The sequence below is a fragment of the Chryseobacterium sp. CH25 genome, from assembly GCF_004119455.1.
Taxonomy (GTDB): domain Bacteria; phylum Bacteroidota; class Bacteroidia; order Flavobacteriales; family Weeksellaceae; genus Chryseobacterium.
In genome coordinates, this window is sequence record NZ_NRQT01000011.1 from 1 (window position 1) to 57,671 (window position 57,671).

The following is a 57,671-nucleotide window of genomic DNA, read 5'->3' on the forward strand; positions in this document are numbered from 1 at the left end:
CTTTTATCTTTTATCTTTTATCTTTTATCTTTTATCTTTTATCTTTTATCTTTTATCTTTTATCTTTTATCTTTTATCTTTTATCTTTTATCTTTTATCTTTTATCAAAAAAATAAAGTAATTTCCTATTCTTATTCGTCATGCAACTATCAATAGCAAAACAATGAACCCAATCAAAATAATTCTTACAGGAGCTACAGGTATGGTAGGCGAAGGTGTTTTAATGGAATGCCTTGAGAATCCTAACGTTTCTGAGATCCTGAGTGTCAGCAGAAAGCCATCAGGAAAAAAGCATCCTAAGCTGAAAGAATATCTCGTTCCGGACTTTTTATCCATTGATCCTAATGATGATAATCTCAAAGGGTATGATGCCTGTTTCTTTTGTGCAGGAATCAGCAGTGTGGGAATGAATGAAGAAGATTACACCAAAATTACCTATGATACTACCATCTATTTTGCAGAAGCTGTTTTACATCAAAATCCAGATATAATTTTCAGTTATGTATCCGGAGCGAGTACAGACAGTACAGAAAGTGGAAAACTGATGTGGGCAAGAGTAAAAGGCCGAACAGAAAATGACTTAAAGAAGATGAATTTTAAAGGTGTTTACAATTTCAGACCTGGGTTTATGAAACCTGTTGATGGCCAGATCAATGTAAAATGGTTCTTCAAACCTTTTATTTGGATTTTTCCTATTTTTTTACCGTCAAAATCATTAACTTTACATGAAGTTGGAAAAGCTATGATCAATACCGTAAAAAAAGGGTATCCTTCTTCAACTTTAGAAATTCGGGATATTAAAAATTTAGCGATATGAGAGACATGTTAAAAAGAATTGTTCTGGTTATTTTTGTACTCTTGCTGTTGACTGCAGTTTCAGGATTTTTCTATATGCAGAAACATCCTTTGGAAGGAGCTAAAACAGGAACAATGTTAAACTTTTCCGGAAAGTCTTCAAAATAGCTGAATCTCAAAAATATACAACTTTATCTTTTATCAGAAACAGACCTATTTTTTAAACATTTCTTAAAATTCCATTAAAATAGTTGCCAAACATAAAGTTCATTTTTGTATTTATCTAATTGAAATCAAAAATGATCAACAACTACCTTCTAAAAGGGTCTGTCATTGCCGCGTTCTTTTTTCAGACTGGGCTTTTCGGACAGACACTTATCCATTATTGGAATTTTAATAACAATACTTCCCAAGCTTCTATCACTGCGCCTTCATCCACGTTGGTCAATGGTACTCTTGCATCCATAGCAGGAGGAACAAGTGTGATAGATTTTGTGGGCGGTACCGGACAAAACTTTAATATAGATAATTTTAATGCAAGAAACGGGGATGCTTCCGGAACTCATTTAAGATTCAACAATCCTATTGGTGGTGGATTACAGTTTAATCTGCCAACAACAGGGTATAATAATGTGGTTGTAAAGTTTACGACAAGAAGATCCGGACAAGGAGCCGGAACACAAATCTGGTCATATACAACAGACGGAACTACTTTTGTTCCCTACCAAACAGTAAATCCTCAGGATGCCAATCCACAATTAGTTAGTTTTGATTTTTCTGCAGTGGCGGGAGTTTCCAATAATCCTAATTTTAAATTAAAGGTTGAATTTTCTGCTACCGGAGGGGGAACAAGTGGTAACAACCGTTTTGATAACTTTACGGTGGATGCAATATCTACAGGAAGTATTGACACTACTCCACCTACTACGACTTACCTTCCTGTCAATAATACCAATAATGCTTCAACAACTGTTAATCCTACGATTTCCTTTAATGAAAATGTAAGATTGGCAGACAATTCTGCAATCAACGATTCTAATGCACAAAATCTTGTAGAATTCCGCCTTGGAAATGCTGCAGGCGCCCAAGTTCCCTTTACAACTGCTTTTAGCAACAATATTATCACGATCATTCCAACTTCCGGTCTGGTGCCGGGCCAAACGTATTATCTGGCTCTTAAACCCAATACGGTTGAGGATTTCAGTGACAATGCTGTAACCGCAGTCACTTCTTCTACCTTTACCACTGCAGGAACCTCTATTTCTCTTGAGAAAAATTTCATCAAGGTGGATGAAAATGCAGGAACATTGGCCTTCAAAATTAATGTAGCCAATCCTTCCACAGCAACTGTAAATCTTGTTGTAAAACCGGCGCCTTTCAGCACGGCAGACAGCAATGATTTTACTTTAACGAATCAAACCATCAATATAACACCTTCCACAACAAGCTATACAGTCAATATTCCTATTATTGATGATACGTTAGAAGAACAAAAGGCTGAATATTTTGTAGTAAGTCTTGAAAATCCAACAGGAGCAACAATTTCAGGAGACAATTCTGCAACCATTTATATTGTAGATAATGATAAACCGGCTCCAGCTCCTTCCAATGAAATTCAGCTGAATTATATCGGAAGTTTTGATCCATCCGGAAACAATAACAGTTCCACAGAGATTGTAGTTCATGATCCGGCTACTCAACGACTGTTCACCATCAGTTCTCTTACGGATGTTTTTGATATTATTGATTTCAGTAATCCTAACACTCCATCAGTTGTTAATACGATCAATATGGCTGCCTATGGAGGAATCACCAGTATTGCTGTGAAAAATGGAATTATTGCGGCGGCTTCACCAAATACCAATCCACAACAGAACGGGTCTGTAGTTTTCTTTGATATTAATGGAAATTTCCTGAAGCAGGTAACTGTAGGAGCTTTACCGGATATGGTAACCTTTACTCCGGACGGTACAAAAGTAATTACAGCTAATGAGGGAGAACCAAACGATGCTTACACCGTAGATCCTGAGGGAACCATCAGTATCATTGATATTTCAGGAGGTATTGGAAACCTTACACAAAGCAATGTTGCTACTTTGAATTTTAATAATTTTGATTCTCAGGTTGCTGTTCTAACTGCTACAGGTTTAAGAAAAGTAAGAACTAATAACACACTCTCTCAGGATTTAGAACCGGAATATGTTACCATAAGTGCAGACAGCCAAAAAGCTTGGGTAACACTTCAGGAAAATAATGCCATTGCTGAGGTTGACCTTGCCACAAAAAATATCACAGGAATCTGGGGGCTAGGTAAAAAAGATATGAGTCTTCCAGGCAATGGTTTTGATGCTTCAGATAATAATGGTGAAGTTCTTATTGCCAACTGGCCTGTAAAAGCCTATTATCTTCCGGATGCAGTACAAAATTATAAGGTAGGAAACTCCAACTATATTGTAACGGCTAATGAAGGTGATGAAAAAGATCTTTCAGGATATAGCGAAAGAACTACTGTAGGAGCTAATAATTATACTTTAGATTCTGCCATTTTCCCCAATGCCAATATATTAAAGGCATCTCATAATCTGGGAAGATTCAGAGTCTCGTCGGCTACAGGAAATACGGATGGTGATTCAGATTTTGAAGAAATTGCAGCTTTAGGAGCCCGTTCATTCTCCATTTTTAATGCAGATACCAAGCAACAGGTCTATGACAGTGGAGATCAGTTTGAAAGATATATTGCCGCTAAACATCCATTAATCTTCAATGCAGATAATGAGTCCAATGCTATTAAAAGCAGAAGCCGCGCAAAAGGTCCGGAACCTGAAGGCGTAGCTCTTGGAACGATCAACGGACAAACTTATGCTTTCATTACTCTGGAAAGAACAGGTGGCGTAATGGTTTACAATATCACGAACCCAAACAATCCTACTTTTACAGATTATAAACATTCCCGTTCAACTTCAGCTTACGGTGGAGATAACGGTCCTGAAGGAATTATTTATATTGCTCCTGAAAATACTACTACCCATAAAGGATATGTTATTATTGCCAACGAGATCAGTGGAACTTTATCTATGTATGAAGTAGCTCTACCACCTACATTGGCTACTGGTGAAGTGAAATCTGAAAAAGCAACATTCAATATCTTCCCGAACCCTGTTAATAAAGGCAACACTTTATATTTCAACAGAAAGCAGGACTATGAATTATATGATATGTCCGGGAAGCTGATTGGAAAGGAAAAAAATGCCCTTACAATCAGCACATCTAATCTTTCTACAGGGGTTTATCTTGTTAAAACTTCAGAAGGACATCTTAAAAGAATTATTGTAAAATAATATACCGTTCTACGATTTGATTGAAGCCTCTATTTTAGAGGCTTTTTTGTTAGGATTTTATTTAAATTACTCCGCTGGAAGAGAGGTTGAAACAGCCAACATCCTAGATTAAATAAAGTTTGGATTTAAAACAATAATCTATTCCCACTTTTGAAATAGATTTTTTTTTTCATTCTCTAAAAAATCAATCATTTAACTTTTGATTAACTATGAGAAAATTATTTTGTACTTATATTTATCCCCAACAAAAAAACCAAATTCAATATGAAAAGTATTAAAACAGCAGGTATTTTAGCAATTCTGTTACTAGGAACAGGTACTGCATTTTCTCAATCCAGAAAAACAGAATCTACAAAAGGTGTGGAACAATCCAATGGTAAAACAATACAGGTAGATGGCGTTGGCCATTCCCTAAATTACACCCTTAATGGCGGAAATGTAGAGGTTTCTGGTGGTGATAATACTGTAAACGTTAAAGGAAGTGCCAGAAAAGTTTCAGTATCAGGAACAGGTAACAAAATATACATTGATAAAGTGGATAACGTTGCCATAGAAGGTGGTAACAATACAGTATACTACAGAACTTCCGGAACAAAATCAGGAAAACCTAATGCTTCTCTTACAGGAGTGGGAAATAAGGTGGTGAAACAATAATTGATTAAATATTTATAAACAAACTATTAAGACTCAGAGATATCTTTGAGTCTTTTTTAATGGTTCAAACAATGATTATCCATAGAAATGAATCCTATTTTCCTTAAAGTATAAACTTCTTCCATAATTATATAACATCAAGACTTTTATTCATTTTAATTTTATCCCACGAAATGAAAAGAGTCTTTCACATATTGTTTATCCTTCTGTATATCGTGGTTTCTTCAGGATTTACCACAAGTAAGCACGTATGCAAAGGAAATGCAAGTGAAATACATGTAGGTCTGAAAAAACTTTCTGATCTGGATTGCTCAAAATGCAAGGCCAATAAACAGAAAAACCATAACGGATGTTGTAAACTGGAAATAAAGAAAATCTGCAAAGAAGATAATCTTCCCCATTCTTACAAAAATACTCCTGTAAAGTTTTTATCAGCATCCATTCCGTATTACAACCTGGGAGCTGTATTTGAATCAGAAGCTGTTATTGACTCTGATAACCGTACTTTCTATTTTGATCCTTCAAAATACCATCTCAACTACCCTTCCCTTTTCATTCTTCACTGCGTCTATAGAATTTAGAATAGATTGAATCATACGTGATCCCGATCGGGACAATTATTTTTCAATTTTAATTCTAAATATATTCTATGAATTTATCATTCAGAGCACTTATCCTATGGCTGAGCTGCCCTGCACTATCCTTTGCTCAGTTGACGAGTTTAGAGGAAGTACTTCTCAGGGCCGAAAAGAATTATCAGTCCATTCAAAAAAAAGAAATCAACATACAGGCTTCACAGGAAAGGCTGAAGCTTCAGGAAACATATTATTTACCAGAAATTACATTGGCTGCTCAACAGAGTTTCGGAACGATTAATGCTCTAAACGGTCCTATGTACAATATGGGAGGATCTGGGATTTCTTCTACTTCCATGCCTCTTGCAGAACAAAACTGGAATGCTGTTTTCGGAAGCTTATACCTGGCCAATATCAACTGGAACGTCTATACTTTCGGAAAGCTTAAAACTAAAGAAAGTATAGAAACAGCTGATGTAGAACTTCAAAGAGCTGATTTAAAACAGGAGATTTTTCAACACCAAATAAAAGCCGCCGCAGCTTATTTTAATCTTCTGGTAAGCCAACGCCTTGAAAATGTACAGCAGGAAAATCACAACCGTTCAGAAGTCATTTACACAATTGCCCAGGCAAGAGCCAATAGTGGATTGATTCCCGAAGTAGACGCTTCTCTGGCAAAAGCAGAAATGTCAAATGCACAGACTGCCATCATCAATGCTAATGATCATGTTCTTGACTATAATCAAAAGTTATCTGATCTTCTGGCAGAAAATTTTACAGATTACCAACTGGATCATTATTTCAGCAAAAACACTCCTGTTTTGATTCAGGAAACCTCATCTTTTGAGAATCATCCTACTACTCTTTTTGTAGCTCAAAAAATTAATAAGAGTAAGCAGCAGGAAGCTTATTTAAATACCCATAGTCTACCTTCACTTTCATTGTTTGGGACATTTCAGGGACGTGGATCCGGTTTCGGCTGGAATTATGTTCAAGACAATTCTGCTTATTCACCATCTTATCTGAAAGGTATTGGCATCGACAGAATGAACTATATTGTAGGGCTAAATCTCAGCTGGAATCTTACTGATTTTTACAGAAACAGTTCAAGAATCAATGAACAGAAGCTTATTACAAAGACTCTAGATCTGGATTATCAACTCTTACAGCAGGAACTTCATAATCAGCAGAACCTTTCGGATCTGAAATATAAAAATGCTTTGTCAAAAGTAACTGAATCCAAAATCCAGCTACAGTCCGCTACCGATGCCTTTAATCAACAAAAAGCACTGTACGAAAATGGCTTAACAACCATTGTAGATTTTACACAGGCATTATATCTCCTGAACCGGGCTGAAATCAACTATGAAATTGCCCAGAACAATTCCTGGCAGGCTGTAGTTCTGATGGCTGCTTCTAAGGGAGATATATCCATGATTACCAAAGCAATTGCCCATTAATTCAAAAATTTAAACATGAATCTTATAAAGTTTGCATTACGCAGACCAGTATCTGTAATGGTATTGGTATTGGGGCTGTTGTTTTTCGGAATCAAAGCTGCCAAAGAAGTAAAAGTAGATATTCTTCCTGAGATGGATCTTCCTGTAGTGTATGTTGCTCATTCCTTTAATGGATATACGCCACAACAGATGGAAGGATATTTTACCAAAATGTATGTAAATATGCTTTTATTTACCAATGGTATTAAAAGTATTGAATCTAAAAATACCCAGGGACTTACCCTGATGAAGGTTAATTTCTATGAAGGAACCAATATGGGGGAAGCCATTGCACAGATCAATGCCCTTTCTACCCGTTCACAGGTATTTTTACCACCTGGAGCACCACCACCTTTCATTATCCGTTTTGACTCTTCATCACAACCGGTAGGACAACTTGTCTTCCGAAGCAATACGAAAACGAACAATGAACTACAGGACATTGCTAATTTCAATGCCCGTCCTTTCCTTATTGCCATTCCGGGGCTTACTACTGCTCCACCGTTTGGAGGAAGTCCGCGTACTATAGAGATTAATGTAGACCCTATAAAACTAAGAGCACATCAAATGTCCCCTGAGCAGGTAGTGGAAGCCATCAGCAGAAATAACATCACCTCACCATCCGGAAATGTATATATAGGAGAAACCAATTACCTCACTCCTACCAACAACACGGTAAAAAAAGTGGAAGAACTTGGAGATATCCCTCTATTTAAAGGAACAGCAGATAACGTTTATGTAAAGGATGTTGCCACTGTAAAAGACGGAGCGGATATTGCAACCGGATATGCATTAATTGACGGAAAGCGTTCTGTTTATATCAATATTGCCAAGGCTAGCAATGCTTCTACACTGGAAGTTGTTAACAAGCTGAAGGAATCCTTACCTAAAATCCAGAGAAATATGCCGGATGATGTAGAGATCTCCTATGAATTTGACCAGTCCGTTTATATTTCCAATGCTTTGAAGAGTTTAGCTGTGGAAGGCATTCTGGGAGCTTTATTGACCGGATTGATGGTTATGCTTTTCCTTAACGACCGAAGAGCGGCTCTTATCGTTATTATGACGATTCCGATTTCTATTATTTCAGGGGTATTATTCCTGAAATTATTCGGACAGTCCATTAATATTATGTCTTTATCCGGTCTTGCTCTCGCCATAGGAATATTGGTAGATGAAAGTACGGTTACCATTGAGAATATCCACCAGCATTTTGCAATGGGAAAAAGCCGGGCACAGGCTATTTGGGATGCCTGTAAAGAAATTGCCTTCCCGAAACTGCTTATCATGCTTTGTATTCTTGCTGTATTTGCACCTGCATTTATGATGAGTGGTATTCCAGGATCCCTATTTATGCCTCTGGCAATGGCCATAGGATTTTCAATGATTGTCTCTTTTATATTATCACAGACTTTCGTTCCGGTGATGGCCAATTGGTTAATGAAGCATGATCCTAAAACGTGTGAAAATCACAAACCGGATTGGTTTACCCGCTTCCGTGATCGTTTTACATCTTTTTTATCTTCTTTAATGAAGCGAAGAAAACTCATTGTAAGTGTAAGCCTTGCCGCTATTTTGTTTTTAGGAATCGGGCTTTATCAGATCACAGGAAAAGATGTATTGCCTTCCGTTAATTCACGGCAGTTCCAGGTACGTATAAAAGCAGCAGAAGGAACCCGTATTGAAGTAACCGAAATAAAGGTTAAAAAATTTCTGGAGCATCTTAAAAACAAAGTGGGAAAAGATAATATTGCTATTTCCTCTGTTTTCATCGGACAACACCCTTCTACCTTTGCCGTTAGCCCAATTTATCTTTATAATGCTGGCCCCCATGAAGCCTTAATGCAGGTTGCCTTAAAGGAATTTAACGGAAATTCGGATGAGCTGAAAGATGAGCTACGAAAGTATTACAAGGAAAAAATGCCAAATCTTCAGATCTCATTTGAGCCTATTGAACTTACGGAAAAGATTTTAAGCCAGGGAACCAATACTCCTGTTGAAATAAGAATTTCAGGGATGATGAAAAAGATGAACCGAATGTATGCAGAGAAACTTTTAGCCAAACTAAAAGAAATTGAATACATGCGCGATCAGCAAATCCCACAATCTATGAACTATCCTGCTTTACAAATTAATATTGACCGGGTAAAAGCTGCTCAATTAGGACTGGATGCACAGGATATCGCCAAATCATTAGTTACCGCAACAGCTTCTACCCGTTATACCAACAAAAATTTCTGGGTAGGCGGAATGATGGGAATTGCTTATGATGTACAGGTACAGACTCCTCAGAATATTCTTAATAGCAAAGAAGAACTGGCTAATATTCCGTTATCTAAAAACTCAGACAGACCTGTATTAGGCGATGTAGCGACCATAAGTTCTTCAAAAGAATTGGGAGAAAGCTACAACCTGGGAACAATGGGTTACACAACAGTTACGGCTAATCTCCATAAAACAGACCTGGAACAGGCTTCAAAAGATGTAAAAAAAGCTATTGAATCTCTTGGTGAGCTTCCGAAAGGTGTCAATATAGAAGTTTCCGGAATCGCTCCTGTACTGGATGAAACCATGAGCAGTCTTTCTTCGGGACTTTTGATTGCTGCGGCTGTTATTTTCCTGATGCTTGCGGCTACTTTTCAATCGTTCCGTGTTTCATTGGTTATTTTAACAACAGTTCCTTTCGTAGTTGTAGGATCATTAGCATTACTGAAATTGACAGGTTCCACTCTTAATCTTCAGTCTTATATGGGATTAATTATGTCCGTTGGAGTTTCTATTGCCAATGCCGTTTTATTAATAAGCAATGCCGAAACCATCCGAAAATCCACAGGAGATGCTTTAGGTGCCGCTATTGAAGCAGCCAAACTTCGTATCCGTCCAATTATTATGACCACTTTAGCTATGGCAGCGGGAATGTTACCAATGGCTATTGGATTCGGAGAAGGTGGAGATCAGGTATCTCCATTGGGACGTGCCGTCATCGGAGGGCTTATTTTCTCTACATTCTCTGTATTGGTTATTCTTCCTTTAGTCTTCGGATGGATGCAAAAAAAAGCAAGCATTATCTCTCCTTCTTTAGATCCTGAAGATCAGGAAAGTATCCATTATTCTCATTCAACCATATAAATCTTACATTCAATGAAAAACATATTATATACAGCTGCCATCCTGAGTTTACTTATTATTCCGGCTTCCTGCGGCAAAGAAAAGTCAGAGCCCAAACAGGAAACGAAACCCATGATGATGGCTAACATGGAAACCGTAACTATTAAAAAAAGCAATCCGAAAGTAGAACTCAAACTTCCGGGAGAACTGGTTCCGGATCAGGAAACTGCATTATTTGCTAAAGTACAGAGTTATGTAAAAAAGATCAATGTAGATATTGGCTCTCATGTAAGTGCCGGGCAGGTTCTTATGGTACTGGAAGCTCCTGAAATACAATCACAGGCAGCTAATGCCAAGGCGAAATGGCAGGCCCAGGAAGCTATTTATGCCTCTACACGATCAAGTTACAACAGAATGTACAAAGCCAATGAAACAAAAGGAGCTATCGCAAGAGATGCTCTGGATCAGATTACAGCCCGTAAACTTTCTGATGAGGCACAGGTGAATGCAGCAAGATCAGCCTATCGTGAACTTCAGGATATCAACCGCTATCTGGTCATCCGTGCCCCTTTCAGTGGAGTCATCACAGAAAGGAACGTGGACCTTGGAGCCTATGTTGGGCCTATGGGTGGAAGCCCTTTGATGGTTATTCAGAATACATCAAAGCTTAGACTTAGTTTATCTGTTTCAGAAGCCAATGTTCCTTACCTCAATGTAGGAGATACATTATCTTTCAGGGTCCATGCGCTCCCGGAAAAGAGCTTTAAAGCCAGAATATCCAGAAAATCAGGTTCTTTAGACCTTAAGCTGCGTTCGGAAAAAATAGAGGCTGATTTCATCAATCATTCCAAAGAATTAAAACCATTTATGATTGCAGAATCTATGATCCCTTTACAGAATAAGGAAGCAACATTTTTCATCCCCAGATCTGCTCTGGTAGAAAGCAATATGGGAATTTATATTATTAAAAAAGAAAATGGAAAAGCAAAGTTCATTCCCGTCAAAAAAGGAAGAATTCTTAATGATACTATTGAAGTTTTCGGAGAATTATCCGAAGGAGATCAGATCATCAAAAAAGGAAATGAAGAAATTGTAGAAGGAAGTTTAATTAAATAATATCAATAATGAAAACAATATTCAGAAACACATGCATCATTCTTTTCAGTGCAACGGCTTTATATGCCTGCAATAAAGAAATCCCAAAAAGTCAGGAACCAATAACTGAGCAGAAACCTCAGCCTAAAGCCTCTTCAGGAAAGTATGTAAAAGGGAGCCATGTTCCCACAGAAACCGTCTGTATGGTAAATAATGCTTATATGGGAAAGAAACAGATAGAAGTTCCTCACAATGGTAAAACTTACTACGGTTGTTGTGAAATGTGTGTAAAACGTATTCCAACAGATAAAACCGTCAGAGAAGCTATTGATCCATACAGCGGAAAAACAGTTGATAAAGCAGATGCCTATATTGTCATGATAAGTGATGAAGGTGAGGTGGCTTATTTTGAAAATGAAGAGAACTACAACAAGTTTCTCACACAGAATTCTTAATAAATCAATAAGTTAATTAGATTAAGTTGGATGTAAGGTTTTGAAAGTGTTTGAACCATTAAGATTTTTAAGAGGATAAGAAAAGTTAAGAAAACAACTAAAGCTATTGGGTTAAGCTGTTTTCTAAATTCATCTTTGATGAGCCTTAATTTACCTTATAATCTTCATTTTCCTTAATGGTTTAAATGCATTCTTTTTCAACGCAAAGTTTTTATTCTTAAACCGTTATATTTTTAAGGGAGCAAAGAGTGGAATCAATAAAATTGATTCTTTTGAAGCAGATGCATATTCAGACAGCTTCATCAGCGACAAAGTCGCTTCCTTTGCCCCCTAAAATATAGCATCATAATTATTTTTTCTTTGCGTTTAAAAAATCACAATATGTAACTCAAAAAAGTAAATGAAGAGAACTACAACAAGTTTCTCACTCAGAGTTCTTAATTATATTTTTTAGATTAATTGTTTTAGGCTTGATAATTAAGTTTATCAGGTCTTTTTTAGTAAAAAACAAAAAGACAGGCCTTATACAAAGGCCTGTCTTTTTAATATCTCAGATATAGTCTTACTCTACGTTTACTACTTTCTCAATTTCCGGTGCGTGTTGCTTGATTGTGTTTTCCACCCCTAATTTTAAGGTTGAAAAGTTCAACGAACATCCGGAACAGTTACCAAGAAGTTTTACAAAAACCTGATTATCCTTCACGTCAATAAGCTCAATGTCACCACCGTCTTTATTTAAAAACGGTCTGATGCTTTCCAGAGCTTCCATTACTCTTGTTACTGTATCTTCGTGCGTTATGTTTGTTTCCATATTTTTTTCAGTTCAATTCGGTTTTTTCAAATGTAATTGAAATTTATTATTATTTTGCTTTTGGCGAGCAACCAGCCATTGTGGAGATCTTCACAGCTTCAGTTGGTGGAAGATTTTTGTTTCTTTCTACCAGACTTTCTACCATTTTTCTTGCTGTTTCAGTATAGATCTCTGCAATTTTAGAGTCTTCCTGTAAAGCAGCCGGTCTTCCTACATCTCCTGCTTCTCTGATGCTTTGGATCAATGGAATCTCTCCTAATACCGGAATTCCAAGATCTTCTGCCAAATATTGTGCTCCCTGGTTTCCAAAGATATAATATTTATTTTCAGGAAGTTCTTCTGGTGTAAAATACGCCATATTTTCGATTAATCCAAGAACCGGAATATTGATGCTTTCCATCTGGAACATAGCAATCCCTTTTCTTACGTCTGCCAAAGCAACATGCTGAGGTGTACTTACAATCACCGCTCCTGTTACAGGCACTTCCTGAATGATCGATAAGTGAATATCACCAGTTCCCGGAGGAAGGTCAATTAATAAGAAATCCAATTCACCCCATGCAGCATCTCTGATCATTTGGTTTAATGCTTTTGAAGCCATTGGCCCTCTCCATACTACCGCTTGGTTAGCTCCGGAGAAATATCCAATAGAAAGCATTTTCACTCCATAATTTTCGATAGGTTTCATCATGTTCTTGCCATCTACTTCTACAGAAATTGGTTTTGCCCCTTCTGTATCAAACATGGTAGGAACTGATGGTCCGTAGATATCAGCATCCAGTAATCCAACTTTAAAACCCATTTTAGCTAAAGTAACTGCCATATTTGCAGAAACTGTAGACTTCCCTACTCCTCCTTTTCCTGAAGCAATAGCGATAATATTTTGAATTCCAGGAATTTGTTTTCCTTTGATCTGACTTTGCTGAATTTCACTAGGTTCTGGAGAAACAATTTTAAGTTTTAAATGAATATCTTCTCCAAACTCACTGGCAAAAGCCTGCTTCATAGCAGCTTCCAGCTTTTTCTTTTCATGCATTGCAGGTGAATGAGCGGTCATGTCAATATAAACATCGTTACCCATAATCTGAAGATTATTCACCAAGTCGTCTACTTCTATTTCTTTAAGGAATTCCTGAACCTTTTCTTTCGTCAACATATAAATATAAATTGTTTACAAATTTACGTTTTTTTTCGATAATTTAGAATCAATAAAATCTATAATATCAGGTGATAAATCAGATCGTTAAAAATTTTGTTTATCCTCTTTTTTCATCATGAGCAATCACCTGTCACCAAAGCAAAATCTATGGAAACGACTACTTACCCATCCAAATATGCATTACCAAAAGAAATATTCGTTGTAGGAAAAACCAGATTCAAATGGTATGATCTGGCAAAAGATACTGCAGAAGTTTCCGCACAGGATATTCAGAATGCTAAAATCTGTATTGAAAATGCCAAAGAAAACTTTCAGGATATTGAAGATCTTGGATTTGTCATTATGCACCGATGTGGTGAAAATTACCTTCTTCTGGTCTGTACCTGGCGAAGTGAAAACGAATTATGGGAAAGTGTTTATTACGATGGAACCGGAAAATTTGAAATCTGGGACAGAAATAAAACCCACCTTCCAACCTACTGCGTCTGGGAAATGGGTATTGTTTACCATGAGTCCCAGGCATGGAAGAAATACTTGGGAACAGCAAGACAGGAAAATCACAAGATGGAATATCTTAATGACCTATTTGAAGGAGAGGTATAGAGGTAAGGAAGCTGGAGGTTACTTTCACTATTTCAATTAACTATATGAATATAAGAATATTACTTTTTCTTAACGCAAAGATTTTATTTAGATTAGGTATTATTTTAAGGGAGCTAAGGTAGCGACTTTGTCGCTGATGAAGTTGTCTGGATATGCGTCCGCTTCAAAAGAATCAATGAAATTGATTCCAGCTTTGCTTCCTAAAAATATTACAGTTATACCATAAAATCTTTGCGTCAAATTTAATTTGCACAATCATCATACATCTCCACTACTCACTCTTATTCTTTACTTGCAACTAATCATAACCTCCCTCATCAATTCGCTCTGTTCTTTTCATCAAAGTTGACATTACGGTTAGCTCCTTTTACCTTCTTATTTCCGAATGTATAAGTTGCGGATACAGTAAGCCTTCTGGCATCGTAATAATTATTAAAATAATGAGAGCCTGTAGTATAAAATATTTCCCCTTTACTTCTTGACTGTTTAAATATATCCGAAACAATGACATTAACCTGCAGATTTTTATCCATCAGATTCATTTTTACTCCCGCTGTAAAGTTTCCTACAAAGTCCCAACGTATATTTCCGGAATTGGAAGGCAGACGAAACCAGTAGTTGGCAATAATTTGAACCGTTTTCTTGTTATTGAGCGATATATTATTCTGAATATCAAAATCATAACCATATCCTTTTTTAGAAGAAGCATCAGTAGTAAAAACACTCATATCCATATAAGATAAATCTGCCGAGTAATTGGCTTCCCAACGTTTGAAAAAGGTATCCGAATAATTGATAGTAGCCCCTATGCTGTTTTGATGATAATAATTGAAAAAAGTACTTGTTCTGCTCTCTCCCGATAAACTTGCCAACTGACCAAATCCATCCAATGTTCTCTGAAAATAAAGGGTAGTTGATAATTTCCCTTTATACACATGAGAAAATTCAAAATTATGATTGATAGACGGCTGTAAAAATGGATTTCCTGTGAAATAAGAATTTACATTAATATACCATCGATAAGGATTGATCGCACGAAACCCCGGTCTATTGATCCTTTTGGAATAATTGAGACTGAAGGTATTGCTCTCGTCACTTTTGTACATCACATAGGCTGTTGGAAAAAATTTCCCATAAGAATTTTCAGACTGCTGTCCGGAAGTCAGGGAGTTTCCATTGACTGTAGAATACTCATAGCGAAGCCCCACTTTTCCTGACCATCTTTCATTAAATGATTTTTCAAGACTGAAATAGGCAGCATAGTTTTTTTCATTGTATTTAAACTCATTGCTCTTCAAAGCATCAGTCACATAATTTCCATTCTCAAGATTCTGATAGAAAATACTGGAATTATTATCAAAATTAGTAAACTTCACCCCCGCTTCCGTTTTTGCAAACTCATAAGGTAAAGTAAGGTCTGCCTGTCCGGAATAAATTTTATAATCCACTACCGATGGTGATCTTACAATAAACTCATCTCCGGAATTTTCTATGGTTGTAAAATCAATCGTTGTTTTGGGAAGATTTGAAAAGTAATTTCCGGTAATACTTAGTTTATTATCCTGTTTTCCAAATTTAACATCATAATAAGCACTTATGGTTTGTTGTGTGGATTTCCCTCTGTGTTCAGCATACGTAGACAATGTATTGGTATAGTTATCATTCTGAAAATAATCCGAAGTATTCTCAATATCCATATTAGAATGTCCAAATCCATAATCATAGATAAAACCTACATTGGATTTCTTTCCTAGCTGATAATCAACGCTCAGATTAGCTCCAAGACCATCTCCAAAATCTCTTCTGTCATCATGACTTTTAAGTCCCTCAACCCCTGTCATTCTATAGTTTTCAAAAGAATGTTTTTCAGATTTATTCTGTCTTAGCTTTAAAGAAGAACGTAGCTTTTCATTCTGATAGTTAATAGTTGCACTGTTGGAAAACCCGGAATAAGTCTGCTGCTGAAAGCTTGTAGTAAGGCTTCCGCTCCAGCCAAGATTCTGATTTTTCTTCAGAACAATATTGATAAGTCCACTGTTTCCCTGCGCTTCATATTTTGAAGGCGGAGCTGTAATGACTTCAATTTTTTCAATATTCTCGGATCTCAAACTCTTTAGATAAGTCACAAGTTCTGTGGAAGAAAGATTCAATATTCTGTCATTAATCATCACTGCAACCCCACTTTTTCCGGCAATAGAAACGCCTGCATTCTCATCTACTTTTACTAATGGTGTTGTAGCCAAAGCATCTGCTCCATCCATTCCCTGAGAGGCCACAGAACTGGCAACATTAAAAACCAATCTGTCAGCCTTTCTTTCAATCAGCTTTTTTCTGGCAGTGAGTGTTACGCCTTCAATCTGTTTTTCTTTTTTCTCTTCAATGAAAAAGTCCTGTTTTACATCACCCTGTATGGCAACATCCATAACAGAAACTTCAGTTCCATCCTGTATCAGTTTAATATTATAATTCCCATTATCTGAAAGTTTCAGTGAGTAATTCCCTTTTTCATCAGAAATAGCAGTCTGTTTTTTCTGATCCTTTACAGCAATTACTTCCACATAGGAAACAGCTTTTCCTTTTTGAGTAATTTTCCCTGTAATCGTTTGTGAAAAAAGTGCTGCCGGTAGCAGAATAACTGCTGAAAGTAAAATCTTCTTCATGTAATTTGATAATCATAGTTTTATATAAGACAAGCAGATCTTGATTTTTATTACATGTGAAAAAGGAAAGGAAGATTGATGCTGGAAGATGGAAGTTATTGAAGTCGGTAAGTAAATAATATTTTTTTAACCAGTTTTGAATAATCTATCATCAACAGATTACAATGTCTTCATAACCAAAAGTATTTCCAGCTTCCCTCTCCCAGCTTCCAGTCCATAAAGAAAAAACTATATTTAAACTTATCAATTAAATACAATCAATTCACTACCATCTCTCTATAACCCAACAGTACTTCCAGCTTCCTTCTCCCAGCTTCCTGCCTCACAATTAATTTTCTTCCCACAAATCACTATTTGGTACTGTACTTGATTTATCCCCACTTTATAATATCAAACATGAAAAAAGGACTGTTTGCATTGTCTTTACTGCTTATCCAGATTATTGATGCACAAAACCATTCTCAACATATGGATCCTTTAACGGGAACCGAAAATCTAGTACTTGCTTCACAAGAGATCATTGCTGCACCAGTTATTAAAGCAGACAGAATTTTTGATTTTTCTACCAAAGTTGAGATCATCTCACAGAACCCAAGTGACAAAATCTACTATATGACTTTGGATGCTGGTGACATCAATAAAAAAAAGAAATTCACTGCTTACAAAAAGCCTTTCACTATTAGCAAAACAACACAGATTCAATCTTATGCAGAAAGAAAAAGAGAAAAAAGTTCAGTAGCAACAGTAAGCTCCAACAGAAGACCTAATTATTGGGAGATCACTACCCTTTCAAAAGTCAACCCTCAATATACAGCTACCGGAAAATTCGCATTAATTGATGGAATCAGAGGTGATCTGGATTGGGAAAAAGGAGACTGGCAGGGATATCTGGGACAGAATTTTGAAGCCGTAATTGATTTTCAGTCGCCACTGCAAATCACTCAAATTACTTCTACTTATCTTCAGGATAGCAAATCATTAATCCTGATACCTAAAAAAGTGGAATACTATGCTTCTATGAATGCTAAAGATTTTTTTCTGTTAGACACAATCGAAAATGATATTGATCCTAAAGATGAAAAAATCCAGGCCAAAGATTTTACGACTGAAATTCTTCCTACCGAAGCAAGATATCTTAAAGTGAAAGCTTACTATTCTGGAAAACTTCCCGGATGGCGTCAGAAAACAGGTGGCGAAACCTCTATCTTTGTGGATGAAATTTCTGTAAAATAAAAATCATTAATAACCATGAAAAAATTATCATTATTTCTCTTTTTACTGTTAGGTATTATGAAAATATCAGCTTGCAGCTGTGTCAAGGGTACTTTAGCAGAAAACTACTTAGAAGCTAATGTTGTAGGAGTTATAAAAATCCTGAAAGTATATGATGAAAATCCTGATCAAAGGACATATAAAGCTGATGTAGAATTTGAAAAAGTATATAAAGGAACAAAATTCACTACATTAAATGTGAGAGGGTTAATTGGGCAAGCCTATTCAGGAGCATGTGAAAAAGAAATAAAACCTAATGAAAGATATTTGATTTTATTAAGTGGATCTAACAACCAATATGGTATTTCATCCTGTTCTCCTATGTCCAAATTAGATCTCCAGCCTACAAAAGATGAGGATATCCAACTTGAAAAATTAAGCAAAACTTTTTCTTATTTAGAGAAAAATAAATTAAAATTTAAAGGTGCTCAGTTTTCTTATTACTACGATGAAAAACAAGGAGATAATCCTCAATCTGAACTTTCAAAAATAAGTAATTTCAATCCTAAACAACCCTTTGCGATCTACAAAGTAAAATTAAACGATTCTTTTAAAATTAAAGAAATATCACCTGTTATCGCTTTTGGAAGTAAAGACAAAACTATTGAAGGGATTATGAAAAGAAACATGATTATTGAAACACCAATGTATAGAAACACTTCGGAGAAAAAAGAATATTTACTCCTGCTTTTTTACAATAAACAGAATATCAATATTCCAAACAGAGAAGTAATATCTGATTCCTGGTAATAAAAAATAGCCTCTTCAAAAATGAAGAGGCTATTTTTTATTCTGAGAATATCTTAATTCTTTCTGCCCATTGCAGAACTTCAGGAAGTTCCCTATCTGAAAATTCAATATGAATCACTCTCCTTTTCTTTCCATTCGTAGTTCTATTTGAACCATGCAATGTAAGCGGTTTCATCAACATCACACCTCCTTTTTCTACCTTACAGATCTCTTCAGTTTCTACATTCCAGTCAATAGTTTCCGGTCTGTAAATTCCTTTGGAATGGGATTCCGGAACAACTTTTAATGCTCCATTATTTTCATCCGTATCATCCAGATGGATTCTGATGGTATAAATATTCTCTAAAATATCCAATGGCGGCTGTACGGCGAACTGATTTTGCTTTGTAGTCCAGGGACCAAAACCAGATAATTCCAGCTTTTTATCTACAGAAATCGTCAGATCCTGATGGTAAGCAACATACCAATTGGACGTTTCAGGTTTATCAAAATAAATACTTTTTACCACAAAATACTGCTCGCCAAAGATTTCATTGATAATTCTTCTGATATTATCATTTAAGATGAGGTCTTTAATGTCCGGAACTTCCTTTAAAAACTGTCTTATGGCAAACAGATCTTCGGATTTCCTGAAGTTCTCTTTTGAAGTATCTATGTTGTCCAGAACATGAATGATTTGAGTCACTTCTTCCTCAGAAAACACTTCATTAATAACCGAAAAGCCATATTTTTCAATATGGCTTTTGTATGATGATAAGTTTTTTAAACTCATTATTTAAATTTTGTCTAAAGGTTCGGTTAACTGTCCTTCCCATTTTGATACTGCTGAAGTAGCCAGTGTATTTCCTAATACGTTAGTCATACTTCTTCCCATATCACAGAAGTGGTCAATTGGTAAGATTAAAGCGATTCCTTCCGGTGGAATTCCAAACATTGAACAGGTTGCTACAATGATTACCAAAGAAGCTCTCGGAACTCCTGCAATTCCTTTTGAAGTAAGCATCAATACCAAAAGCATAGTGATCTGCTGTCCAAGTGTCATTTCTACACCATAGATCTGTGCAATAAAGATTGAAGCAAAAGTCATATACATCATACTTCCATCCAGATTGAATGAATATCCTAAAGGCAGAATGAATGATACAACTCTGCTGTTACATCCGAATTTTTCAAGCTCTTCCACCAATTTTGGAAATACGGCTTCTGAACTGGTTGTAGAGAATGCAATTAATAATGGTTCTTTAATTCTCTTCAATAAATCAAAAAGACGATTTCCAAGAATAAAATATCCCACTAATAAAAGTACCAGCCAAAGAACTCCTATTGCAAAGAAGAAGTCTCTTAAATAGATGGCATATACTTTAAAAATTTCAAAACCATTGGTAGCTACTACCGCAGCAATTGACCCCAATACTCCTAGCGGAGCAAACCACATGATATATCCTACCATTTTCAGAATAGCATGAGCAATGATGTCAAAAAGCTTTACTACTGGTTTAGAATATTCTTCTCCTAAATTGGCTAAAGCAACTCCAAACATAATAGCAAATACTACAATCTGTAATACCTCATTGGTAGCAAAGGCTTCAAATAAACTTTTAGGAATCATATGCTTTACAAAGTCTTCCATTGAAAAACTTTTACTGCTTTTCAAAAGATCTTCTGCAGAAGCTGCATCCTGAATTGGTAGCTTGGTAACGTGTCCCGGTTCCAGCCAGTTAACAAGTATCAACCCGATAAAAAGCGAAACCAAAGAGGCAGAGATAAACCAAAGCATTGCTTTTGTTCCTACTCTTCCAATCATTTTGATGTCACTCATTTTAGCAATTCCCACAACAAGTGTAGTAAAAACCAAAGGCGCAATAATCATCTGTACCAGCCTGATGAAAACCGTTCCCAATAATTTAATGTTCTTGGAAAATGGTTCTGCACTTTCCGGATACTGTACGTGTACAATACCTCCAATTCCTACTCCAAGGATAAGCGCGATAATAATTGCTATAAAAAGTTTATTCTGTCCTTTCATATATATAGTTCAATTTGCGCAAATATAATGGTTTTTGAATTGGCAGAATATTTTATTCTAATCATATTAAGGCCATATTAAGTTTCTGAAACATAAAAATTAAATCGCTGGTTCAGAAAATATTGTAAAAAATTTAAGAAACATTTATTGAATTTTTATTCTTTTGGTACAAATTTTATTATTACATTTGATTGTATAACAACATTAATAAATATACAATATGAAAAAAACTATCGCAATGGCTGCATTAGCTGTAGCTGTATCTTTCGGGGCAGTTTCTTGTAAAAAGAAAGTTTCTGATGCCGATCTTCAGACTCAAGCTACCACAGTAGTAACTTCTAATCCCAATGCTTCTGTTGAAGTAAAAGAAGGTGTGGCTCATTTAAGCGGAACTTTCGCGGACCAGGCGTCTAAAGATGCTATGATTGCACAATTAAAGGCAATTAAAGGTGTAAAAGACGTAATGGATATGTCTAAAGTTGAAGTAACTCCAGCTCCGGCACCTGTTGAAACTAAATCTGCTGTAGATCCTGCTGTTCAGAAAAAAGTTCAGGATGCAGTGAAAGATTTCCCTACAGTAAAAGTAGAAGTTATCAATGACGAGCTTACCCTTACAGGAAATGTTTCTCAGGAGCAGGCTAAGAAAATTAAGCAGTCTGTTGACGCTTTAAAAGTTGGTAAAGTTAAATTTAACTACACAGTAAAATAATTAAATTAAGATGAGTACATTACAAGATAAATATTCAAGCGTAGTTTCAGCGGCTCAGTCTGCTGGGATCTCAAACCTACAGGTTCAGGAACAGGACGGAATTTTATATGTTTCCGGAGATGCTTCCAATACCGCTGCAAAAGATGCAGTTTGGAATGCTTTAGGAGCTATTGATTCTACTTATTCTGCTTCAGATATCAATATCGATGTACAGGTTGCAGGTCTTGCTTCAGGGGCTTCTCTTACGGTAGCTACTGAAGAATCTAATCTGAACATCAGACAGGAGCCTTCAACTGAAGCTGCTGTAGTAGGAAAAGCAGCAAAAGGATCTGCTGTAACTCTAATTGAGCAGACTTCTGATGACTGGTGGAAAGTAAAAACTGCTGACGGTCAGGAAGGATATGCTTATTCAAGATATTTAAGAGCATAAAATATTTTTTTAAATATTCACAAGGAACATCCCTATTATTGGGATGTTTTTTTATTTTTACGCTTTGGAAAGCTCAATGAAGAAAATCTTATTATTCGTGTTTTTGGTATGCAATGTACTGATTGTATATGCCCAAAGACTTCATATTGATGGAAGGGTATCTGATCCGGAAAAAAAACCTGTAGAAAACGCTACAATATACCTGCTGAAGGCTAAAGATTCTACTATTATCAACTATACTGCAACCAATAAAGAAGGTAAATTTTCATTACAGACAGATGAGATAAAAGAACCTTCATTTTTAAAAATTGATGCTGAAAAATTCTCCTATTCAAAAACTCTTGAAAAGATTGAGAAGTCTTTATCTCTTGGTGATATAGAACTTGAAAAGAAGAAAATTATTGACATTGACGAGGTGAAGATTACGGTTTCTCCTGTCAAAGTAAAAAATGACACGATAGAATTTAACGCCTCTGCTCTTAAGGTTCGTCCAGACAGCCAGATTGATGAGCTTTTGAAACAAATTCCAGGGGTAGAAATAGGTAATGACGGGAAAATTACAGTTAATGGAAAATCCGTAGACCAGATTATGGTTAATGGAAAACCATTTTTTGATAAGGAAGGAAAAACAGCCCTACAAAATCTTCCTGCAGATATCATTAAAAACATCCAGTTTACTACAACAAAGACTAAGGAAGAGGAATTAACCAAAAGACCGGCAAAATCTCAAAATACGACCATTAATTTCAATATTGATGAGAAGAAAAACAAAGGTCTTATGTCTAAAATATTGGCCGGATATGGTTCTGATAAACGGTACGAAGGAAATGTATTCTTAAATTATTTTAAAGGAGACACCAAGATCAGTGTTTTGGCATCTGCCAATAATATCAATTCAAAAAGCAGTTCAGGGGATCAGATTTTTGATACCATGGGACGTGGCAGTGCAGGACAGCAAGGGGGCGGAATTCAAAAATTCAGCAGCTTTGGGCTGAATTATAATGATAAACTTGGAAAAGATGGCAATCTCGACAACCTCAGCCTTCAATATACAGATTCTAACAATGAAACCCGTTCCAAAGCTTCAAAGACGACACTTCTTCCAGATTACACTCTCAAAACAGATTCTGAAAGCAGTAATCAAAATGAATCAAGACAATATAATTTCAACAGTTCGGTAGGAATAAAGCTGGATTCATTGACTAATATTTATATTGCACCTTCATTTTCAAAATCAGAAACCTTCGGTTCAGGGCAATCTGTATCTTCAACTTTAAGGATAATCAACTTTTAAATGAAAGTAAAAATATCACTCAAACCAGAGGAGAAACCAATACTTTCAGCCCCAATATCAATTTCTTTAAAAACTTTAAGAAAAAGAACAGATCATTCATGGCAATAGCCAATACTTCTATTACGGAATCTAATAATGATAACATCAATCAGTCATTAAACTCTTTTTATAAAGACTCCGGTATGACGACTGATAACCGTAATCAGCTGCAGAAGACCCGTTCTCAGGATAATAATTACAGCTTTATAGCCAAGTATACGGAACCGATTTCAGATTCTGCAACAATAGGCATAGGTCTACAATACAGCTCAAAATTAACCAGAGATATAAGAGATTTTAATGATTTTGATCCTGTTACGGGGCAGTATTCTCAATACAACATCCGTCTTTCCAATAGTATGGATCAAAGAATCAATCAGTTTACTCCTGAGTTATCTTATTATCTTTACAAAAAGAAATTCGGTCTCTGGGCTACCTTAAATGCTGATATTTCAGATATGAATGTAAATTCGGTTTTTAACGGACAGCTGTACAACCTTCAGAAAAATTTTGTTCTCCCAAGGTATTCAACCACTTTCAGATATTCTTTTACGGATCGCCAGTCATTGATCTTATCCAACTCCTCAAGTTTCACGATTCCTGATGCCGGAAAACTAATTCCTTATCAAGATGAATCTAATCCTTTAGTTACCAATACCGGAAATCCTGATCTTAAAAATACCTGGATTAACGAAACCAATCTTACTTTCAACAGCTATAATATGGTGAAGAACTTAAACTACCATATTACAGCCGGGTTTACCTATAGAAATAATGATGTTATCAATTATTCCAAGTATGATAATTCCGGGAGACAGATTATCACTTACAGCAATATAAGTGGAAATAAAAACTTCAGTTTTAATATGGGGCTAACCAAAACATTTAAATGGAATGATCATAAGCTTAGAATTGCACCCAGGTTCAGTATGAATTACACCTATAATAATGGATTTATCAATGGAGAAGCATTTAAAAGCCAGGCTTACAGCTTCAATCCTGGGCTTAATCTGAACTACGAAATCAAAGACATTTTTACTATAAAACCATCTTATAGCCTTGGATACAGTTTTTCCAATTATACCAATTATAATGTAAACACAGTGAATACCACCAACCAGTCTTTAAAGGTTGAACTTACCAACTATATGTTCCAAAAGTCTTTTTTCATCGGAAATGATTTCTCATACAACACCAATTCTAATATCGCTCCCGGATTTAAAAAAGATTTCTACTTCTGGAATGCCAGTTTGGGATATTCATTTTACAATAAGCAGCTGACTGCAAAAATAAAGGTATATGATGTGCTGAATCAAAACCAAAGTGTGAAAAGAACCATTACGGACTCTTATTTTGAAGACCGGGAAGATCTGATCCTGAAACGATACATCATGTTTTCCCTTAGCATGAAACTGAATAAATTTGCCGGTAAAAAACCGAAAAAGAAATAAACACCATACTTTTATATATATTTTCATAACAAGCCGGAAAGTTTTCCGGCTTTTTTATTAGCTAACCACAAAGTCACAAAAGTTTTTGAAAACTTAAGTTATTTTAAAGTAACTACTAACTGTTTGAGAAGTACACTTAAGTTCTGAAAATCTTCAGTTTTCACCAATATCCCAATCGAAAGACTACACATTCCCCTCTTCTGGAGGGGTGGCAAAAATTCAAAGAATTTTTGCCGGGGTGGTCCTAACTATTCACTAGCTCCTTCCACCACAAAAATTCTTTTACAATTTCAACAATCAACAATAAAAAATCAAAACAAATCTACTTTTAAACGAAGATTCATCTGAGAAAATACCATGAAAGTATTTTTATTTCTAAATTAGCCACAAATTTTACTTATGAAGACCCATATTTCACTTGTATTCATTCTTCTTTTCATTCTTGGAAAGGCTCAGAATACGGAACAAAAAGACAATTTCGTTAAAGATAATTTCACCAAGAAGGAATTTTATATTCCCATGCGTGATGGAGTAAAGCTTTTTACAGCTGTTTATATTCCCAAAGATATTTCAAACAAGAACAAATATCCGTTTCTGATGCAGAGAACCTGCTACAGCATTGCTCCTTATGGTGAAAATGAATATAAAACCAAAGTGGGCCCCAACACTTACCTGATGAAAGACAAATATATTTTTGTGTATCAGGATGTACGTGGAAGATATATGAGTGAAGGAACTTTTACCAATATGACTCCACAGGTAGAACGTAAAACTAAGAAAGATGTTGACGAAAGTACAGATACCTATGATACTATCGACTGGCTTTTGAAAAACGTTAAAGATAATAATGGTAAAGTAGGACAATTCGGGACTTCTTATCCTGGTTTTTACACGGCTGTAGGAACATTAGCACAACACCCGGCATTGGTTGCGTCTTCTCCACAGGCTCCTATTTCTGATTTCTGGAATGATGATTTTCTGCACAATGGAAGATTTATGCTGGGCTATTTCAGAACATTTCCTGTTTTTGGAGTTCAGAAAACAAAACCTGAACAGAAAGCATGGTATATGGATTCCTTCATTAAACAAACCTCTGAAGATGGCTTAAAATTCTACAGAGACATGGGAACTTTAAAAGATGCCTATGAAAAATACTATAAGGATAATTTCTTCATGACAGAAATTATGAATCATACCAACTATGATGAATTCTGGCAGAAAAGAGGGCTTCTTCCACATCTGAAAAATATCAACCATGCAGTAATGACTGTTGGTGGTTGGTTTGATGCTGAAGATCTTTCCGGACCTTTAAATATCTACAAAACGATAGAAAAAACAAGTCCTAAGGCTAAAAATACTATTGTAATGGGACCTTTCTCTCATGGTGGATGGTCTCAGGAACAAGGAAAACATTTCCACAGTGAAACGTATTTCGGGGACAGCATCGCAACCTATTACCAGAAAAATGTTGAGACAAAATTCTTCAGTCATTATCTGAAAGGCAATACCAAAGAAGATGCAGGTCTTCCTGAAGCCTTGATGTATGACACCGGAGCAAAACAATGGAAAGAATTTGCCTCTTATCCTCCTAAAAATGCACAGAAAGTAAATTTCTATCTTTCTGATAAAACATTGAAAAAATCTTCAGGACAAGGGTATTCAGAATATTACAGTGATCCTAATAATCCGGTTTTAAGCTCTGATCACTTAAAGGATTTCAATGGATTTACTCCTAAAAATTATATGTCAGAAGACCAAAGATTTGCAGTTGGAAGACCCGATGTATTAACGTTTACAACAGATGTCCTGACAGAAGACATTACTTTTGCAGGAGAAATTATGGCCAAACTGAATATTTCTTCATCTTCTACAGATGCAGACTTTGCTGTAAAACTGATTGATGTTTATCCTGAAGATTTCAAACCGGCAGAAAAGAAAGATGGTGTAATCTATGGAAACTATCACCAGATGGTAAGAAGTGAAATTATGCCTGCAAGGTTCAGAAATACAAAAGAAAAAGGAGAAGCCTTAGTTCCTGATCAGAAAACGGCGGTCAACTTCAGACTTCAGGATGTTGTTCATACCTTCAAAAAAGGACATAAAATTCAGATTCAGATCAGCAGTACGTGGTTCCCGCTTTTTGCTTTGAATCCCCAGAAGTTTATGGATAATCCAAACTTTGCTACTAAAGAAGATTATACCAAAGCATTTATTAAAGTGTACGGAGACAGTTCTATTGAAGCTGAAATCTTAAAATAATTAAAAACGCTGTTCATCTGAACAGCGTTTTTTTTTGATCTCTCGCAGATCGAGCTGATTTTGCAGATTATTGTTCTAAAAAGCAATTTTATTTCCCACAGCTTGCACTGATCTTCACAGATGATTACATTAAAAAATCTGCATGATTTGCTCAATCTGCGAGAGTTTTTATTCTTCAATAGTTCTGAAAGTAAGGTTTACCCTTGGAGTTGTCACTTTTGTTGTAGGTGGAAGCCTGTGAAGCCAATTATCCTGAGTGGTTCCTTTCATAATTAATAAACTTCCGTTTTCCAGGAATATTTCTACCTTTTCTTTTGTTGTTTTATGTTTGAATAAAAACTTTCTTTCTGCTCCGAAAGTCAGGGAAGCGATAGCTCCATGTTTTTTCAGATCTGTTTCACCATCGCTATGATAAGCCATTCCTTCACTTCCATCATGATATAAATTGAGCAGACAAGAATTATAGGTTTCTCCTGAAACTTCTTCGCATTTCTGTTTTAAATTCAACAGTTCAGGAGTCCAGGGTTTTGCATATTTTGTTCTGTTCGAGTAAGTATATTCAAAAGCTTTTTCTCCAAACCAGGCTACTTTTCTTTTGGTTAGAATTAATTTCCCGAAAACCACTGCCTCGTCATGCTGCCATGGAATCTGATTGAAAAGATAATCGTAATAAGTTTCTGCCTCTTCTTTTGAAAAAACTTTTCCATAGTACAGGACAGTTCCGTCATTGGGAAGGAGGCTTAAGGGATAATCTGGTGTTTCATCGAACAGGCTGAGCATTGTTTTTGGTTTTGGTAATACAAATTACGTAATGTTTTTGGAAATGGGTGGAAATTAGTAAAACCACCCCGTCAAAAATTCTTTGAATTTTTGACACCCCTCCAGAGGATGGGAATGCTTCCTTCTTCAACTGAGATATTGGTGAAAATCAAAAATTTTCAGAACTTAAGTGTACTCCTCAAGCAGTTTGTAGTCACTTAAAAATAACTTAAGTGTTCAAAAACTTTTGTGGTTAAAAATACTAAGAGTAGAGCTGTGAACTTTCCCAGCCCACAATCATCTGCTTTCTGTCACTTCCCCATCGGTAGCCACCAAGGTGTCCTGTTGACTGAATGACACGATGACAGGGGATAAGAAATGCTACAGGATTACTCCCTATAGCTGTTCCAACGGCTCTTGAAGCTTTAGGATTCCCTATTTTTTCTGCAAGGCTGCCATAAGTAGACAGTTTACCCATAGGAATGGTTAATAAGCTTTCCCAAACCTTTAACTGAAAATCGGTACCTTTTAAATGAAGTTTGATGGTATTGAGCTTCGTCCAGTCTTTATTGAATATAGACAATGCATTTTTCTGAAGTGCATCCTGTTTTCAAAAAAAGAAGCATTAGGAAATTTATGCTGTAAATTCCCTAATGCTGTTTCTTTATCATTTTCAAAAGCCATATAGCAGATTCCTTTCTCTGTGGAAGCTACCAGGATATTTCCAAATGGACTTTCTGAAAAACTATAATTAATAACAAGACTTTTTCCTCCGTTTTTATATTCTGCCGGAGACATTCCTTCTATTTTTACAAACAGATCATGTAATCTGCTTGTACTGGAAAGTCCGGTTTCATAAGCGGTATCAAAAATACTTGCCTTTTCTTCCTTCAATAAATTTTTAGCATGTTCAAGACTGATGAATTGTAAAAATTTTTTCGGACTTGTTCCTGCCCAGTCTGTGAAAATCTTCTGAAAATGGGCCGGACTCAAGTGAATATTTTCTGCAACTTCCTCCAAACTTGGCTGAAGCCTGAAATTGCTCTGGATATAATCTATCGCTTTAGCAATTCTGTTGTAATCTATTTGACTTTGTGTGGACATTTTACTATGTTTTTATATCACAAATTTCCAAAGAATACACCACAGAAAAAATCCGATTCTTGCGGAATATTAGTTGTTGTTATAAATATCGTTATAAGCAAGCATCTTGTAATATAGCTTAGCAGCAAGGAAAGCTGTTGGCTTAGCCATTGGAGAATCCATTAATTCTACAATATCAAATGCTACTACGTTACATTTTTCGAATACTTTTCTTAATAATTCCAGTGTTGGATACCATTGTAATCCACCTGGTTCAGGAGTTCCTGTAGATGGAGCAATAGAAGGGTCAAAAGCATCAAGGTCAATCGTGATATAAACGTTTCCTGAAACTTTTTCCAATACATCATTTACCCAGTTCTCGTTGTTAGCAATTTCATGAGCAAAGAACACTCTTCCTTCCGGTAAATATTGAGCTTCTTCAGCATCCATAGAACGGATTCCCACCTGCACTAAGTTATGCTTCTGGTTAGCTTCAAACACCGCACAAGCGTGGTTAGAAGTAGAACCGTGGAACTCAGGTCGTAAGTCTGTGTGAGCATCTAATTGAAGAACGGTAAGGTTTTCAAATTTTTCACCTACTGCACGGATAGAACCGATAGACACAGAGTGCTCACCACCGAATAGCGTGAATACTTTCCCTTCATTATTCAAAAGCTCTTTTGTTTTTTGGTAAACAGCTTCTGTCATTGCTTCAGGAGTAGAGTTTTCAGAAACTTCTCCAGCTAAATATACTCCCTGAAGATAAGGCTCAGTTTGTGTTTCAATGTCATAAAGTTCCATGTTTTCAGAAGCGTCTAGGAATAATTCAGGACCTTTATCAGCTCCTTTCCCCCATGTTGAAGTTCCATCATAAGGAACTGTTACCAACATTACTTTTGAATTCTCCAACGTTGCGTTTTCCTCTGGAATTCCTGCGTATGTTTTCATGCTTTATTTAAAAATTTTAATGTTGTAATTGATGGCAAAGATACGAAGAGTTTACGAGTTGGAGAGTAAGAGCTGGAAGAGTTTGTAGATGATAATTATCCGTTAATATTTGCCAGGAAGCTGGAGGCTGGAAGTTGGAAGTAATGAATGTTTAAAGAATCATTTTGAGTTCAATTTAACAAATACCTTCAATCTATTTATCATCGATATATTGAAATTTATCCTAGAATAACTTCCAGCTTCCCTCTTCAGACTTCCTGCCTTATTCAGCTTTCCTCTTTCAACTCAATTTCCTATTTTTGTGAAAAACTTAAATATGTCTTTAAAAGCTGTTCTTTTCGATATGGATGGGGTAATTGTAGACACAGAACCATTGCATAGAAAAGCCTATTTCAAAACGTTTGATGAATTGGAAATTGCAGTTTCCGAAGATTTATACACCTCCTTTACCGGAGCTTCAACCAAAAGAGTTTCTGAAACTCTGATTAAGGAATTTAATTTAAATCAGACTTACGAGTCCATTGCAGGAATCAAAAGAGCTCATTTTAAAGATTATTTTTATAATGATGATGAATTTGATTTAATTACTGGTGTAAGAAACCTTATCCAGCATTACCACGAAAACGGTATTAAACTGATTTTAGCCTCTTCTGCTACCATGACGACCATTAATATGGTATTTGAGAAATTCGAGCTGGAAAAATATTTCAGTGGAAAGATCAGTGGTGCTGATTTAAAGGAATCCAAACCTCATCCTGAAGTTTTCCTTCTGGCTGCTGAAATGGCAGGTGAACCTGTTGAAAACTGTATGGTAATTGAAGATTCTACCAATGGTATTCTGGCTGCTCACAGAGCTAAAATATTCTGTGCTGCTTACAGAAGTCCACATTCAAAAAATCAGGATTATACATTGGCTGATACTGTGGTTTCAGATTATGAAGATCTTGAACTGGATAAAATTTCAAAATATTTTTAAATAAAAAAGCTCTCAGAATCTGAGAGCTTTTTCTTTTTATGTTCTGTTTGTCATTCTGAATATGCAAAGCAGAATAAAGAATCTTAAGATGAGATTGCTTCGTCACTTCGTTCCTCGCAATGACAGGTTGAGGTTTTATTTATACCCAAGAAGTCTCAATACATCTTCCGGCTCCTGTTTTTCGCGGAAAATTTCGTACTGTAGCTCACCATTTTCATCTTTTTGGATCAAAACGTGTCTTGGCTGAGGCATCAGGCAGTGGTGTACTCCACCGTAACCTCCAATTGTTTCCTGGTAAGCTCCTGTATGGAAGAATCCGATATACAAAGGCTTTGTATCACTGAAAACCGGCAGGTAAATAGCATTGGTATGCTGCTCAGAGTTATAATAATCATCTGAATCACACGTTAATCCACCAAGGAATACTCTTTCATAAGTATCTTCCCAACGGTTTAATGGAAGCATGATAAAGTGTCTTGAAATTGCCCATGTATCAGGAAGAGTTGTCATGAAAGATGAGTCAATCATATTCCACTTTTCTCTATCGTTCTGACGTTTCTGAGAGATGATTTTATAAAGGTTCGCTCCGCTTTCTCCAACGGTAAAGCTTCCGAATTCAGTATAGATATTTGGTTCTTCTACTCCTTCTTCTTCACAGAATTTTTTAATCTGAGAAACAATTTCTTCTACCATATACTGGTAATCGTAATCGAAGTTCAAAGAAGTTTTGATTGGGAATCCACCACCAATATTCAATGAATCCACTTCAGGAGCAATTTTCTTCAAACGTGCGTATACACGAAGACATTTGTATAATTCGTTCCAGTAGTATGAAGTATCCTTGATTCCTGTATTAATGAAGAAGTGAAGCATTTTCAATCTTGCATTCGGGTGTTCAGCAATCTTTTGGCTGTAATATGGAATGATATCTTTATATCCGATTCCTAATCTTGAGGTATAAAATTCGAACTTCGGTTCTTCCTCAGAAGCAATTCTGATTCCGATGTTGAAGGTTGAATCTATGCTTTCTGTAAGTTTATCCAATTCACGGTAATTATCCAGAATCGGAGTAATGTTTTCAAAACCACTGTTAATCATATCTGAAATCTTTGTCAGATAATCATCTGTTTTGAATCCATTACAGATCACTTCGATGTTTTTATCTACTTTCTCTTTTTCATAAAGAGATTTTACAATATCCATATCATAAGCAGAAGACGTTTCTATTGAAATGTCATTCTTTAAAGCTTCTTCCAATACGAAATTGAAATGACTGGATTTTGTACAATAACAGTAGGTATAACTCTTTTTATATTCAGTTTTTTCAAAAGCTTCTTTAAACCAGCTTTTCGCTTTCTGAATATTTTGAGAAATTCTCGGCAGATAGCTAATCTTTAGCGGAGTGCCAAATTGTTCAACTACGTCCATCAGTGGAACGTCGTGAAACAACAAATTGTTCTCAGAAACATTAAATTCCTCCGTAGGAAAATATAATGTCTGATCAATAAGTTCCGAGTACTTTATTTTCATTTCTAAACAAGTGAATTAAGAAATGCAAAATTGCTAAAAAAGTTTGGTTTTTAGATGTTAAAATTATTATAATTTTAAATAATCGCCCAATATTCTCTTTTATGGGAATTTACACCTGATAATCAGTGGGTAAACTTTTGAATATATTGTACTCTTTTAGCCTCGGAAATGCCTAATACCTGCTGAATGTAGATGTCTGTGGAACCATATTTTTTATCGATCTCTCCAAAAGCTGCATCAAGGTATCTTTTTTCTACCCAACTTAATTTTTCCAGAACCTGTAAATCCATCTTTGGATACAGGAAATGTAGATTGTTTGCCAGTCTTAATCTTTTCTCTACCAAAGGTTTTCTGAAGTTGTTGGATAAAAGGTATTCGTTATAGATAGTTTCTTTATCAAACTTCAATATGGTCAGGATTAAAGCCGTAACAATTCCCGTCCTGTCTTTGCCAGCAGTACAATGATAAAGAATAGGTTTATCAGATTCCATAATCTCAGTAATGATTGTTTTTATGGTCTCCGGGTTCTCTGTAACGTATTCACGGTAGAAATCAATCATTCTTTTGTCAGCATCAGAAGCATTTACTTTTCCTTTCAGAACTAACTTTCTTGCCTGTGACAACTGATCTCCTTCATCTTCAAAGGCTGAATACTTTTTATAGGTAATCCCATTCGGAAGGTGATCCGGGCTCTGAGAAATTTCTTTTGAATTTCTTAAATCTATAATTTTCGTAATCTCCAATTCTCCCAACTGTTTAAAAGATTTCTTTTTAAGCTTATGAAGATTAGCACTTCTGTAAAACATTCCTTCTTTTAAAGTTCTTCCTTCCGTATTTTTAATGTTGCCTACTGTACGGAAATTATGAACCTTTTTAATCTTAACTTCTTTTTCCGTTTCATTTTTACCATATTCCGGAGTTTCAAAATGCTGTGTTTTACATGAAAATATACAACATAGTGAAAGGGTGATAACCGGTATTTTGATTAATGTATTCAATAGATTTTTGATTTACCACAAAAGGTACGAAAGTTTATTTTAATAACACTTTCGTTCACTGAAGTAAGTTTAAAATATTCTGTAAAAGAAAAACACTTAAGAAAAAATCAGTGATTTTCAGAATTCAGATTTACTTTTTAGACAAATAATAACCACTTAAAATGATTTAAGTGGTTATTATTTTTTTGTTTAAGATTTATTCTAAGTTTTGGCTAAAACCTTTTGAATTTGTTGTTTTTTATTTAACGGTCTAAAGCCCGTTGCTATTGATCATATTATCCTCTTTAGATTATTAATAGATCGTTGGATATTCTATCTCGTTGATCCCTACAAAGAACAAAACATCTCCTGATTCATATTCTACAGAAACCTCATCTTCAATCGCAAAATTCCGGGTTCCTATTCTTGAGGTAATACTTAAACTTCCGTTGGTCAAAGGCCAGTTCAGCCCTTTGGTTGTTATGTTATTCACTGCTGGAAAAGGATAAAGAGAAATCATTTTGTTTTTTACTCCTTTCAATTTAAAATGATTAGGAATAAAATAATATTCTGAAAACTCATCATAGAATTTAATTTTCATACGATCCTTAAAGGCATAAGCAACGGTTAGATTGCCAAGAAAATGATCCTGTTCTCCTCCACTCCCGCCAAAAACATCTACTTCTGAAAATCCTCTTTCCAAAATAATCTCCAAAGCCTTATGAAAATCTGTTTTATCCTGATCTAGCGTAAGGATGAATTTATCCTGATACATATCTTCATCTGAGCCGGAATGGGAATCAAAATCACCGGAAATAAAATCCAGTTTATCCAAAGGAAAGCCCATTCTTTTTAAATAATGAAAAGCGCCGTCTGTACAGGCTATCAAATCATAGTTTTCAGGATTGGGTAAAGATTTCGGAGCATCTCCGTTGATGAAAAGCAATACTTTATCTCTCATTCGGGTTCCAGTATTCTTCCGGTTCGTTGTTCAGTTTTGAGATGTATCTTGCCAATACAAAAAGATAATCAGATAGTCTGTTTAGATATTTAATAAGTTCCGGACGTACTTCCTCAGATTCATTTAAGAATACCAATGAACGTTCTGCTCTTCTGCAAATCGTTCTTGCAGCATGTAAAAATGTTGCAGGCTTTCCACCGCCTGGAAGGATAAAATACTGAAGAGGTTCCAGCTTTTCTTCAAAGGCATCCATCCATTGCTCCAATTCTTCAATTTCTGTTTCTGAAATAATGATCGGAAGACGTGATTTTCCATTAGCCAGCATTAGTTTGTCTACTGGTGTTGCTGCTTCTGAACCTACTGTAAATAAATCAAACTGGATTTTTTTCAGTTGTCTCAACACTTCTTCATCTTCAATATGACTTTTTGCGATTCCGATGAATGAATTCAGTTCGTCTATATTTCCGTAGCTGTCAACTCTTGCACTGGCTTTGGAAACTCTTGTTCCCCCGTATAGTGCCGTTTGGCCTTTATCTCCTGTTTTTGTATAAATTTTCATACTACTAAAATACCTTTTTTGAACAATGTAAAAAGTAAAATGTAGTAATAACTTCCTATTCTATCTGAAAAAAAATAACTGACATTAGGAATTAATGTCAGTTATTTTTTGTGTAGATGGTTTTTATACCTTTTGAGATTGCTTACTCTTTGTAAAGCATAACAAAGCAAATGCTCATACTTTATATTTTATAAATTAAAAAGTATAATTAACATTCAGCTGAAAAGTTGTTCCGTTAAATCCAAACTGATTTACTTCCCAAGGGTATTTGAATCTTCCGCCAAGATCTGTTACTACATCTCCTTTGCTGTCTATTACATCCGGATAAATATTAAACAAATTATTGACAACTCCGGAAACTTTAAGATCATTCGTGATTTTATATGTTAAAACGATGTCTGTAACTACCTTACCAGCAAATGTCTGATCTTTGGCTGGATCAGTAGCGTGCTGCCATGTAACGGAACCAAAATAAGTATTATTAAGGTTGACATTAAACTTTGAAATATCATACGAAAGACTAAGAATAGTTTTGGTTTTTGGTCTTGCAGAGATAATTCTGGATTGTTCTTTTCTATCAAAAAAGTTTTCTGAGTACCCATTTTGAGCCAAAATAGACGGAACGGCAATATTATCTACAATTTCTGTTTCATTATAGTTGAAAGCAGCAATAATTCCCAATCTTCCTTTACCAACAGCAGAATTATAATTAGCCACAAAATCTACTCCCTGAGTAACTGTATTTACAGCATTGGTGAAAAACTTCAAGGAGGTTATTTTATTATTGTCTAATATAACTTCCACAGGGTTGGTTGTATCCGGACTTCCCGGAGCTCCGGTTTTGTAACCGATATCTCCTGAGAAAAGTACCCTGTCTTTAATTTTTATTCTATAATAATCTGCTGTAATAGTCAAATTTTTGAAAGGTTTCACAGCAAATCCTCCAGTAATGTTAAAGGCTTTTTCAGCATTTAATTTCGGTACACCAAGATCTGATCTTACAATTTGAGAGTCGTTATTGAAAGTACCCTGATTGGCTACAGCATTTCCGGTAATTTTGGTTTGAACATTGGAATAATAAATTTGGTGTAATGAAGGAGCTCGGAACCCCGTAGAAACAGATCCACGGAAAACCAATTTATCATCTAACAGCTTATACCTTGCATTTCCTTTCCAGGAAACATTATTTCCAAAATCACTAAAGTTTTCATATCTCACAGTTCCGCCAACTAATAGGTTTTTCGTAACATCCCATTCAGCATTCATGTAAGCTCCGATATTCTGGCGATTTTTATTGACTTCATTCTGAGGCTGCAATCCCGGAAATGATTCTGCACCGGTTCCTATATAAGAGGCTTCCTCTCCTGCCGTTGCCTGATAGTTTTCGTTACGCACTTCAACCCCTGCTCCTAAAACAAAAGTCCCAAAATTTCGGTTGATATCTATGTTTCCTATAATATTACTAAACTGATGCCCACCTGCTTTAAAACGGGTTGGTGAATTTGCCCCCAAAGATGTATTAATGGTATTTCCTACAACGTAATTTACTGCATTAGAACCAAAGGTTGCACTTCCATCAAAACTCCATTTCCCAAACATGCCTTTCCAACCGGAGGTTAGATTATAATCATAAACATCTGTTTTAAATTCTGGTTGAAATCCATTGTAAGGTTTTCCTGCTGGAGTTAATAAACCAAAATCTGAAGTTACCCAATAAGGTGTTCTATACAAACCATAGCTTGTTCCATTCCTGTAAGTTGTCCCCCCAAAAGCGTAGAATTTGCCTGTTTCACCTGTTGGCAATTCAAAATTGACAAACATATTACCAACTTTTGTCTCCGGCTGTCCTATAGTCATTCCTAATCCAGGATTGGCTTGCGTCCAGGCATTTTCTACCCCAAAAAGTCCATCTTTTGTAGTAGATCCGGCACGGTTAGTTTTATTTTGAGAGGAAAATCCTAATGTAAGATTCAGACTTCCGGTTTTTGCTACTCTGATTCCCGTATTAAAATCCGCCCCGATATTAAATCCGTCTCCCTTTGAAGTAATCCCTGAAAAAAGATTGACCGTACTTTTTCCTACACTGTTCTTAAGAATAATATTAATTACTCCTGCAATAGCATCAGAACCGTATTGTGCAGATGCACCATCTCTCAATACTTCTACATTCTGTAAAGCAGCAGATGGAATACTTTTCAGATCCGTACCTACCTCACCTTTTCCCGGTGTATCATTGACATAAATTAAAGCACTTTGATTTTTTCTTTTCCCATTCACCAAAACTAATGTTCTGGAAGGTCCTAATCCTCTTAAATCTGCAGGATCAAAATGAGCTGTTGCATCTGAAACAGTTTGCTGTGATGAATTAAAAGAAGGTACAGCATAGGTCAAAGCTTTATCAAAGGTAACCTGCCCTGTGGATTTTAGCTGTACTGCCGAAATATTATCAATTGGAATTGCTGAAGTAATTATGGTTCTGGGTTTGGTTCTACCCGTAGTTACCACAACTTCATCTATGTTGTTTTCTTTTACAGTTTCCTGAGCATATGCTATAGTACCAGCTCCGCTTAATACTAATGCACAGATTTTTTTTTTAAAGAGTTTATTTTTCATGTCAAGTATTAATAATTAAATAAATTTATAAAAAAACTAAATACTAAACATAAAAATCAATTAAATAATAAGAATTACATCTAATAATTAACAAAACGTTACTGATTTACAAAATTAGAATAATTAATTTACAGAATATAAAATGGCTTATTAATGAAACACAGTAATAGATTTTTATTTTACATAAAAAAAAATCAATCAAATAATAAATAAATATGAATTTATTCTTTTTTGACAAGTAATTTGAATTGGAGTAAAATTGCATCAGCTATGACTTGCAATAATTGGTAAAAAAAACGGCCGGCAAAAGCCGGCCAATCCAAATTATTTATTTACCTCTACGTATTGTATGATGGTCTTGTTTTTGGGGTTGTAGATAATAGTACTACTGTGAGGAAATCTTTTCAGCTTATAATACTGAATACTTTTGTTGGTTTTAATATCTTCTAAAAAGCTGGTATCAAAGGTATTGTCAGGAAGAAATTTTGCAAGAAGACTTATTTTACTGATGATGCTTTGTCCATCAATTTTTCTTGCTGTTTTATCTGATTTTCCTTCATCAGTAGTAGCCTGTTTTTCTAAAAAAGGAAGCACTACTGCAATGTCAGCCTTATATTTAAAGATATAACCTTCGGTTCCTGTAGGAAGCTTTATTTTTTTCCCTTTTTCTTCCGAGATCATATCAGCTCCAGCGTTAGGAAAAACGGTATTAAACTTTACATCCTCAGAATTGGTCAAAGAGTTAATAGATTCGTTCACTGTATTTTTAACAGTTTCCTCTACTGCTTGTTGCGCTTTCTGCTGTACCTTTTCTGTAGTTTCCTGAACTGTCTGATCTATTTTTTCTTCAATTTTATTACATGATACTAATAAAAAAGTGGCCATTAGAGGCAAAATATACTTCTTCATAATTCTAAATAATCATTTTCTTTTTATCAATATACTTCTCTTAAACGGAAAAGTAGTCTTCAATATTTTAGCAAAGAAATAAAATATTTTTTCATCATCAAAAATCCTACTGACAAACTGTTGTCATTACCTGCTCTTACCTTTGTATCAACAATAACAAACAAAAACGATATATTATGACAACTACAGCAACTGCAACAAAACAATTCATGACTACTGAGCAATTATTAAAAGACTGGCAAGGTCACAGAAACCTGACAAGAAGAGTAATTGAAGCGTTTCCTGAAAAAGAGTTATTTGAATTTTCAATTGGTGGAATGAGACCTTTCGCTAAAATGGCAACTGAACTTCTCAATATTGGTGGTGTTGCCCTAAAAGGAATCATTGAAAACAATATGGAAGCATACAGTGAGGAAGGGATTAATCCAAAGACTAAAGAGGAAATCCTAAAAAGTTGGGATGAAGAAACTGAGACTATCAATCATTATTTCGGACAAATTACTGAAGAACGTTTCCAGGAGACTTTTAATTTATTCGGTCAATATGAATTCCCGGTATATGAAAATGTTCTTTATTTCATAGATAATGAAATTCACCACCGTGCACAGGGATATGTTTACTTAAGAGCTTTAGGTATTGAACCGCCTTTCTTCTGGGAAAGATTTTAATAAAAAAACAGCCTTATAACCCATTTCATCTATTTACCAATAAAAGTCAATCCACCTCAGCAGTTTTCTGCTGGGGTTTTTACTGGTGTCTTTCTATCATCTTGGTAAGAAGCTCATTCATTCTTGTCCTAAGACTTTCCGGTTCAAGAACAGTAGCATAATCTGCAAAAGTGATTACCCAACGAGGGAACCCGTCAGTGATCCATTCTGTTTCAAAAGTAAGTTCCATTCCTTGATCAGTTTCTACTTCTTCAACCAGCCCATAATATTTTTTAGAATTCACAAGGTGGCCCATGATTTTTTTATCTACTAAAAGTTTGGCCTTAACCTTACTCCCATGTGACTTTCTGTAGTCATTAATCTGTCCGTATTCCTGTAAAAAGGGAATCTGTGTTTTAGAGATCTTTAAAATTCTGTCTACTCTAAATTGTCTGAAATCTTTTCTCAGCGTACAGTAGGCCATAATGTACCAGAAATTAAATTCAAAGAAAATCCCAACCGCTTCAATAGTTCTACTGGTTACTCTTGAATCTACCGTTTGATATTCTATATTCAACTGTGTTTTCTCTGCAATACTTTCCAGAATAATGGGAATTACATTTTTCAGAGAATCTTCTTCTTTCTGCTGAGAATGGAAATTAAAAACATCAATCTGTTTTTCAATATTCTGAATCAAGTTTTTATCCGAATACCTCAACACTGAACGCACCTTTTCCATGGCTGTCTGATAATGATTCCCCAAACTCTGGTGAGAAAACTTCTGCATCAGTTTTTCAGCAGTAATGAAACTTAAGACTTCTTCTTTGGTGAACATCACTGGTGGAAGTTTATAGCCATCCATTAAAGAATAACCTGTTCCCGCTTCTCCAATGATTGGAATTCCTGCATTCTCCAGGGTTTTTACATCCCGGTAAATAGTTCTTACACTGACATCGAATTTTTCAGCCAGATCCTGAGCCCTTACTACAGATTTAGACTGCAGCTGGGTAAGAATGGCTGTTACGCGGTCGAGTTTTTTTAGATAGTGGTCGTTCATATTGCTTTAGCAAAGCTAAAATTCTTTTTTGAGGTACCGTTTATAAATGTAGAAGGTTTTTCATTAATTTTAATTTTCATAAAAGACATCTGTTTTATGCGCCCTACTCATTTCATTCATACTATTGAAAAAATTCTGATACCAGAAGAACCTGTAATGGAAGAGCTTTTGTCTCACCTGGAATCTAAATCGTACAGAAAGGGAGACTTTTTGTTGAAAGCAGATGAGACCTGCAAATATTTTTATTTCATTGAAAAAGGATTGGTTAAACTATTTTTTGATAATGGAGATAAAGATTTTATTATGACATTTTTTGCTGAAAATGCTTTTTTTGCTGAGCTGAGTGGCTTTCTTACAGGTAAGCCTTCAAAATATATGATTGTAGCCCTGGAACAAACTGATGTTCTTCGTGTTCATAGAGACATTATTATAGAATTATGCAAAAAGTATCATACAGCAGAAACTCTTTTCAGTAAGCTTTATTCAAAAGCACCTGTAAATATGATGGGAAGAATCAGTGAAATGCTGGAAGATGACGGAAAGAAGCGATATTACAATTTCATGAAACAGAATCCGGGGCTTATTCAACGTATCAGCCTTGGTGACCTTGCAGACTATATTGGAATCACTCAGGTTTCCTTAAGCAGGATCAGGGCACAAAAGCTTTAAAGGGAAGGAATACCGAAGGTTATTAAAGACTGAATATATATCATCTACTTGATAGTAACTTCCTGCATCCAACTCCCATCCTCCAGCTTCAAAAATCTTTCTATATATTATTTATCATTTGTAAAAAAAAACTGAAATATTCCATTCTACATTTGTCACATAATTAATCAAAAAAACAAATATTATGTCACAAAGAATCAATGCATTCGCAATCGGAAGTAAGGCTGTAAATGCGCTTCATAACATGGGATTTCAGGTACAGAATTCCTCATTGGATAATCAGTTTTTAGAACTGTTATATTTTCGGGTTTCTCAAATAAACGGCTGTGCTTTTTGTCTGGATATGCACTCCAAAGAGCTTAGGGCTAAGGGTGAAACTGAACAAAGAATATTTCTGGTAAGTGCATGGCGGGAATGTTCATTTTATACTGATAAAGAAAAAGCCGGACTACTTTGGGCTGAGAGCTTAACTGCTTTAAACGGTAAAGAAATTCCTGATGATATCTATTCTCATGTAAGTCATCATTTTTCTGAAACTGAAATAGTAGACCTTACCATGGCAGTTATTGCAATTAATAGTTACAATAGAATTAATATTGCCTTTGGAGCTAATGTAGGAAGTTATCAGGTTCCTGAAAAAGCTCACTAATCAGTACTACTATCAAGAGCTGTCCCCAATTATTTATGAATCCAGGTTCGGAATAATAAAAATTTGAGGTTTGAATATAGCGGCAGCTCTTTTTAATTTTCTTTAAGAGTATTCACCAGTTTATCGAGATTTAAGCTTCGCGCTGAGGCATCAAAAATTTCACGGTAGGTCCCTTCTTTGTTATAAAGCTCATCATGAGTTCCATTTTCTACCACTCTTCCTTTTTTCATCACATAAATCGTATCAGAATCCAGAATCTGGGATAATGAATGAGAAATAATGATAACAGTTCTTCCCTCTTTGATGGCATCCAGAGAATTTTTGATCTGTTCTGTGGCAATGGCATCCAGACTTGCTGTGGGTTCATCCAAAAATATAATGGGTGGATTTTTCAGAAACAGCCTTGCAATCGCAATTCTTTGTTGCTGTCCACCGGAAAGCTGAGTAGCATCATGCTGATATCCTGTAGGAAGATCCATAATCTGATCATGAAGATATGCTTTTTTAGCAGCGGTCTGAATTTCTTCAAAGCTGGCATTCATGTCCCCATAGCGGATATTGTCTTCTATACTTCCCTGGAAAATGTGATTTTTCTGGAGAACAAGCCCAAGATCACTTCTCAGAAATGTATTATCATATTCATCTAAATTCACATTATCCAGCAAAATCTCTCCAGAATCCGGCAGATAGAATTTACAAAGAAGGTTAATGATTGTTGATTTTCCTGCTCCACTTAGTCCTACCAATGCGGTTGTTTTGCCATTTTCAATTTTCATGGAAACATCATGTAAAGCATGAGCTCCATTAGGATAAGTAAAGTTTACATTTTTTAATTCAAAAGTTCCTTTAATCTGCTTCTCAAGGTAACTTCCGTTCGGCTCTGTTTCATTATCAGCATTGAGAATATCAAAATAGCCTTCTGCATAAATCATGGCATCATTCATATCATCATAAATCCTGTGCAATTGACGGATAGGCGCTGATACGTTGTTGAAAAGCATAATATGAAGCATAATAGCTCCAATGGTCATCTGCTGATCCAATACCAGATAAACCGTCAGAAGAATGATTAAAACTACTCCAAACTGTTCAATAAAGGTCTTTAATCCATCATAAATAAAATTGGTTCTTCTTGTGAACATCTGACTTTCCATGAGCTGCATCTGGAGGTCATACTGTTTTTTACCTTCAAATTTTTCACGGACAAAGCTTTTAATCACCATAATGGAATTCACCAGATTCAAAAGGCCTGAAGTTTTCTTTTCTCTCTGATTTCTGAGCTGCCTGCGTACTCCACTCAGTTTTTTGGCCTGCAGAGAGCTTATGTAAAAATAGATAGGAACAATGATGGTAGAAACCGCTCCCACATATACATTCTGCATGTACATAATGATGAGAGCAATGATTGCGTTGGAAAAAGAGGAAGAATATCAATAAAAAATTCTGTACAAGCTTTGTTAAGCTTTCAATTCCACGGTCAATTCTGATCTGTAATTTTCCCGATTCGTGATTTTCATCGTTGAAATACGCGACACGATAAGTCAGAATTTTGTCAATTGCAGATTGTGCAAGCACTGAGCTTACATTGATCCTGATTTTTTCTCCATAAAACTTCTGTCCGAAGTTGATAAAAATATTCAGTAATTCTTTTCCCAATAAAATAATGGAAATAATGATAAGGATATGAATTCCTTCTGTCATCGGATCCGGAAGATGGGTAAGCTTCGTGACCTCATCTACAGTATATTTAAGTACTATCGGGTTGACCTGAGCCGCCAAAGCCCCAAGAAAAGTAAGAAACAATGTTCCGTAGATCATTAATCGGTAAGGTCTGATGAAGGGAACAAGCTGTTTATAAATCCCGAATAAAGTAACTGTTCTGTTGAATGGTTTTGCCATAGGGAAATGATGTTAAGTAAAATTAGCCCTTTTTTCAAAAACAACCTATAAAAAACAGATCAAACCTATTTCTTATTGGGTATTGATCGAAATACTTAATTGTTGTATTTAAAATACAACAATTAAGTATTTTTTGTACATTTGCTTCAACATTAAAAAAAATATCAGATGAACACTAAGCAAAAAGAACTCGTAAAAGCTACAGTTCCAGTTTTAAAAAGCAACGGAACAGATCTGACAAAACATTTTTATACCAGAATGTTTAAGCATAATCCTGAATTAAAAAACATCTTCAATATGGGTAATCAGGCTAGTGGCAAACAACAAAATGCATTGGCTGGAGCTGTTCTGGCTTATGCTGAAAATATTGAAAACCCAGAGGTTCTTATCAATGCATTAAAATCTATAGGAAATAAACATGTAAGTTTGAACATCACTCCAGATCAATACGATATTGTGGGCTTACATCTGATCTCATCCATACAGGAAGTACTAGGTGAAACCGCCAATACTGAACTCATTGAAGCATGGACGCAAGCCTATAACGAGCTGGCACAAGTGATGATTTCCATTGAAAATGATCTCTACCAATCGACTTTGAAAAAAAATGGAGGCTGGAAAGGCTGGAGAGAATTCATCATTGCAGATATCGTGGAAGAAAGTACAGAAATAAAATCTTTTTATCTAAAACCAAAAGACAACAAGGTTATAGCGGAATATCTTCCCGGACAATTCATTTCTGTAAAAATGTTCATTCCTTCATTGGGACATGAGCAGCCAAGACAATATAGTTTATCGTCTGCATTCTCTCCGGATTATTATAGAATTTCTGTAAAAAAAGAACAGAATAAAGACCTTCCTGATGGTATGGTATCCAACACGCTTCACCAGAAAAATATAGGTGATGAAATATGGGTAAGTGCTCCAGCAGGTATTTTCTATGCAGATCCTCTTTCAGAAGATCCGTTAGTGTTAATTAGTGGCGGAATAGGCGCTACTCCACTATTAAGTATGTTGGAAACCAAAAAGAAAACATTACAAGACAACACGATCATCTGGCTTCATAGCTGCAGAGATGAAAAAGTACATGCATTCAAGAACCATGTTGAAGATCTCAACAGAAACAATCCATGGTTAACCACTCATATTTTTTATGAAACCATTGATCGAGACTCTGAAACAATAAAAAAGGGCAGAATTGATCTACATAAAATGAAAGAGGAAATTCTGATTGATAAGGCAAAGTATTATATTTGTGGTCCCGAAGCTTTTATAAAAGCACAATACAATTCTTTAATTGAACTTGGTATTGGCAAAGAAAATATTATTTATGAAGAATTCGGTCCTCAATTACTTCATTTAAATTAATCATCAATGAAACTGAACCACTTTACAGATTATAGTTTGCGGGTTTTAATATATCTGAATCAAAATAATAAGACAGGAACCTCTTGTTCTTTAGATGAATTATCAGAAAAAATGAACATATCCCGTAATCATCTTATCAAGGTGGTTCAGTTTCTTGCTCAAAACAATCTGGTTATTACCAAAAGAGGAAAAAGTGGGGGAATAGTTATTGCTGAGAAGGCGATTAACACTGGACTGGGCAGTCTTATAGATTTACTGGAACAGGATGACACTCCAATTATCAATTGTATTTCGAAGCCTTGTGTATTTGTTTCATATAACTGCAAATTGAAATCTTTTTTAGACACTGCTTATCAATCGTTTATCAGCAGTATGAATCAACATTATTTATCTGATCTCGCTTTTAATAACTGGGAAATCATATTCGATTCTCAAAAAACTGATGCGTAATCATTTTTACAATAATGAATTGATTTCTTTTTTTCTGAAGTGGTTTTAACATTTATCAGATCATAGAGAATGGTGCGTATTCCCTACTCCGTTTGATTAAAACAAGCCAATAGTTTTTTAAGATTCGGATCAGACTCAGGTATTTTGTTAATTTCAACACTTTTATCGGAAATCAATGCCAACCAATACCCTTCTGTATTTTTAAACACATAATAGGTTGAAGAAACCGGATTACCTACTGCACACATAGGCCACACTCCTTCATAAGCTGCAAGAAGTTCTATATTTTCACTTTTAGTAATTCGGTGAGTGTTTGTATAGATATAATTTTTATCTGCCAGAAACCCATTGAACATCCTTGCAGATGGTAGATCTACTCCTTTAAGAATGCTCAGTCCACTCTCGATAGAATGAAGATATACATTCTTTTTATCTTTAAAATAGCTGAATGAACCTTTAATAGGTTCAAAGGTCTCTGCATCCGCAGAAGTTTCATTATTTCCCCAATAAATCTTATTGCCTGCCTTTCCTACTAGCCAGTAGTAATGGGTTTCATACTGAATAAATCCCTTAGCCTTTGTAAGGTCTCTACCCGTACTTTTTAGCATATTAATCCGTTCCTGAGTCAGTTTATTAACAAGATTAGCATAATGGTGGGTGGCATATATCTGATCTTTATAGAAGACATATCCGGAGAGTTCATCATCCACGGTAATATCTTTGCCGTTTACCGGACCTGAATATTTGAAAGGAATCTTTTTATAAACGGTCTGCCTGGTTTTACGATCCTCGTCAATGATATAGATCCCGTTTTTATCATAGCACAAAGCATTTTTGCCTACAATCCCAAAGCTCTGAGCATCAAATTTCGGTGTCTTGACCAGGGATTCTCCTAAAAAGATTTTTTTACCGTCTGTTATAAATGTATAAGTATAATCTGTGTTCCATATTCTAAGTTTTCCGGCATCTGCGATATCAACAGGTACAATCATATTTTGATAATACACATGATTTTTATCCTTACTATACAAATCTTTCAGATGAACAAATGTCTCAGGATCTGCATCCGTCACTATATCTTCATTATAATACACGTGATTTTTATCTTTAGCAAAATGCTCGTTCAAAGAAACAAACGAAGCCACATCTCCTTCTTTTATAACATTCCCAGCATAATATACCTGATTTTTATCTTTGCTGTAATCTCCTTTCAACTGGGTAAAAGAAGCAGCATCACTTCTTACAAAAACTTTTCCCCAGCTTAGTATCCGGTTTTTTGCCGTCTGTAAATGAGAATTAAGATAGGTTACGGGAACCTCTTCAAAAAACAACTTCTCTCCCTGATCATATACTCCGTTTTTGTCGTAATATCTGTTATAATCAACAACAGCGGTATGAACATCTGCATCTTTAAGGAGTTTATCATGATAATATACCTGCCCATTATACTGATAGTATTCACTGGAACCATATTCAGTAGAGCTTTTCAGTAAAATAAATTCTGATGCATTTAACTCTTTAACTTCAGCAAGGTTTTTATAAATTTTAGTCTTGGTTCTCCAGAAGTATTCATCCTCAGCAGACCACAGATGTTCATAACCTAAAGTATCTGTTTTCACAAAATCTCCTTTGATGAAAATTCCATCTTTATTTCGGCCTAACTCATTAATAAAACTAAAGGATTGTGTATCTGCTTCAGTGACCTTTCTTACCCCATTATTTCCCTGGAAAATAACATAATCCCTATTAACTAAATAAGTATCAGGTTCCAGATTGGGTTTCTCAAATACAGATAAATCCGGATCAATATCCGGATTCTTAAAAGTTCGGGTTTGTGCCTGAGTTTTTACTGAAAGGATAAGAGGAAATAAAAAAAGAATGTACTTCATAGCCCACACGGATATTATTTTCCTCAATATTAATGATTAAAAGCAGTTTTTCAAACTTTCATCATCAATATCCCTGATAAAATCCCTGGTAGATAAGGACTTTATCTTATCCCTCATACATATACGTCGTAAGATAATGAAGCTCCGGTTGGCTTACTTTTTTAGAATCTGCCTCTGCCTGCTCCAGAGTATATTGTGAATTGATTTCTTTTTTCTGGAAAACAAATGAGTTGTTGGCATTTTTATCCACTACATCATTAAAGATATGTTCGATCTCTGAATTTCCTAATGAAGCAAAACCTACTTCTTCAAAACCATGCATCAGCCTCAGATTATCATATTCCTTGAAGTTTTCATCAACAAATCCCTGCAAATGAGTTTTTGAATCAAAATTACCTGCCCAGATGTTATAGGCATATTTTTTCTTCTTAGGTTTGTCTAAAATACTCTGATATACGAAGTTTTCTCCAAGATAAGCTTCTCTTACCTGTGGATCATTCGCTAAGTCTTCAGGAAGTCCTTCTTTAAGGATCTTTCCTTCAAACATAATATACGTTTTGTTGGTAATAGCAAGCGTTTGCTGTACGTTGTGGTCGGTAATCAGAATTCCGATATTTTTATCTACAAGACTTCTTACAATCTTCTGAATATCTTCTACCGCAATAGGGTCTACCCCAGCAAAAGGCTCATCCAGAAGGATAAAGTTCGGGCTTGTAGCCAAACAACGGGCAATCTCAGTTCTACGTCTTTCTCCTCCGGAAAGAAGGTCTCCTCTGTTTTTACGCACATGTTGTAAAGAAAATTCTTCAATCAGTTCATCGCATTTGATTTGCTGTTCACGTTTGGAAAGTTTTGTCAGCTGCAATACTCCCATGATGTTTTCTTCTACAGACAGTTTTCTGAAAACGGAAGCTTCCTGCGCCAGATACCCGATTCCTTTTTGGGCTCTTCGGTACATGGCATCAGTAGTAATTTCCTGTTTATCCAGGAAAATCTTTCCTGAAGTAGGCTTAACCAACCCTACGATCATATAAAACGATGTAGTTTTTCCTGCTCCATTCGGACCAAGCAAACCAACAATTTCTCCCTGCTGAACCTGTACAGAAACGCCTTTTACAACTTTTTTAGGACCGTATTCTTTGATTAAGTTTTCTCCGCGTAAAATCATAGGGCAAATATATCAAAAATATAAATTCTCTTTACATCAATATCCACTTTGTTTATTCTAAAACTTAAACACAATCATTTTCAGTCTATGTAACTTTTACTGATTTTAAACTACTTATTGTAAAAAAATCAATCAATTACAAACATTAAGAAATGGAAAATTACGGTTACACAAAGAATGACAATACAGGAGATCAGCAACAGGCAAATATCCCTTACCGTTCAGAGAAAAAGCTTCCTGCTGCTCTATTAGGGATTCTTGTTGGCTGGCTGGGCTTAAATAAATTTTATCTTGGGTATACCAAAGAAGGAATCATTCAACTGGTTCTAAACATTGTAACCTGTGGTGTTGCTTCTATTATTCCTTTTATCGAAGGCATTATATACCTTTGTATGGATGACAGACAGTTTGATGAAACCTACGTTCGTGGAAGAAAACCTTGGTTATAATCAAATATCAAAAACATGTGATATATTTTATTAATTTAGAGTAACTAATTAATAAAATATTCCCATGAAAAAATTAGCAAAACAAGATTTAAAACAAATCCAGGGAGGTTATTATTATACCTATCCCGATAAAAATGGAAACTGTTTTCCGGGATGGTATCTATGCCCAACAAAAATTTGTCTTTTAGCCCATCCTGAAAATCCAATACATCCTGAAGATCCCTTCTGTCAGGGAGAATAAATAAAAATTACAGTAAATAATACAAAAAGGCTGCCTCAATGAGACAGCCTTTTTGTATTTACAATTAATATTGAATTATTGCTATTTATTTAAAATCATTGCAGCTTCTTTAGCAAAATAAGTGAAGATCATATCAGCTCCTGCTCTTTTGAAACATGTAAGATTTTCAATAATCGTCTTATCATTATCCAGCCACCCGTTCTGAACTGCTGCTTTCACCATTGCATATTCACCACTTACATTATAAACGGCAATCGGAAGATCAATAGCTTCACGTACTTTGGAAACAATATCCAGATAAGGAAGTCCCGGTTTGATCATGATAACATCTGCTCCTTCATCAATATCTTTAAATACTTCGTTCAGCGCTTCACGAGAGTTGTGGAAGTCCATCTGATACGTCTTTTTATCTTTCGGAATTTCAACATTTTCTTTCGGAGCACTGTCTAAAGCACTTCTGAAAGGTCCGTAGAAAGAACTTGCATATTTGGCTGCATAACTTACGATACCAACATCTGTAAATCCGCTTTCTTCCAATGCTTCACGAATGACCTGAACTCTACCGTCCATCATATCACTTGGCGCTACAAGGTCTGCTCCAGCTTCTGCATGAGATACTGACATTCTTGCCAATGCATCATTGGTAGCATCATTTAAAATCTTTCCGTTTTCAATAATTCCGTCATGCCCATAGATTGAATAAGGATCTAAAGCCACATCAGGCATTACCACCATTCCCGGAACTGCATCTTTGATCGCTTTGATCGTATTCTGCATCAATCCGTTTTTGTTCCATGCTTCTTTTCCGGTATTGTCTTTCAGATTTTCAGACACCTTCATGTACAAATTGACAGCTTTTACGCCTAAAGAAAATAATTCCTTACATTCTTTTACTGTTAAATCTATGCTTCGCCTGAAAATTCCCGGCATCGACGGGATCGGTTCCTGCATGTTTTCGCCCTCCATTACGAAGATCGGCATTACAAAATCATCAGTTGTAAGCACATTTTCTCTTACCAAACTTCTGATAGATTCATTAACTCTAAGTCTTCTATTTCTTGAATGTATCATTTTGGAATACTTTTTGAATAAGTTTCTACAAATTTAATACAAGTTATACAAAAAACTATTGTTTGAAATTGTAGAATTTGTTATATTTGTTATATATATTCGAGAAATTATAAATTTGATGAAAAAATTTTTACTTTTATTTTTATTTGTAGGCGCTTTTGTTGGTTTTTCCAACAATTTACAAGCTCAGCTTAGAGAGCCGAGTTCCATCACTCAGAAAGCAGATGATGGTGTTTTACTTGCCTATCCAAATCCTGCAAAGGATTTCCTTATTATTAAGGCAAAAGATTCTTCTTTAAGAATCAAAAGTGTGACTTTTTATTCTATTTTGGGTATGCAGGTCGCCAACTATACAGTCAATATGAACTCCGGAGAGATTAATATTGAAAAATTAAAACCCGGAAAGTATCTGATTCGTTATATTTTAAGCGACAATACGCAAAAAGTAACTCAAATCGTAAAACAATAAATTAAGATCCTGATAATCATCAGGATTTTTTCTTTTCCATCAATCTCTTTTAATATTTGCGTAACTTTAAGGACTTTTTTCTACTAATTGTAAAAAACAACTTAATGCTAAAAGCTGAACATATTAAAAAGACCTATAATGCCGGAAAAAAGGTCGCACTGGATGATTTCAGCATCCATGTTCCTAAAGGAAGTATTTACGGACTTTTAGGACCCAACGGAGCCGGAAAAACGTCATTCATCCGTATCATCAATCAAATTACTCAGGCTGATTCCGGAGAAATCTTAATCAATGGACAAAAGCTGAACCCTAGCCACATTAAAGACATCGGTTATATGCCTGAAGAGAGAGGGTTATATAAAAATATGAGCGTAGGTGATCAGATCTTATATTTTGGGGAACTGAAAGGAATGAGTAAAAATGATGCCCTGAATGAAGCTAAAAAATGGTTTGAAAAACTGAATATTGACCAATGGTGGAAGAAAAAACTGTCTGAACTGTCTAAAGGAATGGCACAAAAGATCCAGTTTGTGGTAACAGTTCTTCACAGACCTCATCTTTTAATCCTTGATGAACCTTTTTCAGGTTTCGACCCTGTAAATGCCAATCTAATCAAAGATCAGATCATTGATCTTAAGAATAACGGGACTACCATCATTCTTTCTACCCACAGAATGGAGAGTGTAGAGGAAATGTGTGACTATGTGGCATTAATTAATAATTCTAAGAAGATTATTGACGGAAGAGTGTTTGATGTTAGAGAAAAATTCAAGAAAAATATTTTTGGAATTACCCTTTCTGAAGTGAACAATGAACAATTAGAAGGCTTCAGAAATAAATATGAGATTTTCAATTTTTCCAATGAGAACAGTCTTGTTTCTTTTGATCTGAAAAATGAAACTGATCAGAACAATATCCTTCTTGACCTTGTGCATGTAGGAAAAGTAAGATCATTTGATGAGAGAATTCCTAGTATGAATGAAGTATTTATTAACGCTGTAAGTAACCATTCTTAATTTTATGAAAAATATTTTTTTAATTACAAAGAGAGAATTTCTTACACAGGTTAAGAAAAAATCCTTTATCATATTGACTTTATTGGCACCTGTCATGATTATTGCGTTTGGAGCAGTGATCGGATTAATGTTTAAAGCCAATGAATCGCACAGTATTATTGAAGTGGTTGACAAAAGTGGTTTATTTATCAATCAACTGAAGTCTGATGATAAACTGAACTACGTATTTGTTTCCGCAGCAGATGAAAAATCCAAGCTTAATAATTTAAAGGGAAATGAATCTCTGGATGGGGTCTTAATTTTACCGGAATTAAAAGGACAGAATTATGAAGAGCTTGAAACTGGGGCAAGACTGATTATCAACAGTAAAATGGGCTTTGATACCAAGCAGAAAATTGTTTCTGATATTACCAATGTTGTTAAAAAAGAAAAAATCAAGCAACTGGGGATTCAGGAGACTCAATTGAATGATCTTGATAAGAGTTTCAGTCTGAAAACCATTAATGTTGCAGATAACAACAAAGAAGATTCTGATCTTACTTTTGGGGTTAAATCCGGGCTTAGTATGGTCCTGATGTATGTTACCTTCATGTTCATTATTATTTACGGAGTAAGGGTAATGCGAAGCGTTCTTGAGGAAAAAAACAACCGTGTGGTAGAGATCATTATTTCATCTGTAAAACCTTTTGAGCTGATGATGGGTAAAATTCTTGGAGTAACACTGGTAGCACTCACACAGTTTCTGATCTGGATAACCATGTCTGTAATCGGAGCTTTGGTTTTGAATACCGGATTCTCATCTATTCAGCAGAATGTTCCCGGTGCTAGTGAGCAAATTACAAGTAAGCTGGATATGACACAACTAGCTACTCAAATCTCCCACAGTTTACTGGAACTGAATTTCCCATTGATTATTTTTGTATTCATTATTTTCTTCCTTTTAGGATATATTTTCTACAGCTCTATTTATGCCGCTATTGGTTCTGCAGTAGACAATGAAACAGAAACACAGCAATTCACGTTATTTGCTATTCTACCATTAACTTTGGGGATGTATGGAAGTTTTTCACTAATGAATAATCCTGACGGTCCAATGGGCTTCTGGTTATCTATTATACCATTTACTTCTCCTGTTGCTATGATTGCCAGAATACCTTTCGGAGTTCCGGCCTGGCAAATTGCCTTATCCATTACATTATTGTTGGCAACAACCATCTTTATGATATTCCTTGCCGGAAAAATCTATCGTGTGGGGATTTTGATGTACGGAAATAAAGCAACGTTAAAAGAGCTTTGGAAGTGGATTAAAGGTTAATTCCTCGGACAGAAAACAACAAAAAGAAATATTAAAAAGGACAGATTTGCAGATATGTGAATTTGTCCTTTTTATTTTTTCAGGTACGAAAGAGATTGTATTTAAAGAGATACATCCATCGGGTTTTGCTAAAACAGGAAGACAATAAAAGGATATTCATCAATACAATTTTGCTATTGTGCCGTTAAAGATAACATACTTCAATAAAGGACTTATCTCCAATTCAGACTATTTATTTCTTTTAACATTGGTATTTAATACAAAAAAATCCCGGAAGTTATTTCCGGGATTTCTTATTTATATTCTGAATAAAACGATTTATTTGAATATATAGCTTAAGGTAAGAGCTATCACCTGTTCAGATTTTTTCTTATCACTACCTCCTTTTTCTTTTACAAGATTCGGATAAGTATCTGAAAGACCTAAGTCATATTTTACAGCTACTTCAAGTTGTCTCTTATAGCTATATCCTACTCCAAGTCCTATTCCCCAGTTAAAGCTATTCGCTTTACCATTTACTCCCGGTGGCTGTGAAGGATCAGAACCATCTGGGTGATAATAAGGTCTGGTTGCAGGAACATCTTTAACATTCTGGCTTAACAAAAAGTTAAATCTAGGTCCTAATAATCCAAAGAATTCAGATTCTGCTTCTGAAAAATACCCTTTGAAATAAAGGGGTACACTCAGATAGTTATTTGCATATACTGCATTATAACCACTTACATTCTTAGCATCACTATCTTTACCTGTTTCACCTGCTCCATAGTATAAAACTTCAGGCTGGATAAAAAACTGGTTTGCCTTTCCTACGGGAATTAAGGCCAAAGCTCCACCTTGGAAGGTATATCTTGGGCCAGAAGGATTATGGGCATTAGATACTCTGGAATAGTTTAATCCCGCTGTAACCCCGAATCTTGTATTCTTCCACTGCACTTGGGCAAAGGATAAAGCAGAAAGGGCTAAAGCTGAGGTTAATAAAAGTTTCTTCATATTTATTTGGTTTTGTTTTTTATATTATCCTAGGATCTTAGCTACAGTAGCACCAATATCAGCAGGAGAATCAACAACGTTGATACCGTTTTCTCTCATGATTTCCATCTTTGCCTGAGCTGTATCTTCTGCACCACCTACGATAGCACCAGCGTGTCCCATTGTTCTTCCTTTTGGAGCTGTTTGTCCAGCGATAAATCCTACAACTGGCTTAGTAGATCCACTAGCTTTGTACCATCTAGCAGCTTCAGCTTCTAATCCACCACCAATTTCTCCAATCATTACAACAGCTTCTGTTTCAGGATCATTGATAAATAATTCCAAAGCTTCTTTTGTAGTAGTTCCGATAATTGGGTCACCACCGATACCGATAGCTGTAGAAATACCGTAACCTGCTCTTACTACCTGATCAGCAGCTTCGTAAGTAAGGGTACCTGATTTTGAAACGATACCTACTTTACCTTTTTTGAAAACGAAACCTGGCATAATACCAATTTTAGCTTCTTCAGAAGTAATGATTCCAGGGCAGTTTGGTCCGATTAATCTGCAGTCTCTGTCAGCAATGTAAGATTTTACTTTTACCATATCAGCTACAGGAATACCTTCAGTAATACATACAATTACTTTAATTCCTGCTTCAGCAGCTTCCATGATAGCGTCTGCTGCAAATGCCGGCGGTACGAAAATGATACTTACGTTTGCTCCTGCTTTTTCAACAGCGTCAGCTACTGTGTTGAATACTGGTTTTCCTAAGTGCTCGCTTCCTCCTTTTCCTGGAGTAACACCACCTACTACGTTTGTTCCGTATTCAATCATCTGACCAGCGTGGAAAGTTCCTTCGTTCCCTGTAAATCCTTGTACAATTACTTTAGAATCTTTGTTTACTAAAATTGACATTTTATTGTTGTTTTAATTTATTTATTATTTTATTAATGCTCACAAATTTACTCAAATTTCTTTGATTTTGGACAAAACCTTTGGAATAGTTTATTTGAGATTTCTCAGTTTTACTTCTTTTTTCAGATATGTTTTGAAATCTTCAGCAAACATCCCGATATAGGTACCTTTTTCAAGATCTCTGTTCACTCCTGTTTTTCCTAAAAGTACAGATCCGCTCTCAATTTTGTTTCCTGAAGCAATACCCACCTGTCCCCATAGGGTTACTTCATCTCCAATTACACAGCAACCGGCCACTCCAACCTGAGAAGCGATTAAGCATTTTTTCCCGATTACAGTGTCATGTCCTATCTGAATCTGGTTATCCAGAACAGAACCTTCACCAATCACGGTAGAATCTGTAACTCCTCTGTCAATGGTACAGCCGTTTCCTATTTCCACATTATTTTCGATCACCACATTTCCCACAGAGATTAAACGGTCGAAATTTCCATTCAGTTTTCTGTAGTAGAAAGCATCACCTCCCAATACGGTATTGGACTGAATAATGACATTATCCCCGATAACGGTTCTATCACCAATCACAACATTTGGGAAAATCAAAGTATTCTTTCCAATCTTTACATTGTTTCCGATTACTGCAGAAGAGTGAATTCTTGTGCCTTCACCAATTTCAACATCGTGAAGTTCCTCGGTAAAGTTGTAAATTCTTGTAAAGTGCGTATTGATCTTATTAAAGTCTCTGAAAGGGTCATCAGAAACCAGAAGTGCTTTGCCTTCAGGGCAATCTACTTCTTTATCAATCAAAATAATAGTAGCGGCAGAGTTTAATGCCTTATCATAATATTTGGGGTGGTTCACAAAAACGATCTCACCTGGCTTTACCATGTGAATTTCATTGGCACCCAACACTTCAAAGTCTTCCGGGCCAACAAATTTTGAACCTATTAAATCTGCGATCGTTTTAAGCTTTTGCGGAGAATGGAATCTCATAACAATAGATTTTCTTATAAAACAAAATTCGGACTGCTAATGCAAACCGAATTTATGTAAATTTTATTTATTCTTTTACTCTTTCTAAGTAGCTACCGTCTTCAGTGCTTACTTTAATTTTGTCTCCTGGTTCAATGAACAAAGGAACCATTACTCTTGCTCCTGTTTCAACGATTGCGTTTTTAAGAGCGTTGGTTGCAGTGTTTCCTTTTACACCCGGATCAGCTTCAATTACGTCCAGATATACAGATTGTGGAAGTTCAGCAGAAAGTGGAGTTTCGTCAGCTTCTTTCAGAATGATTGTTACTTCTTCACCTGCTTTCATCAGGTTTGAATTTTCAATCATTTCTTTATTTAAATATAGCTGAGAAAAATCATCGTTATTCATGAAGTGGAATCCGTTCTCATCATCATAAAGATATTGGAACTTTCTTGTGATTACTTTTACCTCTTCAATCTTGTGTCCTGCAGAGAATGTATTATCTAATACTTTTCCGTTTGTCACAGATTTTAATTTTGTTCTTACGAAAGCAGGTCCTTTTCCTGGTTTTACGTGAAGGAACTCAATTACTTTAAAAATATCATTGCTGAATTCGATGCAAAGACCTTTTCTAATATCGTTACTTGTTGCCATTAATATATAATTATCTTTTTTACTTAATTTTCAGCACTTTTTAGTTGCTGTCTTTTCCTGTTCCGTATCCTTTTACAATACCTCTTGGAGAGTTTTGGATAAATTGAAGGATTTCATCTCTTTCAGCGGTAGGAAGCATTTCTTTTTCAATATACGCCAACGCTTGGGAAACGTTCATCTTCATTTGGAAAATAGCTCTGTAAATCTTTTGAATTTCAAAGATCTTCTCATTGGAAAAACCTCTTCTTCTAAGTCCCACTGAATTGATACCAGCATAGGAAATAGGATCTCTTGCTACTTTCACATATGGTGGAACGTCTTTTCTGATCAAAGATCCTCCTGAAATCATTGTATGTTTTCCGATCTTACCAAACTGCTGAACTGCAGATAATCCACCCATTACGGTAAAGTCTCCGATTTCAACATGTCCTGCAATACCGCAACCATTGGCAATAATTACATTATCTCCTATGATACAGTCATGGGCAACGTGGGAAGTCGCCATAATAAGGCAGTTGCTTCCTACTTTGGTATACCCCAAAGCTTTTGTTCCTCTGTTTATTGTTACACATTCTCTTAAAGTAGTATTATCTCCAATAATGGTTTGTGTATCTTCACCATCGAACTTTAAGTCCTGAGGAATTGCAGAAATTACAGTTCCTGGAAAAATCTTACAGTCTTTCCCAATTCTGGCTCCATCCATGATGGTCACATTTGGACCAATCCATGTTCCTTCTCCAATTTCTACATCCCCTGCAATTGTAGTAAATGGTTCTACAATTACATTTTTGCTGATTTTCGCACGTTTATCTACGGCTGCTAACTGATGAATCATTTAATCAACTTTATTTTTTGCAACTTGAGCCATAAGCTCTGCTTCTACTGCCACTGTGTCTCCTACATATCCGTACCCCTGCATGTGTACAATACCTCTTCTGATAGGCTCTATCAATTCAATTTTGAAAATAAGGGTATCTCCCGGAATTACTTTTCTCTTGAATTTTACTTTATCAATCTTGATAAAATAAGTAGAATAGTTTTCAGGATCAGGAACACTTGCCAACACAAGAATACCTCCTGTCTGAGCTAATGCTTCTACCTGAAGTACTCCAGGCATTACCGGCTCCTTAGGGAAATGTCCAACGAAGAAAGGTTCATTCATTGTTACATTTTTCAATCCTACTACATGAGAATCTGAAAGTTCAAGAACTTTATCAATTAATAAGAACGGAGGTCTGTGAGGCATAAGCTTCATGATTCCGTTGATATCGAATACCGGTTCTTTTGTTAAATCAAAATCCGGAACGTTTTTCTTTTTCTGCAATTTCCACTGACGATTTAGTTTTTTCGCAAACTGAGTGTTCACGAAATGTCCTGGTTTGTTAGCAATAACTTTACCTTTAATTTTCACTCCTGCTAATGCCAAATCACCAATTACATCAAGTAATTTGTGTCTCGCCGCTTCGTTAGGATAGTTTAGGTTAAGGTTATCAAGAATACCGT

General features: G+C 35.5%; 51 protein-coding genes and 3 pseudogenes (1 of these 54 running past the window's edge). 28 read left to right on the plus strand and 26 right to left on the minus strand.

The window, feature by feature from the left end:
• Positions 1 to 163 precede the first annotated feature (163 nt).
• The 9 genes from BOQ64_RS19585 (at position 164) to BOQ64_RS19620 (ending at position 11,519) form a co-directional block, all read left to right on the plus strand.
• Complete coding sequence (locus BOQ64_RS19585) at positions 164 to 817, plus strand: NAD-dependent epimerase/dehydratase family protein (RefSeq protein WP_129055114.1); 654 nt, start codon at positions 164 to 166, stop codon at positions 815 to 817.
• Positions 814 to 963 (plus strand): hypothetical protein, encoded by a 150-nt coding sequence (locus BOQ64_RS23245; RefSeq protein WP_164975853.1) that lies wholly within the window; start codon positions 814 to 816, stop codon positions 961 to 963. Before BOQ64_RS19585 ends, BOQ64_RS23245 begins: the two co-directional genes overlap by 4 nt.
• A 131-nt stretch (positions 964 to 1,094) precedes the next feature.
• Positions 1,095 to 4,133 (plus strand): choice-of-anchor I family protein, encoded by a 3,039-nt coding sequence (locus BOQ64_RS19590; RefSeq protein WP_129055112.1) that lies wholly within the window; start codon positions 1,095 to 1,097, stop codon positions 4,131 to 4,133.
• 264 nt (positions 4,134 to 4,397) lie between these two features.
• Entirely contained in the window at positions 4,398 to 4,787 is a 390-nt protein-coding gene (locus BOQ64_RS19595) for a DUF3060 domain-containing protein (RefSeq protein ID WP_129055110.1), read from the plus strand.
• Positions 4,788 to 4,960: 173 nt separating this feature from the next.
• Entirely contained in the window at positions 4,961 to 5,368 is a 408-nt protein-coding gene (locus BOQ64_RS19600) for an HYC_CC_PP family protein (protein WP_129055109.1), read from the plus strand.
• A 68-nt stretch (positions 5,369 to 5,436) separates the two neighbouring features.
• Positions 5,437 to 6,822, plus strand: a complete 1,386-nt coding sequence (locus BOQ64_RS19605; protein WP_129059799.1) for a TolC family protein — start codon at positions 5,437 to 5,439, stop codon at positions 6,820 to 6,822.
• Positions 6,823 to 6,837: 15 nt separating this feature from the next.
• Positions 6,838 to 9,990 carry an efflux RND transporter permease subunit gene (locus BOQ64_RS19610; protein WP_129055107.1) on the plus strand — a complete coding sequence of 1,051 codons (3,153 nt, stop codon included), beginning with the start codon at positions 6,838 to 6,840 and terminating at the stop codon, positions 9,988 to 9,990.
• A 12-nt stretch (positions 9,991 to 10,002) separates the two neighbouring features.
• Positions 10,003 to 11,085: an efflux RND transporter periplasmic adaptor subunit gene (locus tag BOQ64_RS19615; protein WP_129055105.1), complete on the plus strand. Its 1,083-nt coding sequence runs from the start codon at positions 10,003 to 10,005 to the stop codon at positions 11,083 to 11,085.
• Positions 11,086 to 11,093: 8 nt separating this feature from the next.
• Complete coding sequence (locus BOQ64_RS19620; protein WP_129055103.1) at positions 11,094 to 11,519, plus strand: hypothetical protein; 426 nt, start codon at positions 11,094 to 11,096, stop codon at positions 11,517 to 11,519.
• A 562-nt stretch (positions 11,520 to 12,081) separates the two neighbouring features.
• On the opposite strand, the gene BOQ64_RS19625 is transcribed toward BOQ64_RS19620, so the two are convergent.
• Positions 12,082 to 12,330: a NifU family protein gene (locus BOQ64_RS19625; RefSeq protein ID WP_045500144.1), complete on the minus strand. Its 249-nt coding sequence runs from the start codon at positions 12,328 to 12,330 to the stop codon at positions 12,082 to 12,084.
• Positions 12,331 to 12,379: 49 nt separating this feature from the next.
• The gene (locus tag BOQ64_RS19630) at positions 12,380 to 13,486 is read right to left on the minus strand and encodes an Mrp/NBP35 family ATP-binding protein (protein WP_068944340.1); all 1,107 of its coding nucleotides are present in this window, start codon (positions 13,484 to 13,486) and stop codon (positions 12,380 to 12,382) included.
• A gap of 150 nt (positions 13,487 to 13,636) precedes the next feature.
• On the opposite strand from BOQ64_RS19630, the gene BOQ64_RS19635 reads away from it, so the two are divergent.
• Positions 13,637 to 14,092 (plus strand): hypothetical protein, encoded by a 456-nt coding sequence (locus BOQ64_RS19635; protein ID WP_129055102.1) that lies wholly within the window; start codon positions 13,637 to 13,639, stop codon positions 14,090 to 14,092.
• A gap of 317 nt (positions 14,093 to 14,409) precedes the next feature.
• On the opposite strand, the gene BOQ64_RS19640 is transcribed toward BOQ64_RS19635, so the two are convergent.
• A complete protein-coding gene (locus BOQ64_RS19640) occupies positions 14,410 to 16,752 on the minus strand; it encodes an outer membrane beta-barrel family protein (RefSeq protein WP_129055100.1) in 2,343 nt (780 codons plus the stop codon).
• A gap of 396 nt (positions 16,753 to 17,148) precedes the next feature.
• On the opposite strand from BOQ64_RS19640, the gene BOQ64_RS19645 reads away from it, so the two are divergent.
• Positions 17,149 to 17,985: a chitobiase/beta-hexosaminidase C-terminal domain-containing protein gene (locus tag BOQ64_RS19645; protein ID WP_129055098.1), complete on the plus strand. Its 837-nt coding sequence runs from the start codon at positions 17,149 to 17,151 to the stop codon at positions 17,983 to 17,985.
• Between the two features lie 15 nt (positions 17,986 to 18,000).
• On the plus strand, positions 18,001 to 18,774 hold the full coding sequence (locus BOQ64_RS19650) for a hypothetical protein (protein WP_129055096.1): 774 nt from the start codon (positions 18,001 to 18,003) through the stop codon (positions 18,772 to 18,774).
• 37 nt (positions 18,775 to 18,811) lie between these two features.
• On the opposite strand, the gene BOQ64_RS19655 is transcribed toward BOQ64_RS19650, so the two are convergent.
• The gene (locus tag BOQ64_RS19655) at positions 18,812 to 19,546 is read right to left on the minus strand and encodes a phytanoyl-CoA dioxygenase family protein (RefSeq protein ID WP_129055094.1); all 735 of its coding nucleotides are present in this window, start codon (positions 19,544 to 19,546) and stop codon (positions 18,812 to 18,814) included.
• Positions 19,547 to 19,549: 3 nt separating this feature from the next.
• Positions 19,550 to 20,800, minus strand: coding sequence for a dicarboxylate/amino acid:cation symporter (locus BOQ64_RS19660; RefSeq protein WP_129055092.1), 1,251 nt, complete (start codon positions 20,798 to 20,800; stop codon positions 19,550 to 19,552).
• Positions 20,801 to 21,020: 220 nt separating this feature from the next.
• Between BOQ64_RS19660 and BOQ64_RS19665 the strand changes: the two genes are divergently transcribed.
• The 5 genes from BOQ64_RS19665 to BOQ64_RS19680 all read left to right on the plus strand — a co-directional run bounded on the left by BOQ64_RS19665 (position 21,021) and on the right by BOQ64_RS19680 (position 26,982).
• Positions 21,021 to 21,509 (plus strand): BON domain-containing protein, encoded by a 489-nt coding sequence (locus BOQ64_RS19665; protein WP_129055090.1) that lies wholly within the window; start codon positions 21,021 to 21,023, stop codon positions 21,507 to 21,509.
• 10 nt (positions 21,510 to 21,519) lie between these two features.
• A complete protein-coding gene (locus BOQ64_RS19670) occupies positions 21,520 to 21,939 on the plus strand; it encodes an SH3 domain-containing protein (RefSeq protein ID WP_066697722.1) in 420 nt (139 codons plus the stop codon).
• Between the two features lie 76 nt (positions 21,940 to 22,015).
• Positions 22,016 to 23,233: a TonB-dependent receptor gene (locus BOQ64_RS24215; protein ID WP_228448491.1), complete on the plus strand. Its 1,218-nt coding sequence runs from the start codon at positions 22,016 to 22,018 to the stop codon at positions 23,231 to 23,233.
• A gap of 98 nt (positions 23,234 to 23,331) precedes the next feature.
• A complete protein-coding gene (locus BOQ64_RS24220) occupies positions 23,332 to 24,723 on the plus strand; it encodes an outer membrane beta-barrel family protein (protein WP_262708780.1) in 1,392 nt (463 codons plus the stop codon).
• A 399-nt stretch (positions 24,724 to 25,122) separates the two neighbouring features.
• Positions 25,123 to 26,982 carry a CocE/NonD family hydrolase gene (locus BOQ64_RS19680; protein WP_129055088.1) on the plus strand — a complete coding sequence of 620 codons (1,860 nt, stop codon included), beginning with the start codon at positions 25,123 to 25,125 and terminating at the stop codon, positions 26,980 to 26,982.
• 168 nt (positions 26,983 to 27,150) lie between these two features.
• Here the strand turns inward: BOQ64_RS19680 and BOQ64_RS19685 are convergent, their stop codons facing one another.
• From BOQ64_RS19685 to speB, 3 genes and pseudogenes are all read right to left on the minus strand, one after another.
• Complete coding sequence (locus BOQ64_RS19685; protein ID WP_129055086.1) at positions 27,151 to 27,762, minus strand: alpha-ketoglutarate-dependent dioxygenase AlkB family protein; 612 nt, start codon at positions 27,760 to 27,762, stop codon at positions 27,151 to 27,153.
• 241 nt (positions 27,763 to 28,003) lie between these two features.
• Positions 28,004 to 28,845 (minus strand): annotated as a pseudogene (locus BOQ64_RS19690) (bifunctional helix-turn-helix domain-containing protein/methylated-DNA--[protein]-cysteine S-methyltransferase).
• A gap of 69 nt (positions 28,846 to 28,914) precedes the next feature.
• Entirely contained in the window at positions 28,915 to 29,772 is an 858-nt protein-coding gene (gene speB, locus BOQ64_RS19695) for an agmatinase (RefSeq protein WP_129055084.1), read from the minus strand.
• Between the two features lie 316 nt (positions 29,773 to 30,088).
• Between speB and BOQ64_RS19700 the strand changes: the two genes are divergently transcribed.
• Entirely contained in the window at positions 30,089 to 30,748 is a 660-nt protein-coding gene (locus BOQ64_RS19700; protein ID WP_129055082.1) for an HAD family hydrolase, read from the plus strand.
• Between the two features lie 135 nt (positions 30,749 to 30,883).
• Here BOQ64_RS19700 and BOQ64_RS19705 read toward each other — a convergent pair whose 3' ends face one another.
• The 6 genes from BOQ64_RS19705 to BOQ64_RS19730 all read right to left on the minus strand — a co-directional run bounded on the left by BOQ64_RS19705 (position 30,884) and on the right by BOQ64_RS19730 (position 38,297).
• Positions 30,884 to 32,278: a decarboxylase gene (locus BOQ64_RS19705; RefSeq protein ID WP_045500193.1), complete on the minus strand. Its 1,395-nt coding sequence runs from the start codon at positions 32,276 to 32,278 to the stop codon at positions 30,884 to 30,886.
• A gap of 122 nt (positions 32,279 to 32,400) precedes the next feature.
• The gene (locus tag BOQ64_RS19710) at positions 32,401 to 33,276 is read right to left on the minus strand and encodes a tyrosine-protein phosphatase (RefSeq protein ID WP_129055081.1); all 876 of its coding nucleotides are present in this window, start codon (positions 33,274 to 33,276) and stop codon (positions 32,401 to 32,403) included.
• A gap of 292 nt (positions 33,277 to 33,568) precedes the next feature.
• Positions 33,569 to 34,216 (minus strand): thiamine diphosphokinase, encoded by a 648-nt coding sequence (locus BOQ64_RS19715; protein ID WP_129055079.1) that lies wholly within the window; start codon positions 34,214 to 34,216, stop codon positions 33,569 to 33,571.
• Positions 34,206 to 34,775, minus strand: a complete 570-nt coding sequence (locus BOQ64_RS19720; RefSeq protein WP_129055077.1) for a cob(I)yrinic acid a,c-diamide adenosyltransferase — start codon at positions 34,773 to 34,775, stop codon at positions 34,206 to 34,208. The genes BOQ64_RS19715 and BOQ64_RS19720 overlap by 11 nt, the downstream gene beginning before the upstream one ends.
• Before the next feature lie 195 nt (positions 34,776 to 34,970).
• On the minus strand, positions 34,971 to 37,388 hold the full coding sequence (locus tag BOQ64_RS19725) for a TonB-dependent receptor plug domain-containing protein (protein WP_129059801.1): 2,418 nt from the start codon (positions 37,386 to 37,388) through the stop codon (positions 34,971 to 34,973).
• 324 nt (positions 37,389 to 37,712) lie between these two features.
• Positions 37,713 to 38,297 carry a hypothetical protein gene (locus BOQ64_RS19730; RefSeq protein WP_129059803.1) on the minus strand — a complete coding sequence of 195 codons (585 nt, stop codon included), beginning with the start codon at positions 38,295 to 38,297 and terminating at the stop codon, positions 37,713 to 37,715.
• 176 nt (positions 38,298 to 38,473) lie between these two features.
• Between BOQ64_RS19730 and BOQ64_RS19735 the strand changes: the two genes are divergently transcribed.
• On the plus strand, positions 38,474 to 38,965 hold the full coding sequence (locus tag BOQ64_RS19735) for a DinB family protein (protein ID WP_129055070.1): 492 nt from the start codon (positions 38,474 to 38,476) through the stop codon (positions 38,963 to 38,965).
• Between the two features lie 79 nt (positions 38,966 to 39,044).
• Here the strand turns inward: BOQ64_RS19735 and BOQ64_RS19740 are convergent, their stop codons facing one another.
• Positions 39,045 to 40,001 (minus strand): helix-turn-helix transcriptional regulator, encoded by a 957-nt coding sequence (locus tag BOQ64_RS19740; RefSeq protein ID WP_129055069.1) that lies wholly within the window; start codon positions 39,999 to 40,001, stop codon positions 39,045 to 39,047.
• 96 nt (positions 40,002 to 40,097) lie between these two features.
• Between BOQ64_RS19740 and BOQ64_RS19745 the strand changes: the two genes are divergently transcribed.
• Positions 40,098 to 40,670 carry a Crp/Fnr family transcriptional regulator gene (locus BOQ64_RS19745; protein ID WP_129055067.1) on the plus strand — a complete coding sequence of 191 codons (573 nt, stop codon included), beginning with the start codon at positions 40,098 to 40,100 and terminating at the stop codon, positions 40,668 to 40,670.
• 184 nt (positions 40,671 to 40,854) lie between these two features.
• Positions 40,855 to 41,319, plus strand: coding sequence for a carboxymuconolactone decarboxylase family protein (locus BOQ64_RS19750; protein WP_129055065.1), 465 nt, complete (start codon positions 40,855 to 40,857; stop codon positions 41,317 to 41,319).
• A 92-nt stretch (positions 41,320 to 41,411) separates the two neighbouring features.
• Here the strand turns inward: BOQ64_RS19750 and BOQ64_RS24225 are convergent, their stop codons facing one another.
• Positions 41,412 to 42,350, minus strand: coding sequence for an ABC transporter ATP-binding protein (locus tag BOQ64_RS24225; protein ID WP_410494864.1), 939 nt, complete (start codon positions 42,348 to 42,350; stop codon positions 41,412 to 41,414).
• Between the two features lie 6 nt (positions 42,351 to 42,356).
• A pseudogene (locus tag BOQ64_RS24960) lies at positions 42,357 to 43,218 on the minus strand (ABC transporter transmembrane domain-containing protein); the annotation flags it as partial.
• A 168-nt stretch (positions 43,219 to 43,386) separates the two neighbouring features.
• Here BOQ64_RS24960 and hmpA point away from each other — a divergent pair.
• Together hmpA and BOQ64_RS19765 are read left to right on the plus strand one after the other, a co-directional pair.
• Positions 43,387 to 44,586: an NO-inducible flavohemoprotein gene (hmpA, locus tag BOQ64_RS19760; RefSeq protein ID WP_129059805.1), complete on the plus strand. Its 1,200-nt coding sequence runs from the start codon at positions 43,387 to 43,389 to the stop codon at positions 44,584 to 44,586.
• Positions 44,587 to 44,592: 6 nt separating this feature from the next.
• Positions 44,593 to 45,036, plus strand: a complete 444-nt coding sequence (locus BOQ64_RS19765) for an RrF2 family transcriptional regulator (RefSeq protein ID WP_129055063.1) — start codon at positions 44,593 to 44,595, stop codon at positions 45,034 to 45,036.
• An 83-nt stretch (positions 45,037 to 45,119) separates the two neighbouring features.
• Here BOQ64_RS19765 and BOQ64_RS19770 read toward each other — a convergent pair whose 3' ends face one another.
• Positions 45,120 to 46,925, minus strand: a complete 1,806-nt coding sequence (locus tag BOQ64_RS19770; RefSeq protein WP_129055061.1) for a DKNYY domain-containing protein — start codon at positions 46,923 to 46,925, stop codon at positions 45,120 to 45,122.
• A 442-nt stretch (positions 46,926 to 47,367) separates the two neighbouring features.
• Positions 47,368 to 48,093 (minus strand): annotated as a pseudogene (gene lptB, locus BOQ64_RS19775) (LPS export ABC transporter ATP-binding protein); the annotation flags it as partial.
• A 152-nt stretch (positions 48,094 to 48,245) separates the two neighbouring features.
• Here lptB and BOQ64_RS19780 point away from each other — a divergent pair.
• Positions 48,246 to 48,542 (plus strand): TM2 domain-containing protein, encoded by a 297-nt coding sequence (locus BOQ64_RS19780; protein WP_129055057.1) that lies wholly within the window; start codon positions 48,246 to 48,248, stop codon positions 48,540 to 48,542.
• Positions 48,543 to 48,606: 64 nt separating this feature from the next.
• Positions 48,607 to 48,783, plus strand: a complete 177-nt coding sequence (locus BOQ64_RS23250; protein WP_164975854.1) for a hypothetical protein — start codon at positions 48,607 to 48,609, stop codon at positions 48,781 to 48,783.
• An 81-nt stretch (positions 48,784 to 48,864) separates the two neighbouring features.
• On the opposite strand, the gene hemB is transcribed toward BOQ64_RS23250, so the two are convergent.
• Positions 48,865 to 49,854 carry a porphobilinogen synthase gene (gene hemB, locus BOQ64_RS19785; protein ID WP_129055055.1) on the minus strand — a complete coding sequence of 330 codons (990 nt, stop codon included), beginning with the start codon at positions 49,852 to 49,854 and terminating at the stop codon, positions 48,865 to 48,867.
• 118 nt (positions 49,855 to 49,972) lie between these two features.
• On the opposite strand from hemB, the gene BOQ64_RS19790 reads away from it, so the two are divergent.
• From BOQ64_RS19790 to BOQ64_RS19800, 3 genes are all read left to right on the plus strand, one after another.
• On the plus strand, positions 49,973 to 50,323 hold the full coding sequence (locus tag BOQ64_RS19790) for a T9SS type A sorting domain-containing protein (RefSeq protein ID WP_129055054.1): 351 nt from the start codon (positions 49,973 to 49,975) through the stop codon (positions 50,321 to 50,323).
• Positions 50,324 to 50,427: 104 nt separating this feature from the next.
• Entirely contained in the window at positions 50,428 to 51,339 is a 912-nt protein-coding gene (locus BOQ64_RS19795; RefSeq protein WP_129055052.1) for an ABC transporter ATP-binding protein, read from the plus strand.
• A gap of 4 nt (positions 51,340 to 51,343) precedes the next feature.
• Positions 51,344 to 52,654: an ABC transporter permease gene (locus BOQ64_RS19800; RefSeq protein ID WP_129055050.1), complete on the plus strand. Its 1,311-nt coding sequence runs from the start codon at positions 51,344 to 51,346 to the stop codon at positions 52,652 to 52,654.
• 318 nt (positions 52,655 to 52,972) lie between these two features.
• Here the strand turns inward: BOQ64_RS19800 and BOQ64_RS19805 are convergent, their stop codons facing one another.
• The 6 genes from BOQ64_RS19805 to BOQ64_RS19830 form a co-directional block, all read right to left on the minus strand.
• Entirely contained in the window at positions 52,973 to 53,644 is a 672-nt protein-coding gene (locus BOQ64_RS19805; protein ID WP_129055048.1) for a porin family protein, read from the minus strand.
• Between the two features lie 24 nt (positions 53,645 to 53,668).
• A complete protein-coding gene (gene sucD, locus BOQ64_RS19810; protein WP_123910440.1) occupies positions 53,669 to 54,541 on the minus strand; it encodes a succinate--CoA ligase subunit alpha in 873 nt (290 codons plus the stop codon).
• Positions 54,542 to 54,631: 90 nt separating this feature from the next.
• A complete protein-coding gene (locus BOQ64_RS19815; protein WP_129055046.1) occupies positions 54,632 to 55,534 on the minus strand; it encodes an LpxD N-terminal domain-containing protein in 903 nt (300 codons plus the stop codon).
• 67 nt (positions 55,535 to 55,601) lie between these two features.
• The gene (gene efp / locus BOQ64_RS19820) at positions 55,602 to 56,168 is read right to left on the minus strand and encodes an elongation factor P (RefSeq protein WP_045500255.1); all 567 of its coding nucleotides are present in this window, start codon (positions 56,166 to 56,168) and stop codon (positions 55,602 to 55,604) included.
• Between the two features lie 40 nt (positions 56,169 to 56,208).
• Complete coding sequence (lpxA, locus tag BOQ64_RS19825; protein ID WP_129055045.1) at positions 56,209 to 57,003, minus strand: acyl-ACP--UDP-N-acetylglucosamine O-acyltransferase; 795 nt, start codon at positions 57,001 to 57,003, stop codon at positions 56,209 to 56,211.
• Positions 57,004 to 57,671: the final stretch of a bifunctional UDP-3-O-[3-hydroxymyristoyl] N-acetylglucosamine deacetylase/3-hydroxyacyl-ACP dehydratase gene (locus tag BOQ64_RS19830; protein WP_089737485.1), read on the minus strand. It continues 730 nt past the right edge of the window; only the last 668 of its 1,398 coding nucleotides appear in the window; its start codon lies off the right edge, out of view — the gene reads right to left on this strand; the stop codon is at positions 57,004 to 57,006.

Bases quoted from the DNA above. Each gene is read 5' to 3' on its own strand.
- BOQ64_RS19740 (WP_129055069.1), bottom strand. From the start codon at position 40,001: ATGAACGACCACTATCTAAAAAAACTCGACCGCGTAACAGCCATTCTT.
- BOQ64_RS19725 (WP_129059801.1), bottom strand. From the start codon at position 37,388: ATGAAAAATAAACTCTTTAAAAAAAAAATCTGTGCATTAGTATTAAGC.
- BOQ64_RS19600 (WP_129055109.1), top strand. From the start codon at position 4,961: ATGAAAAGAGTCTTTCACATATTGTTTATCCTTCTGTATATCGTGGTT.
- BOQ64_RS19670 (WP_066697722.1), top strand. From the start codon at position 21,520: ATGAGTACATTACAAGATAAATATTCAAGCGTAGTTTCAGCGGCTCAG.
- BOQ64_RS19590 (WP_129055112.1), top strand. From the start codon at position 1,095: ATGATCAACAACTACCTTCTAAAAGGGTCTGTCATTGCCGCGTTCTTT.
- BOQ64_RS23245 (WP_164975853.1), top strand. From the start codon at position 814: ATGAGAGACATGTTAAAAAGAATTGTTCTGGTTATTTTTGTACTCTTG.
- BOQ64_RS19680 (WP_129055088.1), top strand. From the start codon at position 25,123: ATGAAGACCCATATTTCACTTGTATTCATTCTTCTTTTCATTCTTGGA.
- BOQ64_RS19765 (WP_129055063.1), top strand. From the start codon at position 44,593: ATGAAACTGAACCACTTTACAGATTATAGTTTGCGGGTTTTAATATAT.
- BOQ64_RS19605 (WP_129059799.1), top strand. From the start codon at position 5,437: ATGAATTTATCATTCAGAGCACTTATCCTATGGCTGAGCTGCCCTGCA.
- hemB (WP_129055055.1), bottom strand. From the start codon at position 49,854: ATGATACATTCAAGAAATAGAAGACTTAGAGTTAATGAATCTATCAGA.
- BOQ64_RS19665 (WP_129055090.1), top strand. From the start codon at position 21,021: ATGAAAAAAACTATCGCAATGGCTGCATTAGCTGTAGCTGTATCTTTC.
- BOQ64_RS19795 (WP_129055052.1), top strand. From the start codon at position 50,428: ATGCTAAAAGCTGAACATATTAAAAAGACCTATAATGCCGGAAAAAAG.
- BOQ64_RS19715 (WP_129055079.1), bottom strand. From the start codon at position 34,216: ATGAGAGATAAAGTATTGCTTTTCATCAACGGAGATGCTCCGAAATCT.
- BOQ64_RS19780 (WP_129055057.1), top strand. From the start codon at position 48,246: ATGGAAAATTACGGTTACACAAAGAATGACAATACAGGAGATCAGCAA.
- hmpA (WP_129059805.1), top strand. From the start codon at position 43,387: ATGAACACTAAGCAAAAAGAACTCGTAAAAGCTACAGTTCCAGTTTTA.
- BOQ64_RS19630 (WP_068944340.1), bottom strand. From the start codon at position 13,486: ATGTTGACGAAAGAAAAGGTTCAGGAATTCCTTAAAGAAATAGAAGTA.
- BOQ64_RS19750 (WP_129055065.1), top strand. From the start codon at position 40,855: ATGTCACAAAGAATCAATGCATTCGCAATCGGAAGTAAGGCTGTAAAT.
- BOQ64_RS19685 (WP_129055086.1), bottom strand. From the start codon at position 27,762: ATGCTCAGCCTGTTCGATGAAACACCAGATTATCCCTTAAGCCTCCTT.
- BOQ64_RS24225 (WP_410494864.1), bottom strand. From the start codon at position 42,350: ATGACCATTGGAGCTATTATGCTTCATATTATGCTTTTCAACAACGTA.
- BOQ64_RS19730 (WP_129059803.1), bottom strand. From the start codon at position 38,297: ATGAAGAAGTATATTTTGCCTCTAATGGCCACTTTTTTATTAGTATCA.
- speB (WP_129055084.1), bottom strand. From the start codon at position 29,772: ATGAAAACATACGCAGGAATTCCAGAGGAAAACGCAACGTTGGAGAAT.
- BOQ64_RS19620 (WP_129055103.1), top strand. From the start codon at position 11,094: ATGAAAACAATATTCAGAAACACATGCATCATTCTTTTCAGTGCAACG.
- BOQ64_RS19615 (WP_129055105.1), top strand. From the start codon at position 10,003: ATGAAAAACATATTATATACAGCTGCCATCCTGAGTTTACTTATTATT.
- BOQ64_RS19770 (WP_129055061.1), bottom strand. From the start codon at position 46,925: ATGAAGTACATTCTTTTTTTATTTCCTCTTATCCTTTCAGTAAAAACT.
- BOQ64_RS23250 (WP_164975854.1), top strand. From the start codon at position 48,607: ATGAAAAAATTAGCAAAACAAGATTTAAAACAAATCCAGGGAGGTTAT.
- BOQ64_RS19585 (WP_129055114.1), top strand. From the start codon at position 164: ATGAACCCAATCAAAATAATTCTTACAGGAGCTACAGGTATGGTAGGC.
- BOQ64_RS19720 (WP_129055077.1), bottom strand. From the start codon at position 34,775: ATGAAAATTTATACAAAAACAGGAGATAAAGGCCAAACGGCACTATAC.
- BOQ64_RS19735 (WP_129055070.1), top strand. From the start codon at position 38,474: ATGACAACTACAGCAACTGCAACAAAACAATTCATGACTACTGAGCAA.
- BOQ64_RS19815 (WP_129055046.1), bottom strand. From the start codon at position 55,534: ATGAGATTCCATTCTCCGCAAAAGCTTAAAACGATCGCAGATTTAATA.
- BOQ64_RS19705 (WP_045500193.1), bottom strand. From the start codon at position 32,278: ATGAAAATAAAGTACTCGGAACTTATTGATCAGACATTATATTTTCCT.
- BOQ64_RS19625 (WP_045500144.1), bottom strand. From the start codon at position 12,330: ATGGAAACAAACATAACGCACGAAGATACAGTAACAAGAGTAATGGAA.
- BOQ64_RS19790 (WP_129055054.1), top strand. From the start codon at position 49,973: ATGAAAAAATTTTTACTTTTATTTTTATTTGTAGGCGCTTTTGTTGGT.
- BOQ64_RS19640 (WP_129055100.1), bottom strand. From the start codon at position 16,752: ATGAAGAAGATTTTACTTTCAGCAGTTATTCTGCTACCGGCAGCACTT.
- BOQ64_RS19610 (WP_129055107.1), top strand. From the start codon at position 6,838: ATGAATCTTATAAAGTTTGCATTACGCAGACCAGTATCTGTAATGGTA.
- BOQ64_RS19635 (WP_129055102.1), top strand. From the start codon at position 13,637: ATGGAAACGACTACTTACCCATCCAAATATGCATTACCAAAAGAAATA.
- BOQ64_RS19650 (WP_129055096.1), top strand. From the start codon at position 18,001: ATGAAAAAATTATCATTATTTCTCTTTTTACTGTTAGGTATTATGAAA.
- BOQ64_RS19645 (WP_129055098.1), top strand. From the start codon at position 17,149: ATGAAAAAAGGACTGTTTGCATTGTCTTTACTGCTTATCCAGATTATT.
- BOQ64_RS19655 (WP_129055094.1), bottom strand. From the start codon at position 19,546: ATGAGTTTAAAAAACTTATCATCATACAAAAGCCATATTGAAAAATAT.
- sucD (WP_123910440.1), bottom strand. From the start codon at position 54,541: ATGTCAATTTTAGTAAACAAAGATTCTAAAGTAATTGTACAAGGATTT.
- BOQ64_RS19660 (WP_129055092.1), bottom strand. From the start codon at position 20,800: ATGAAAGGACAGAATAAACTTTTTATAGCAATTATTATCGCGCTTATC.
- BOQ64_RS24215 (WP_228448491.1), top strand. From the start codon at position 22,016: ATGAAGAAAATCTTATTATTCGTGTTTTTGGTATGCAATGTACTGATT.
- BOQ64_RS19805 (WP_129055048.1), bottom strand. From the start codon at position 53,644: ATGAAGAAACTTTTATTAACCTCAGCTTTAGCCCTTTCTGCTTTATCC.
- BOQ64_RS19700 (WP_129055082.1), top strand. From the start codon at position 30,089: ATGTCTTTAAAAGCTGTTCTTTTCGATATGGATGGGGTAATTGTAGAC.
- BOQ64_RS24220 (WP_262708780.1), top strand. From the start codon at position 23,332: ATGGCAATAGCCAATACTTCTATTACGGAATCTAATAATGATAACATC.
- BOQ64_RS19800 (WP_129055050.1), top strand. From the start codon at position 51,344: ATGAAAAATATTTTTTTAATTACAAAGAGAGAATTTCTTACACAGGTT.
- BOQ64_RS19595 (WP_129055110.1), top strand. From the start codon at position 4,398: ATGAAAAGTATTAAAACAGCAGGTATTTTAGCAATTCTGTTACTAGGA.
- BOQ64_RS19745 (WP_129055067.1), top strand. From the start codon at position 40,098: ATGCGCCCTACTCATTTCATTCATACTATTGAAAAAATTCTGATACCA.
- lpxA (WP_129055045.1), bottom strand. From the start codon at position 57,003: ATGATTCATCAGTTAGCAGCCGTAGATAAACGTGCGAAAATCAGCAAA.
- efp (WP_045500255.1), bottom strand. From the start codon at position 56,168: ATGGCAACAAGTAACGATATTAGAAAAGGTCTTTGCATCGAATTCAGC.